The sequence below is a fragment of the Bradyrhizobium sp. TM233 genome (assembly GCF_036247965.1).
GTDB classification, from domain to species: Bacteria; Pseudomonadota; Alphaproteobacteria; order Rhizobiales; family Xanthobacteraceae; genus Bradyrhizobium; species Bradyrhizobium ottawaense.
This window is the reverse complement of record NZ_BTIG01000008.1, coordinates 509,857-566,455: the sequence shown is the minus strand read 5'-3', so window position 1 is coordinate 566,455 and position 56,599 is coordinate 509,857. Positions and strand designations below refer to the sequence as shown.

At 64.9% G+C, this 56,599-nt stretch carries 52 protein-coding genes (2 of these 52 running past the window's edge); 26 read left to right on the top strand and 26 right to left on the bottom strand.

The window, feature by feature from the left end; translation table 11 throughout:
- From AABA86_RS20750 to AABA86_RS20730, 5 genes are all read left to right on the top strand, one after another.
- On the top strand, positions 1-89 hold the 3' end of the coding sequence (locus AABA86_RS20750; RefSeq protein ID WP_212249451.1) for a carbohydrate ABC transporter permease. Its footprint begins 850 nt before the window's first position; the window shows 89 of its 939 coding nt (coding positions 851-939); its start codon lies off the left edge, out of view; its stop codon occupies positions 87-89.
- On the top strand, positions 89-1,000 hold the full coding sequence (locus AABA86_RS20745) for a carbohydrate ABC transporter permease (protein WP_212249452.1): 912 nt from the start codon (positions 89-91) through the stop codon (positions 998-1,000). Before AABA86_RS20750 ends, AABA86_RS20745 begins: the two co-directional genes overlap by 1 nt.
- 6 nt (positions 1,001-1,006) lie before the next feature.
- Positions 1,007-2,107, top strand: a complete 1,101-nt coding sequence (locus tag AABA86_RS20740; RefSeq protein WP_338308165.1) for an ABC transporter ATP-binding protein — start codon at positions 1,007-1,009, stop codon at positions 2,105-2,107.
- A gap of 34 nt (positions 2,108-2,141) precedes the next feature.
- Entirely contained in the window at positions 2,142-3,131 is a 990-nt protein-coding gene (locus tag AABA86_RS20735) for a hydroxyacid dehydrogenase (protein WP_338308163.1), read from the top strand.
- A gap of 167 nt (positions 3,132-3,298) precedes the next feature.
- Positions 3,299-3,790 (top strand): hypothetical protein, encoded by a 492-nt coding sequence (locus AABA86_RS20730; RefSeq protein WP_212249455.1) that lies wholly within the window; start codon positions 3,299-3,301, stop codon positions 3,788-3,790.
- Positions 3,791-3,853: 63 nt separating this feature from the next.
- Here the strand turns inward: AABA86_RS20730 and AABA86_RS20725 are convergent, their stop codons facing one another.
- Positions 3,854-4,351 (bottom strand): DUF1993 domain-containing protein, encoded by a 498-nt coding sequence (locus AABA86_RS20725; protein ID WP_338308200.1) that lies wholly within the window; start codon positions 4,349-4,351, stop codon positions 3,854-3,856.
- Between the two features lie 126 nt (positions 4,352-4,477).
- On the opposite strand from AABA86_RS20725, the gene AABA86_RS20720 reads away from it, so the two are divergent.
- The 6 genes from AABA86_RS20720 (at position 4,478) to AABA86_RS20695 (ending at position 12,975) form a co-directional block, all read left to right on the top strand.
- Positions 4,478-5,257, top strand: a complete 780-nt coding sequence (locus tag AABA86_RS20720; RefSeq protein ID WP_212249456.1) for a transporter substrate-binding domain-containing protein — start codon at positions 4,478-4,480, stop codon at positions 5,255-5,257.
- A 247-nt stretch (positions 5,258-5,504) separates the two neighbouring features.
- Positions 5,505-6,377, top strand: a complete 873-nt coding sequence (locus AABA86_RS20715) for a DUF2147 domain-containing protein (protein WP_212249457.1) — start codon at positions 5,505-5,507, stop codon at positions 6,375-6,377.
- 330 nt (positions 6,378-6,707) lie between these two features.
- Positions 6,708-9,620, top strand: a complete 2,913-nt coding sequence (locus tag AABA86_RS20710; protein WP_338308160.1) for a PAS domain-containing protein — start codon at positions 6,708-6,710, stop codon at positions 9,618-9,620.
- Entirely contained in the window at positions 9,617-11,194 is a 1,578-nt protein-coding gene (locus AABA86_RS20705; RefSeq protein ID WP_212249459.1) for a CHAT domain-containing protein, read from the top strand. Before AABA86_RS20710 ends, AABA86_RS20705 begins: the two co-directional genes overlap by 4 nt.
- A gap of 34 nt (positions 11,195-11,228) precedes the next feature.
- A complete protein-coding gene (locus tag AABA86_RS20700; RefSeq protein WP_338308159.1) occupies positions 11,229-12,467 on the top strand; it encodes a hypothetical protein in 1,239 nt (412 codons plus the stop codon).
- A 151-nt stretch (positions 12,468-12,618) separates the two neighbouring features.
- Positions 12,619-12,975 (top strand): hypothetical protein, encoded by a 357-nt coding sequence (locus tag AABA86_RS20695; RefSeq protein ID WP_338308158.1) that lies wholly within the window; start codon positions 12,619-12,621, stop codon positions 12,973-12,975.
- 66 nt (positions 12,976-13,041) lie between these two features.
- Here the strand turns inward: AABA86_RS20695 and AABA86_RS20690 are convergent, their stop codons facing one another.
- Positions 13,042-13,446, bottom strand: a complete 405-nt coding sequence (locus tag AABA86_RS20690; RefSeq protein WP_212249462.1) for a (R)-mandelonitrile lyase — start codon at positions 13,444-13,446, stop codon at positions 13,042-13,044.
- Positions 13,447-13,471: 25 nt separating this feature from the next.
- Positions 13,472-14,170, bottom strand: a complete 699-nt coding sequence (locus AABA86_RS20685; RefSeq protein ID WP_028144577.1) for a ribonuclease activity regulator RraA — start codon at positions 14,168-14,170, stop codon at positions 13,472-13,474.
- 252 nt (positions 14,171-14,422) lie between these two features.
- On the opposite strand from AABA86_RS20685, the gene pxpB reads away from it, so the two are divergent.
- Genes pxpB through AABA86_RS20670 form a run of 3 tightly spaced genes read left to right on the top strand, consistent with a single transcriptional unit; the run spans position 14,423 to position 16,990 of the window.
- Positions 14,423-15,154 carry a 5-oxoprolinase subunit PxpB gene (pxpB, locus tag AABA86_RS20680; RefSeq protein WP_338308156.1) on the top strand — a complete coding sequence of 244 codons (732 nt, stop codon included), beginning with the start codon at positions 14,423-14,425 and terminating at the stop codon, positions 15,152-15,154.
- Positions 15,151-16,188 carry a 5-oxoprolinase subunit C family protein gene (locus tag AABA86_RS20675; protein ID WP_338308155.1) on the top strand — a complete coding sequence of 346 codons (1,038 nt, stop codon included), beginning with the start codon at positions 15,151-15,153 and terminating at the stop codon, positions 16,186-16,188. The genes pxpB and AABA86_RS20675 overlap by 4 nt, the downstream gene beginning before the upstream one ends.
- A gap of 31 nt (positions 16,189-16,219) precedes the next feature.
- Positions 16,220-16,990 (top strand): LamB/YcsF family protein, encoded by a 771-nt coding sequence (locus AABA86_RS20670; RefSeq protein ID WP_166096610.1) that lies wholly within the window; start codon positions 16,220-16,222, stop codon positions 16,988-16,990.
- Positions 16,991-17,097: 107 nt separating this feature from the next.
- Here the strand turns inward: AABA86_RS20670 and AABA86_RS20665 are convergent, their stop codons facing one another.
- From AABA86_RS20665 to AABA86_RS20640, 6 genes are all read right to left on the bottom strand, one after another.
- Entirely contained in the window at positions 17,098-17,250 is a 153-nt protein-coding gene (locus tag AABA86_RS20665; protein ID WP_212249465.1) for a hypothetical protein, read from the bottom strand.
- Positions 17,251-17,452: 202 nt separating this feature from the next.
- A complete protein-coding gene (locus AABA86_RS20660) occupies positions 17,453-19,078 on the bottom strand; it encodes a sulfite reductase subunit alpha (protein ID WP_212249466.1) in 1,626 nt (541 codons plus the stop codon).
- Entirely contained in the window at positions 19,075-20,862 is a 1,788-nt protein-coding gene (locus AABA86_RS20655; protein ID WP_338308153.1) for a NirA family protein, read from the bottom strand. The genes AABA86_RS20660 and AABA86_RS20655 overlap by 4 nt, the downstream gene beginning before the upstream one ends.
- 336 nt (positions 20,863-21,198) lie before the next feature.
- Positions 21,199-22,362, bottom strand: a complete 1,164-nt coding sequence (locus tag AABA86_RS20650) for a CmpA/NrtA family ABC transporter substrate-binding protein (protein WP_338308150.1) — start codon at positions 22,360-22,362, stop codon at positions 21,199-21,201.
- Positions 22,359-22,949: an ANTAR domain-containing response regulator gene (locus AABA86_RS20645; protein ID WP_212249469.1), complete on the bottom strand. Its 591-nt coding sequence runs from the start codon at positions 22,947-22,949 to the stop codon at positions 22,359-22,361. The genes AABA86_RS20650 and AABA86_RS20645 overlap by 4 nt, the downstream gene beginning before the upstream one ends.
- 233 nt (positions 22,950-23,182) lie before the next feature.
- Positions 23,183-23,746, bottom strand: a complete 564-nt coding sequence (locus AABA86_RS20640; RefSeq protein ID WP_338308148.1) for a hypothetical protein — start codon at positions 23,744-23,746, stop codon at positions 23,183-23,185.
- 283 nt (positions 23,747-24,029) lie between these two features.
- On the opposite strand from AABA86_RS20640, the gene rimO reads away from it, so the two are divergent.
- The gene (gene rimO, locus AABA86_RS20635; protein WP_212249471.1) at positions 24,030-25,349 is read left to right on the top strand and encodes a 30S ribosomal protein S12 methylthiotransferase RimO; all 1,320 of its coding nucleotides are present in this window, start codon (positions 24,030-24,032) and stop codon (positions 25,347-25,349) included.
- An 86-nt stretch (positions 25,350-25,435) separates the two neighbouring features.
- On the opposite strand, the gene AABA86_RS20630 is transcribed toward rimO, so the two are convergent.
- The 3 genes from AABA86_RS20630 to AABA86_RS20620 all read right to left on the bottom strand — a co-directional run bounded on the left by AABA86_RS20630 (position 25,436) and on the right by AABA86_RS20620 (position 27,316).
- Positions 25,436-25,846 carry a carboxymuconolactone decarboxylase family protein gene (locus AABA86_RS20630; protein WP_338308199.1) on the bottom strand — a complete coding sequence of 137 codons (411 nt, stop codon included), beginning with the start codon at positions 25,844-25,846 and terminating at the stop codon, positions 25,436-25,438.
- Complete coding sequence (locus AABA86_RS20625) at positions 25,779-26,210, bottom strand: MerR family transcriptional regulator (protein ID WP_338308147.1); 432 nt, start codon at positions 26,208-26,210, stop codon at positions 25,779-25,781. The genes AABA86_RS20630 and AABA86_RS20625 overlap by 68 nt, the downstream gene beginning before the upstream one ends.
- A gap of 158 nt (positions 26,211-26,368) precedes the next feature.
- Positions 26,369-27,316 carry a hypothetical protein gene (locus AABA86_RS20620; RefSeq protein ID WP_338308146.1) on the bottom strand — a complete coding sequence of 316 codons (948 nt, stop codon included), beginning with the start codon at positions 27,314-27,316 and terminating at the stop codon, positions 26,369-26,371.
- 125 nt (positions 27,317-27,441) lie between these two features.
- Here AABA86_RS20620 and AABA86_RS20615 point away from each other — a divergent pair, with 125 nt between their 5' ends.
- The 3 genes from AABA86_RS20615 (at position 27,442) to AABA86_RS20605 (ending at position 30,813) form a co-directional block, all read left to right on the top strand.
- The gene (locus AABA86_RS20615; RefSeq protein WP_338308144.1) at positions 27,442-28,599 is read left to right on the top strand and encodes a tetratricopeptide repeat protein; all 1,158 of its coding nucleotides are present in this window, start codon (positions 27,442-27,444) and stop codon (positions 28,597-28,599) included.
- A 111-nt stretch (positions 28,600-28,710) separates the two neighbouring features.
- Positions 28,711-29,352, top strand: coding sequence for a hypothetical protein (locus AABA86_RS20610; RefSeq protein ID WP_338308142.1), 642 nt, complete (start codon positions 28,711-28,713; stop codon positions 29,350-29,352).
- Positions 29,353-29,622: 270 nt separating this feature from the next.
- Positions 29,623-30,813 carry an acetylornithine transaminase gene (locus AABA86_RS20605; protein WP_212249482.1) on the top strand — a complete coding sequence of 397 codons (1,191 nt, stop codon included), beginning with the start codon at positions 29,623-29,625 and terminating at the stop codon, positions 30,811-30,813.
- A gap of 148 nt (positions 30,814-30,961) precedes the next feature.
- Here the strand turns inward: AABA86_RS20605 and AABA86_RS20600 are convergent, their stop codons facing one another.
- The 3 genes from AABA86_RS20600 to pcsA form a co-directional block, all read right to left on the bottom strand.
- On the bottom strand, positions 30,962-31,936 hold the full coding sequence (locus tag AABA86_RS20600) for a quinone oxidoreductase family protein (RefSeq protein ID WP_094890344.1): 975 nt from the start codon (positions 31,934-31,936) through the stop codon (positions 30,962-30,964).
- A gap of 74 nt (positions 31,937-32,010) precedes the next feature.
- Positions 32,011-32,745, bottom strand: a complete 735-nt coding sequence (locus tag AABA86_RS20595; protein WP_338308140.1) for a TerC family protein — start codon at positions 32,743-32,745, stop codon at positions 32,011-32,013.
- On the bottom strand, positions 32,742-33,509 hold the full coding sequence (gene pcsA, locus AABA86_RS20590; RefSeq protein ID WP_338308138.1) for a phosphatidylcholine synthase: 768 nt from the start codon (positions 33,507-33,509) through the stop codon (positions 32,742-32,744). The genes AABA86_RS20595 and pcsA overlap by 4 nt, the downstream gene beginning before the upstream one ends.
- An 86-nt stretch (positions 33,510-33,595) precedes the next feature.
- Between pcsA and AABA86_RS20585 the strand changes: the two genes are divergently transcribed.
- The gene (locus tag AABA86_RS20585) at positions 33,596-34,780 is read left to right on the top strand and encodes a UbiH/UbiF family hydroxylase (protein WP_338308136.1); all 1,185 of its coding nucleotides are present in this window, start codon (positions 33,596-33,598) and stop codon (positions 34,778-34,780) included.
- A 218-nt stretch (positions 34,781-34,998) separates the two neighbouring features.
- Here the strand turns inward: AABA86_RS20585 and AABA86_RS20580 are convergent, their stop codons facing one another.
- Positions 34,999-35,952 carry an AEC family transporter gene (locus AABA86_RS20580; RefSeq protein ID WP_338308135.1) on the bottom strand — a complete coding sequence of 318 codons (954 nt, stop codon included), beginning with the start codon at positions 35,950-35,952 and terminating at the stop codon, positions 34,999-35,001.
- 106 nt (positions 35,953-36,058) lie between these two features.
- On the opposite strand from AABA86_RS20580, the gene hspQ reads away from it, so the two are divergent.
- A complete protein-coding gene (gene hspQ, locus AABA86_RS20575; protein WP_008564941.1) occupies positions 36,059-36,391 on the top strand; it encodes a heat shock protein HspQ in 333 nt (110 codons plus the stop codon).
- Positions 36,392-36,471: 80 nt separating this feature from the next.
- On the opposite strand, the gene AABA86_RS20570 is transcribed toward hspQ, so the two are convergent.
- Positions 36,472-37,296, bottom strand: a complete 825-nt coding sequence (locus AABA86_RS20570) for an invasion associated locus B family protein (RefSeq protein ID WP_338308134.1) — start codon at positions 37,294-37,296, stop codon at positions 36,472-36,474.
- A gap of 261 nt (positions 37,297-37,557) precedes the next feature.
- Between AABA86_RS20570 and AABA86_RS20565 the strand changes: the two genes are divergently transcribed.
- From AABA86_RS20565 to AABA86_RS20555, 3 genes are all read left to right on the top strand, one after another.
- A complete protein-coding gene (locus AABA86_RS20565) occupies positions 37,558-39,402 on the top strand; it encodes an extracellular solute-binding protein (RefSeq protein ID WP_338308132.1) in 1,845 nt (614 codons plus the stop codon).
- A 4-nt stretch (positions 39,403-39,406) separates the two neighbouring features.
- Positions 39,407-40,909 carry an AMP-binding protein gene (locus tag AABA86_RS20560; protein WP_212249489.1) on the top strand — a complete coding sequence of 501 codons (1,503 nt, stop codon included), beginning with the start codon at positions 39,407-39,409 and terminating at the stop codon, positions 40,907-40,909.
- Positions 40,910-40,995: 86 nt separating this feature from the next.
- The gene (locus AABA86_RS20555; protein ID WP_338308130.1) at positions 40,996-42,219 is read left to right on the top strand and encodes a GGDEF domain-containing protein; all 1,224 of its coding nucleotides are present in this window, start codon (positions 40,996-40,998) and stop codon (positions 42,217-42,219) included.
- A 24-nt stretch (positions 42,220-42,243) separates the two neighbouring features.
- Here AABA86_RS20555 and AABA86_RS20550 read toward each other — a convergent pair whose 3' ends face one another.
- The 4 genes from AABA86_RS20550 to AABA86_RS20535 all read right to left on the bottom strand — a co-directional run bounded on the left by AABA86_RS20550 (position 42,244) and on the right by AABA86_RS20535 (position 47,111).
- Complete coding sequence (locus AABA86_RS20550) at positions 42,244-42,480, bottom strand: hypothetical protein (RefSeq protein WP_338308128.1); 237 nt, start codon at positions 42,478-42,480, stop codon at positions 42,244-42,246.
- A gap of 368 nt (positions 42,481-42,848) precedes the next feature.
- Positions 42,849-43,058, bottom strand: coding sequence for a cold-shock protein (locus AABA86_RS20545; protein ID WP_028144554.1), 210 nt, complete (start codon positions 43,056-43,058; stop codon positions 42,849-42,851).
- 247 nt (positions 43,059-43,305) lie between these two features.
- Positions 43,306-46,824 (bottom strand): transcription-repair coupling factor, encoded by a 3,519-nt coding sequence (mfd, locus tag AABA86_RS20540; RefSeq protein WP_338308126.1) that lies wholly within the window; start codon positions 46,822-46,824, stop codon positions 43,306-43,308.
- Complete coding sequence (locus AABA86_RS20535) at positions 46,821-47,111, bottom strand: FAD assembly factor SdhE (RefSeq protein ID WP_338308124.1); 291 nt, start codon at positions 47,109-47,111, stop codon at positions 46,821-46,823. The genes mfd and AABA86_RS20535 overlap by 4 nt, the downstream gene beginning before the upstream one ends.
- Before the next feature lie 183 nt (positions 47,112-47,294).
- On the opposite strand from AABA86_RS20535, the gene recG reads away from it, so the two are divergent.
- Positions 47,295-49,403, top strand: coding sequence for an ATP-dependent DNA helicase RecG (gene recG / locus AABA86_RS20530; RefSeq protein ID WP_338308122.1), 2,109 nt, complete (start codon positions 47,295-47,297; stop codon positions 49,401-49,403).
- A 96-nt stretch (positions 49,404-49,499) separates the two neighbouring features.
- Here recG and AABA86_RS20525 read toward each other — a convergent pair whose 3' ends face one another.
- The 3 genes from AABA86_RS20525 to glmS all read right to left on the bottom strand — a co-directional run bounded on the left by AABA86_RS20525 (position 49,500) and on the right by glmS (position 53,137).
- Positions 49,500-50,357, bottom strand: coding sequence for an NAD(P)-dependent oxidoreductase (locus AABA86_RS20525; RefSeq protein WP_338308121.1), 858 nt, complete (start codon positions 50,355-50,357; stop codon positions 49,500-49,502).
- A gap of 104 nt (positions 50,358-50,461) precedes the next feature.
- On the bottom strand, positions 50,462-51,232 hold the full coding sequence (locus AABA86_RS20520) for a DUF502 domain-containing protein (protein WP_338308120.1): 771 nt from the start codon (positions 51,230-51,232) through the stop codon (positions 50,462-50,464).
- Between the two features lie 78 nt (positions 51,233-51,310).
- A complete protein-coding gene (glmS, locus tag AABA86_RS20515; protein ID WP_338308119.1) occupies positions 51,311-53,137 on the bottom strand; it encodes a glutamine--fructose-6-phosphate transaminase (isomerizing) in 1,827 nt (608 codons plus the stop codon).
- A gap of 221 nt (positions 53,138-53,358) precedes the next feature.
- Here glmS and AABA86_RS20510 point away from each other — a divergent pair, with 221 nt between their 5' ends.
- Positions 53,359-53,577, top strand: coding sequence for a hypothetical protein (locus AABA86_RS20510; protein WP_212249720.1), 219 nt, complete (start codon positions 53,359-53,361; stop codon positions 53,575-53,577).
- A 20-nt stretch (positions 53,578-53,597) separates the two neighbouring features.
- On the opposite strand, the gene AABA86_RS20505 is transcribed toward AABA86_RS20510, so the two are convergent.
- Entirely contained in the window at positions 53,598-53,774 is a 177-nt protein-coding gene (locus AABA86_RS20505; protein ID WP_338308117.1) for a hypothetical protein, read from the bottom strand.
- A 47-nt stretch (positions 53,775-53,821) separates the two neighbouring features.
- Complete coding sequence (gene glmU, locus AABA86_RS20500; protein ID WP_338308116.1) at positions 53,822-55,177, bottom strand: bifunctional UDP-N-acetylglucosamine diphosphorylase/glucosamine-1-phosphate N-acetyltransferase GlmU; 1,356 nt, start codon at positions 55,175-55,177, stop codon at positions 53,822-53,824.
- 174 nt (positions 55,178-55,351) lie between these two features.
- On the opposite strand from glmU, the gene AABA86_RS20495 reads away from it, so the two are divergent.
- On the top strand, positions 55,352-56,599 hold the 5' portion of the coding sequence (locus AABA86_RS20495; protein ID WP_338308114.1) for a hypothetical protein. It continues 144 nt past the right edge of the window; only the first 1,248 of its 1,392 coding nucleotides appear in the window; it begins with the start codon at positions 55,352-55,354; its stop codon lies off the right edge, out of view.

Here is a 56,599-nt window from a genome sequence, read left to right as displayed (position 1 = left end):
CCTGCGTCTCCCTGTTCATGGTGCCGATCCTCGCCGTCGCAGCGATCTTTATCCTGCGCGATGTCAACAAACGCGGGAACGAAGCCTGATGAGCACGCTTGCAATCGACAAAGCCGGCCCCTCCCGCAAGGTCAAATACGGCAGCATGAGCCGCGACCGCACCTGGGCGCTACGCTGGTCCTATTTCTTCCTGGTGCTGTTTGCGATCTTCTTCCTGACGCCGCCGATCTACATGCTGATCACCTCGCTCAAGAGCAGCGCGGAAATATCGGCGGCGACCAACCCCTGGTGGGTATTCCATCCGACGCTGGCGAACTATGTCGAGCTCCTGAGCTCGAACCAGTTCCTGCGCTTCTTCTGGAATTCGTCGATCGTGTCGATCGTGGTCGTGATCATCACGATGCTGATCAGCATCCCCGCCGCCTTCGCGCTGGCGCGGATGAAGTTCTGGGGCTCGGCGACGCTGGCCACCGGCGTCTTCCTCACCTATTTGATCCCGGACAGCCTGCTGTTCATACCGCTGTTCAAGACGCTCGGCCTGGTCCAGGATCTGACCGGCATCACGCTGCTCAACAGATGGTACGTGCTGCTGTTCATCTATCCGACGCTGACGGTGCCGTTCTGCACCTGGATCATGATCGGCTATTTCGCCTCGATTCCGAAGGAGCTCGACGAGGCCGCCCTGATCGACGGCGCCTCGTGGCTGCAGACGCTGACGCGGATCTTCATCCCTGTGGCGCTGCCCGGCCTGATCGCCGCGACCATCTTCGCCTTCACGGTGTCCTGGGCGCAGTTCCTCTATCCCCTGGTGTTCACGACGTCGATCGACCAGCTCGTCTTGCCGGTCGGCATCACCACCACGCTGATCAAGGGCGACGTCTTCAACTGGGGACAGATCATGACCGGCGCGCTGCTCGGCGCGGCGCCGCCGCTGATCATCTACGCCTTCCTGATGGACTACTACATTGCCGGCCTGACCGCCGGCGCGACAAAGGGTTGATGTCTCATGGCTGACGTTGCTTTGCGGAAAGTGGTTAAGCGTTACGACGATGTCGAAGCCGTGCGCGGCATCGACCTGGATATCGCCGACCACGAGTTCATCGTGCTGGTCGGCCCTTCCGGCTGCGGCAAGTCGACGACGCTGCGGATGATCGCGGGGCTCGAGGACATCAGCGACGGCGACATCATGATCGGGGGAGACGTCGTCAACGACGTGCCGCCGAAAGACCGCGACATCGCGATGGTGTTCCAGAATTACGCGCTCTATCCGCACATGACGGTCGCCGAGAACATGTCGTTCGGGCTGCGCCTGAAGCACTATCCAAAGGCCGAGATCAAGGCACGGGTGACGGAAGCCGCCCGCCTGCTCGACATCACCGACCTGATCGACCGCAAGCCGAAGCAGCTCTCGGGCGGCCAGCGCCAGCGCGTGGCGATGGGCCGCGCCATCGTGCGCAACCCGAAAGTCTTCCTGTTCGACGAGCCACTGTCCAATCTCGACGCCAAGCTGCGCGTGCAGATGCGGATCGAGATCAAGAAGGTGCACCAGAAGGTGCGCACCACCACGGTCTACGTCACCCACGACCAGGTCGAGGCGATGACACTGGCCGATCGTGTCGTGGTGATGAACAAGGGAAAGATCGAGCAGATCGGCACGCCGAACGAGCTCTACCACAAGCCCGCGACGCGCTTCGTCGCCGGCTTCATCGGCTCGCCCGCGATGAACTTCCTGCCGTGCCGGCTCGAGGACGTCGGCGGCACGCTTCAGATCCGCCTCACCGACCGCATCGCCTTTCCGCTGCCGCCGGCCCGCGCGGCGCGTTACAACGCGCTGCCGCGCACCGACAAGCTGCTGCTCGGCCTCCGGCCCGAGCATCTCACCGAGTCGCATGCGCATCTGGAGCCGGGCGTCGAGAGCTTCGACACCGTGCTCGACGTCACCGAACCGATGGGGATGGAGACGCTGGTCTATTTCGGGCTCGAGGGCACGCCGGTCTGCGGCCGCGTCAATCCCAATGCCGGCGCCAAGGACGGGTCACCCATGCGTTTGGCGATGGACCTCAATAACATGCACCTGCTAAACGAGGCGACCGGCGTCGTGTTGTGACGCCGGTCCAAGAAACTCGCGCAGGCAGGGGACGATGGCGACCAACAAGAAGAAGATTTTCGTTACACAAACTTTGTCGCAAGGGGCACGCGCTCTCCTCACCCAGCGGGACGATATCGAGCTCGTCGAGTTTGCGAATCTGATCTCGGCAAAGGACTTCGAGGCCTTGCTGAAGAGCCATGCGCCGGTCCACGGCGTGGCGCTCGGCGCGACCGCGTTCGGCGAGACCGAGCTCGAGGCGTCCAAGGACATGAAGGTCGTGACCCGCATCGGCGTCGGCTACGACGCTGTCGACGTGCCCGCTTTGTCCCGCCGCAAGGTGCCGCTGATGGTTGCGGGCAGCGCCAACTCGCCCTCGGTCGCCGAGCAGGCGCTGTTCATGATGCTGACGCTGGCCAAGCGCGCGAACGAGTTGCACGCCTGCGTCAAGGACGGCAAATGGGCCGACCGGCTCGGCATGCTGCCGTTCGATCTCTACGGCAAGACCGTGCTGATCATCGGCTTCGGCCGCATCGGCACCCGTACCGCCAAGCGGTGCCTGGCGATGGAAATGACCGTGCAGGTCTACGATCCCTACAAGGCTGCCGCCGAGATCAAGGCCGCCGGCTGCGAGCCCGTCACTGACCTCGACGCCGCGCTGCCGAACGCCGATTTCGTCACCATCCACTGCCCGAAGACGCCGGAAACGGTCGGCCTGTTCGATGCGGCGCGGATCCGCCGGATGAAGCCGAAATCCTATCTCATCAACACCGCGCGCGGCGGCATCGTGAAGGAAGCCGCGCTGTACGACGCCCTGGTCTCCGGCAAGCTCGCCGGCGCCGGCATCGACGTGTTCGAGGTGGAGCCGCCGCCGGTCAGCAACGCGCTGTTCGCGCTGCCCAACGTCATCATCGCCCCGCACGTCGCCGGCGTCACGGTGGAGGCGGTGAGCCGCATGAGCGAGCAGACCGCGCGCAATATCCTGAGCGTGCTGGACGGCGATCCCATCCGGCAGAACATCATCAATCAGGACGTGCTGGCTTGAACAAGCGAGGGCGGGCGGATAATCCGCCCGCCCTCGGAAGGCCAGAATGCGTCCCATTTTGGTGCAGATCGAGCCCCAACTCAGCCTTAATCAAACGCGCGTAATAAGACCGGCCGCGGCGGCAGTGGGACAGACTAGCCGGCCGCGTCGAGCTGGAGGATGGACCCTTGTCAGAGATCGACCCGACCGACCACGCGCTGGCGACCATCGCCAGCATCCTGGAGCACCCCGAGCCCGTCCTCGTCGTCCGCCAGACCGAGACCGAAATCGTGGTCGCCGGCGAGCGTGAGCATCTGGCTTCCGACGAGCAGGCGGTCATCGACGAACAGGCGGCTCTCGACGAGCATCCGGTCGTCGAGGAGCAGCCGCTGGTGCCGGAGCACACCGATGCCGACGGCTACAGCAAGATCGGGCCCGGACCCATGGTGGCGATCCGGCTCAAATGGACGGTCCATCGCGGCGATGACGGCCAGTACTACGTCCACGAGACCATCGGCGAACAGTCCGCGCCCGTGGTCAGCGGCCCCATGACGAGCGAGGCCGCGGTGCATTTCGTCGACGTCCAGGAGGACGAGGCGAACAGGCGCTTCGAGCAGCTGCGCAGCGAGATCGCCGGCCGCAGCTCGCTCGCCGATTACGAGCGCAAGGGCGAAGCCTGAGGCCACAGGTCGAAATTCTACACCTCTCCCCGCTGAGGGAGAGGTGACACCGCGCCTCGGCAACTACTTCCTTCCCAGATAATCCTTCTTCACGAGCTCGACGCCTGCGTGCCGCAACAGGTCGTAGGCGGTCGTGACGTGAAAGAAGAACTGCGGGACACTGAACGTCAGCAGCAGCGCTCGCCCGGTGAAGGGCAGCTCGGTCCCGTTCTTCAGCCTGAAGAAGACGTTCCGTTCCGCCGCCGCATCGATCTCCGTGCGCGGCAGGCTTTCGATGAACTCGATCGAGGTCGCAATGCGCGCCTGAAGCCCGGCCATGTCGTGCTCCAGCGCCGGCAGCGCCAACGGCTCGAGCTCCGCCAGCAAGGCCGGGGCGACCACGGCATGCCGGCAGGCCTCGCCGACCTGCTGCGCCAGATCGTACATGTTCGGGGCCAGCCGCATACCGAGCAGAACGGCCGGATTGAACTTGCGGGTCTCCGCATAGGCCACGCCCTTGTCGAGCAGCCCCGACAGATTGCGCAAATGCGGCACGAAGAGGCCGACCGAGGCCTCGTACATCGAGATCGTCACGTCAAGATTCCCTTCAATTCCATCTCGCCAGCGACTGGCATCTGGTCTAAATCCACCCCTCAAGAGCTGCACAATGACAGCTCGCGCAGGGGTGGAGAAGAGATGATCGTTCGAATGGCTGTTCGAATCCTGGCGGCTGCGGCCGTGGCGTTGCTGGCAAACCTTCCGGCTCACGCCCAGCAGGCGCCCTCGCGCCTCGACGAGATCGTCAAGCGCGGCACCTTGCGCGTCGGCATGACCGGCGACTACAAGCCCTTCACCTATCTGGACAAGGCGACGCAGCAGTTCAGCGGCTTCGATGTCGACATGGCGGAGGCGCTCGGCAAGGCGCTCGGGGTCAAGGTCGAGTTCGTGCCGACGGCCTGGCCGAAGCTGATGAAGGATTTCGAGGCCGACCAGTTCGACGTCGCCATGGGCGGCGTCTCGGTCACGTTCGACCGGCAGAAAAAGGGGTTCTTCTCGACGCCGATCATGCGCGAGGGCAAGACGCCGATCACGCGCTGCGCCGACGTCGGCAAGTACCAGACGCTCCCCGATATCGACAAGAAGGGCACCCGCGTGATCGTCAATCCCGGCGGCACCAACGAGCGCTTCGCGCGTGCCAACATCAAGGACGCCGAGATCAGCGTCTTCTCCGACAATACCGTGATTTTCGACGAGATCGCCAAGGGCAACGCCGATCTGATGATGACGGACGCCTCCGAGACGCGCTACCAGCAGAAGCAGCATGCCGGCGTGCTCTGCGCGGTGCATCCCGAAAAGCCGTTCGACTTCTCCGAGAAGGCCTATTGGCTCCAGCGCGACATGGCGCTGAAGGCCTTCGTCGACCAATGGCTGCACATTTCCATGGAAGACGGCAGCTACAAGAAAATCTACGCCGCCTGGTTCGATTAGAGCGTTTCCGGACGAAGTGGGTACCGGTTCGCGCGACGAGAGCCCCGTTCCGATTGTGTCGGAACTGAATAGGCTCCAGCCGCGTCCTCCTGTCGCTTGCCCCCGCCAAACTTTGGACCGGCTGTTGGCCTATTGAACCCGGAACCGCAGGACGACGACTCATACCGTGACAGTGATCTAGATCACTTTTTACGATCGAGCCGGCGCGTAAGCGTCGGTGCGGGGACCACCTGTTCAGGAGATGGAAATGAGGAAGCTGTTGGCCACGGCCGCATTCCTTTTGGCGAGCACCGCTGCGCAGGCGCAGTACACTTTCGAATATGGCGGGCGCACCATCCGCATCGACCCGGACCGCGGCACCGTGCAGATTCCCGGCGTGTACGACAACACCGGCCAGGGCAAGGCGAAGAAGGCCAAGAAGAACGAGACGGGTCCGGGCCAGCAGGCACCGCAGCAAGCCACCGTCGAGCCGCAAACGCCGGCTGCGCCAGCTCCCGCTCCTGCGCCGGTCGCCCCGCCGCCAGCGGCTGCGCAGGCGCCTTCGCCTGCCCCCGCTGCCGTAGCACCCCCGCCGCCTGCTCCGCCGCCGGCCGCGACCGCCAGCAATGCGCCGGCCGAGACCGCCGTGCCCGCGCCCTCTCCTCCGGCCCCTGCGCCGGTCGAGCAGCAGGCAGCGCCCGCCGCGCCGCCGCCGGCCCCGACCGTGGCTGCCGCACCTCCGGCTGCGGCCCCGCCTCCACCGCCCGCACCGGCCCCTGCCCCCGTTCAGGCCGCCGCCGTCGCTCCACCAGCTCCTGCGACCGCGCCTACGCGCGATCTCAATTCACCGCTCGGCGTCTGGCTCACCGAGGAGAAGGAAGGCAAGGTCCGCATCGAGCAATGCGGCACCAATCTCTGTGGCTATTCGGTCGACGGCAAATCGAACCAGAATGGCGAGCAGGTTCTGATCAACATGAAGCCCAGCAAGGACCAGAAATGGTCCGGCCGCATCCTCGATCCGAACTCCGGCTCGACCTACGATTCGACGATCGCGATGAAGGGCACCGACCGCCTGCGCGTGCAGGGCTGCGCCTTCGGCGGCATGTTCTGCGGCGGCCAGACCTGGACGCGCGTGAACTGAGCGGCGCTGATTGCACTTGAGCCGACATGGCGCAGGTGGGCTGACGCATTTTCGCTGCACAACCTGCAATCGATGATCCGACTGCCGGGATAGTCGTCGCAATCCCCACCGGGGCCTCGTGCCGTACGACCGCTCGATTCAAATGCCCCCACTGTGAACCATTTCATACTCTGCCCGCTCTCGCTGCTTCTAGTCTGGATTGATCGCCAGACTATTTGCGACCTGCATACGACGCAGTCGGCGCCGTTTCGCCGAGATTGAGTAGACCGAAACGAGTCGTTTCCCGATCTCCTTTCGGCGCCTTTAGTTGCGTAAGCGAGCGAGGTTGTTATGGAGGAACTCCGTGCGACGCCATCGCTGGTCTCAGGTGACTGGGGCCCCGGCTTGTTGATGTCGGAGGAGAGCATACGACGCCATGTGATCGGCGCGCTCCGAAGTCGGCAGACAAGCCTGACGACCGCCCTGCAGCCTCTGGTCAACGAGCAAGCGCGGATGCTCGTTTCGGAGTTTGGTTTCGACGCTCAGACCGTCGGCAAAATCCTGCAATCGCAAAACACCATGCTGAGCGTATTGTCGGATCGGTATGACGCGCTTGATGAAGCCGCACATTACAGCGAGATTCCCTTCGTCGAACTGGCGAACGACGGCCGTATCGTCTATTCGAACGCGGCATTCGACAAGCTCATTCCCGGCAGGCGCGGCGCTCCCTTCTCCGGGTTGTTCGGATCCCGTGCAGCCGATGTGTGCATGGCCCTCCGGGCAAATCACAACACGAGTTTGCGCGCAGACATCCAGACCGACGAAGCGGTTCGTCAGGTCAGAGTCGAGATCGGTCCGCTGCGCGACGAAGACGGAATGCAGGGCAATTATGCACTTCTTCTCGACCAGAGCGCTGAGCAGAGCCGCCTCGATGCCTTGCAGGATGGCGTGCTCCGCACCGACCTGACAGGCAAGATCCGGTTCGCGAACGAGCGCGCGGTGCAGGTTTTGGGCTTCTCGGAATCAGAGCTCAAAGAGATGTCGCTCTCCCTCGTATTCGGACCCGAGGACGAGGGAGCGACGGACCCGTTCGCCGAATGGATCACCGAGCAGACGGGCTTCTCGAGCTTCGTCAAGCTCCGCCCAAAGGACGGTCGTTCTGTTCTGGCAAGGGTCAGCGGAACCCCCTACATGGAAGCACCGAATAGCTCGGCCGGGTTATTGGTGCTGTTCGCGCCTCTTGCCGAAGATCGCGCCCGTCGCGAGCTCAAGACGATTCTGGCCGAGCACGATGATCCGCAGAAGATCATCGAGGCGACGCTTCAGGTCATCGGCAAGGTCATCCCATTCGAAATGAGCACGTTCGGGGTCTACAACGATCTCAGCGATTACTGGCGAGCGGTCACTGTCTTTCCAAGACCCAGCTGGGAGTGGAGCACGCGTTGGTTCAAGGTGCCGCCCGGCGTGATCGATTGGCTCGAGCAGGGCAAGACGTGGGACAACAATCTGGCCGCGTTCGTCGAGCGCCTCAACCCGGAGGAAATGGACAACCCGGTGAGCAAGGCCATCATCGCCGACGAATTCGAGTCGATGCTCGTATTGCCGATTCGGAAAGCCGGAGGCCGGTTTGGAAGCTCGCTGGCTCTGCTGTCCCGCAAGCACAAATACACGGCCTCGGACCTGCGGACGCTGCAAAATCTCGGCGTCGAGGAGATTTTGCAGGCCGCAGATGCCGCCATGGAACATGCCCAGGCACGCGCCTTGCGCAAACTCAAGGACGATCTGAACAAGGCCGCGAGCGCACGCGCCATCGCTGAGCTGCTGGCCAAAGGCACCACGAAATGCCTGGGCTGGGAATATGTCGGCGTGTTTCGGGTCGATCGCCGCCGCAGCAAGTTCGTGCTGGTCGCCGAGCACGTCAAGAACGACCGAAACCTGCTCGTGAAAGCGCCTGACCGCAAGGCCGAATACACCCAGGAGCTGTCCAGCGGCATGCTCGGCAGCTGCCTGGCCGAGCGGGACATCCTGGTTGTTCCTGACATCAGCGATACCGAGCGCAACTACGGCTTCATCAAGACCGCACCCGATCAACGATCGGCCATGACGGTCCCCCTGTTCGTGAATGGCAAGATCGAACTGATTCTGGACATGGAATCATCGGAGCTCAACGCATTCCGTGGGCCTGATCGGGACGCGGCAAGCGGCCTCGCCGCCGACTGCGAACAGATCTTTGCGGCTCGCTGGCACGAAGCGATCGAGCATGCGCTCATGGACAGAATCGAGCAGGCGGCCGTCATCGTCGACGCCGTTGGGACGATCTGCCACATGAATGGTGCCGCGGAGAACATCTTCGGCCAGGCGCGTGACAAGAAGCTCGCGTCGTTTGGCGCCCGGAACGAAGATTCCATGCAACTGTCGGAATGCGGGATCCAGCACCGTCTTCACATCCACCTGACGATCGGCGACGCACCGCGCACCGAGCTGACGACTCTCGCAAATCGCGAGCCGTTGAATGACGACTATGGTCATCAACTCTGGCTGTTCACCAGCCTTGCCGACCAAAGTCGCGAGAGCGACTGGGGCTATCTGGAGGAGACCGTCACGGCCGTTGCGCGCGAGACCCGCGCCCCACTGTTGATGGCCGATGGCCTGCTGCGCGGCGCAGCGTCGCTCCTGAGCAAGCCAGACCTCATGCGAAATTGCGCCGGCCTGCTCGAGCAGGCCGCCAACCACCTGCTGAGGGCCGACCTGACCTTCGAACGTCTGTCCGAGCGTCTTACCGTTCAGCAGACGCCGCAGGAGGTGCCCGAGCTATTCGACGTAGTGGACGTGCTCTATCACGAGGTCGAGGGCCTCCCCGTCGAAGACCGTGACGCGATCAATCTCGTCGACGAGATTGCGACACGTCGTCCTCTGTGGGTCAAGGGGTGGACGAAGAGGTTGAGCTTTGCGTTTCGCTCCGCCCTCAGCTCCCTCCTGCTGTTGCGCATCACGCCGAACGACCGATTGACCGTGACGATTGCCGAGCGGCCGCCGCATCACCTCTCGGTGTCCATGCGCCTGCCCGCCACGAGCGTCGACACCCTGGCTCCGTCGGCAGCGGACCCGATCGAGCAGAGCCAGCACAGGGCACGGCAGATGGCCAGCATCGCGATCGAGGCGATACGCAAGGCTGCCGAGCAGCACGACGGCACTCTGGTCGAGTTGGACGGCGCGGGATTCGAATTCAACCTGCCATTGTGCGCGCAGGAGGCCCCGGTATGACAGCAAAGATTGCCATAGCCACCGCCGAACCAAACATGTTCGAGACGCTACGGGGACATCTGCTCGCGGCAGGAGTGGCCCTGGAGGACTTGTACGACAAGCCTCTGATGACCCCCGACCAGACCAGCGAGTGGCTCATCGCGAATGAGACGGAACTGCTCGTGCTCGACGCCCGGCTGCCGACTGACCCCAGCGCCGTATACGACACGCGCACGACTCTCGGCGCGAAGCACGTCCTCAACACCGTCGTTTTGGCCCAGGACCCCCACACCTCCGTGCTGGTCATCGCACCCTCGTTCGGGACCTGCGCGGACCTGGAGGAAGAGTGCAGAGCAGCAGGCAATGCGTTGATCCTGCCGATGGACGCGCTGCAGCTGCACCGGCATCGGATCTTGCGCCCGTTCATTGCGATCCTTACCGGGCATCCCGACGAGACGAATGCGATTCCGGGCGCATTCCGCGTGATCGAGATCGAAATCCACAGCGCCAAGGTGGAATGCCGGCTCGGAACGGGTGAGGACGGCTCTCCGATGCTTCGCTGGAACACCATCAGCGATCTCGATGACCTCAAATCTGCCGCTCAAACCTACGCGCGCGACGAGATGCCGCTGAACAATTGGCTCGGCCAAACGCGGGATATCGGGACACGCTTGTTCAAGAGCTTCGTCGTCAAAGCGATCGGCGAGCATCTGTTCTCGCAGATCGAGAAGTCCGCCGGCGGATTGGTGGGACTGTCGTTCCGGTTCGTCATCAGCGACGCCGGCTTTTATCCGGTGCCCTTCGAGGCGAGTGTACGTTATCTCTCGGAGGAGAATGGGCCATTCGTGCTGCTCTATGCACCGATTGTCCGGCGCATCCCGTCCTTTGTCCGCGGTAGGGCCAGCGAGCGGGCGCGGATCAAACCGGGCGCAAAACTGATGTTCGTTCGTTCACAGATCGGCGAACATCCCGATATGAAGCTCGACAGCGCGATCTGCGCCGGCAAGAAGTTCGACAAGCTTGGCAATATCGACACCGAACTGGAGCATGTGAAACAGCTGGGTGCCGCGGGCTGTTTCGATTTGAAGATCGTCAACTTGTCGGATGCCCCTCCGGGCGAGGCCGCCCCCTATCTGCTGAAGCAGCTCGACGCGTTTCGGCCGACCATTCTCCACTACGCCGGTCACGCCTGGAGCGACGGCCAGCAAACCGCGACCCTCGTCCTTCCCGGACTGCAGCCGGAGCAAGCGGTCGGCTTGAAGCTCGACAGGGTGGCGGCCTCCGACGGCCTTTCAGCGACGACCCTGGTCTACCTCTCGGCCTGCCGTGGCATCTCGAAGGGCTGCGTTCAGCAACTGGTGATGAACGGGATTCCCTACGCCTTGGGCTTCCGATGGAATGTCGAAGACGAACGCGCACCGCAGTTCGCCAGGGAGTTCTATGACGAACTCCACAAGACGCGGTCCGTTTGCGTCGCGTTCCGGAAAGCGTGCCGCGCATCGTGGGAAAGCCTGAACTACGACGAAGAAAGTCCGATCTGGCTTTCGCCGATCCTGCTGGCGCAGTCGACCGATTGGGCAGCACGCTGCCAGTGAGCAGCCGGTGAGCAGCTTGGAGTGGAAGGATGTCATGACAGTCTGGGCCACACTCAAGAACGTCGTGGAGCACTGGGCGAGCCGCGAGTTGCGGCGCCCATACGTCGGTTACGTCGCGTCGACCGGTAGCAATGCGATGACAGCGGGACAGAACTTCCTGCCCGAAGCGAGCTATTTCGGCGTGCGTATGGTCGAAATGGGCTTGCAAGAGGGCGGCAAGTTTTTCAGCTCGTTCCTTCCGCTCGGCGTCGTGCTCACCGAGTTCAGCTTCGGCGACGGGCGTCAACGCCGGCCCACGATCTTGAGCAATGACGAGATCGCCGCTCAGCTGAAGGCCGCCGGTGCCGCTCCAGGTTACGTCGACTTCAAGAACATCTACGCCGTCAGGCGCGCGCCCATGAAGCAGGACAATCTGTCCCTGTTCGTCGGGCTGTTCCGCCTTCCGTTTCACGACGTCGCGCAGCAGGTCCTGCAATTGGCCGCCGACCTGACCACACAGACCGGGCTCTCGCCGGGTGTTTCCGACGGGTTGCGTGTGGCTGAAAAGATCTACGACCGGGTCTCCGGTCTGTTCGGACTCAACATCGTCACGCCCTTGTTCTCCTATGCCGACGGCAATGCGCTCGGCCGCAGCGGCTATCTCCTGGTTGCCGGCTCCGATCTCGACGAAGCGGTTGCCAAGCGACTGATGGTGACCGACGACAGATTGCTGCTGGACGGTCAGCGTGTGTCTGGCCTGGACTATTGCCTCCTGGCCATAGAGTTCACAGCCAGCCTGCTGCCCGAGGGGCCTGATACGATCAACCCGCTCACGCAGCTCGGATTTCATCGACACTGGCAGGGTGTTGCAAGCAGCATCATGAAGCGGGAGCTGGAGCATGCGGACGAACAGATGCTGACCCTGCGCTCCGAGGTGATAATTTCGCCTGAACTCGCCGAGAGCGATCGTCTCGTGGCCATCGGCGCCTACCAGACCAGCTACGACAAGCTCGTGGAGCGCGTGACACCGAAAAATGCTCACCGCGGCTGGGAAGAGGCACTCCTGGCCGACCCCAACGACAAGACAATCGCCAAGCCGGCCGTGACTGAGCTCCTGAAGGGCATGCAAATCCGCCTGCTCACCGGCATCAAGGACGCCCCGGACGATCCGGACAAGCTTTTTGCGTCCGAGGCGTTCGCATTGCGAAAGACGGTCGGCAAGGCCCCTCTGGTCGATACAAACTCCGCCGTCTCGCTGGCGCGCGTGATCAATCGCACCGCGAAAACAAGGTGATGGCAAGAACGCCCCCGTTCACGGCTCTGCCTGGCGGATGCGGCGGCGCTCGGCGCGATGGCACCGTCCGGTCTCATGCGTGACACCTCTCACATCGGCCCACCCGGTGTCGTGACACGATGCCCCGCAGGTTCAGCCAATGGGGCGTGTCATGCGACATCTTTGCAAGGGTATCTTTGCTGCAATCTGGGCCGTCGCTCTGCTCTGCGGACAGGCAAATGCAGCATCGACCAGCTTCGACGGCGCCTGGAACGTGCGGATCTCGTCCTCGAGCGAGACCTGCGGCAACGGCGCCACCGTCGCGATCGGTATCAACAATGGGCAGATCGCATCGACCAGCGCCGCGGTAACGGCATCGGGCCGTGTGGCGGATGCCGGCAGCATCAACGTCACCTTCAGCACCGGCATCAAGCGCGCTGTCGGCTTCGGCCGGCTCAGCGGCACCTCGGGCTCCGGCACCTGGCGCGGCCCGCTGTGCACGGGCACCTGGACCGCGGAACGGATGTAGGTTGCCGTGTCCCGGCTCTGCGACGCATCGCCTTGGGCGATGCGCCTTGTCCGGGACACGAAGGCCTCAGCCGACCGCCGCGCCGTACTCCGCGTCGGTCACCGGCTCCAGCCAGGTCGAGTAGACGCCGTCGAGCGCCTCCTGCATGGCGATATGGCACATGCCGTTGGTCGGCGTGGCGCCGTGCCAGTGCAGCTCACCCGGCGGAATCCAGACGGTGTCGCCGGGACGGATCTCCCTGACGGGACCGCCCTTGGTCTGGACGCGGCCGACGCCGGAAATGACGTAGAGCGTCTGCCCAAGCGGGTGGTGATGCCAATTGGTGCGCGCCCCCGGCTCGAACGCGACGCGCGAGCAGTTCAGCCGTGCCGGCGCGGGCGCCATGATCACGGGGTCCTGCCACACGGTGCCGGTGAAGTTTTCCTTGGGCGCGCGGCGGGTCGGCCGCGTGCCTGCTACAGTGATCTCCATGGGGATGACCTCGCTTCTTTCCCGATTACTTCTTGCTGGCGGCGTAGCGCGCCTTGGTTTCGGCGTTCATGGGATAGAGGCCCGGCAGCACCGCGCCGTTGTTCACCTCGTTGACGATCCAGGCCTCCATGCGCTCCTGCTCGACGCCCTCGTTGAGGACGTGGTCGAGCATCGCCTGCGGGATCAGCACGCAGCCGTCCTGGTCGGCGACCACGATGTCGTTCGGAAAAACGGCAACCCCGCCGCAACCGATCGGCTCGCCCCAGCCGACGAAGGTGAGACCGGCCACGGAGGGCGGCGCGGCATAGCCGTCGCACCACACCGGAAGATTGGTGCCGAGCACGCCCTCGACGTCACGCACGACGCCGTCGGTGACGAGCGCGGTGACGCCGCGCTTCATCATGCGGGCGCAGAGGATGTCGCCGAAGATGCCGGCATCGGTGATGCCCATGGCATCGACCACGGCGATGCAGCCCTCCGGCATCGCCTCGATCGCGGTGCGGGTCGAGATCGGCGACGACCAGGATTCCGGCGTCGCCAGATCCTCGCGCGCCGGCACGAAGCGCAGCGTGAAGGCCGGCCCCACCAGACGCGGCAGGCCCGGGCGCAGCGGCCGCGCGCCCCGCATCCACACATTGCGCAGGCCCTTTTTCAGCAGGACCGTGGTGATGGTGGCAGTGGTGATGCCGGCGAGGATCTTGCGGGCTTCGGGGGACAGCGACATGGAAACAGACGAGCTCCGAGGTGCGGGAAACAACGCGCGCATCTTGCGAGCCGCAGCCCTTGCGTCAAGGGCCAAGAGGCTATCAATAATGCAGGGCCGGTGGGCTGTTATGCGACGCGATAACAAGGCCTTATCGTGGCCTCCTGCATTAATTTATTGGACTTGCGGGCGCATTTACGCGAAGCAGGGGTGAAGCGGAACTTCGAGCCCGCTCCTGCAAAAGCCCGATTTCGACAGCTCTTCGACAGCTCAATGGCCGCGACGCTCCCCCCGCCCCGCCTTCTGCCCAGTGGCGACAGCGCCGTCACGGTCGAGTTCAGCCGTACCATCGACGACGATGCCAACCAGCGCGTGCTGGCGCTGGACAAGGCGCTTGCAGCAAGCCCCATCGATGGCATCACCGAGACTGTGCCGACCTATCGCTCTCTGCTGGTGCACTACGATCCCGGCAAGATCGGTTTCGACGCGCTCGGCGACAAGCTGCTCCCGATCGCTATCCAGCCGCCGCCGCCGGTGACCAAGGCGCGCCGCTGGCGCGTTCCCGTCGCCTATGGCGGCGAGCATGGCATCGATCTCGAGGATGTCGCCAAGGCGCTGAGCACCACCCCCGACGACATCGTCGCCCGTCACGTCGCCGGGGACTACAAGGTCGCCATGATCGGCTTCACGCCGGGCTGGTCCTATCTCAGCGGGCTCGACAAATCCCTGCACATGTCGCGGCGGCAGAATCCGCGGCTGCTCACGCCCGCCGGCACGATCTCGATCGGCGGCATCCAGGCCGGGATCCAGTGCCTGGCCGCCCCGAGCGGCTGGCACCTTCTGGGCCGCACGCCTGTCAGAACCTATCAACTGCACCGCAATCCGACCTTCCTCACCGAACCCGGTGATCGCGTGACGTTCTTCGCCATCGACCACAACACGTTCGAGGAGCTGGACCGCGCCGCGGAAGCCGGCGAGATCATCGCTGAGCAGGTGCTCGCATGAGCCGGCTCGTCGTCGCCAGCATCGGCCCTGCAAGCTCGGTCCAGGACGGCGGCCGCCACGGCGCGCAGCGCTACGGCCTGACGGTCAGCGGCGCCATGGACCGGCTGTCGCTGGCCGCGGCGAATACGCTGGTCGGCAACGAGCCGTTCGCAGCCACTGTGGAGATCGGTCCGTTCGGTGCGGCCTTCACCGCACGTGACGGCGCCGTGCGCGTGGCGATTTCAGGCGCACCGCGCAATGCGGACGTCGCTGGAAGCCCGGTCGCGATGGACACATCGGTGACGCTGAAGGACGGCGAGACGCTGACGCTGGGCTTTGCCCGCGGCGGCGCGTTCACTTATCTCGCGATCGAAGGCGCCATCAAAGGCGAGCCTGTGTTCGGCAGCCTCGCGGTCAATGCCCGCGCCGGTCTCGGCAGCCCCTACCCGCGCCCGCTGCAGGCCGGCGACGAATTTTCGGTCGATGCTGCAAGCGGCGCGGGCGAATTGCGCATCGAGCTGCCAAAGCCCGTGAGCGGCCCGATCCGCGTCGTGCTGGGTCCGCAGGACGACGAGTTCGACGACGCCAACAAGGCGCTGTTCCTGGGCAGCGAGTGGAAGATCTCGGCGACCTCAGATCGCATGGGCTACCGCCTCGAGGGCCCCACCATCAAGCATCTGCACGGCCACAACATCGTCTCCGACGGCACCGTCAACGGCAGCATCCAGGTGCCCGGCAACGGCTCGCCGATCGCGCTGATGATGGACCGCGGCACCTCCGGCGGCTATCCGAAGATCGCAACGGTGATCACTGCCGATGTCGGCCGCCTCGCCCAGACCTCGGCAGGAACCGCGTTCCGATTCAAGGCGATCGGCATGGCTGAGGCGCAGGACGAGGCGAGGAAGTTCGCGCAACTGATCCGCAACCTGCCCGATCGCCTGCGCTCTGCCGACACCGTCGCGCTCAACATCGAAGCGCTCAGCGATGCCAACGTCGCGGGCTATGCGGTGAGCGCCATGGATGCCGGGACCTGGCAGGTGACGGCGGAGCCCTAAACGACACGACGACCAGAGGCGGAGAGCACCCATGAAGACGATCGATCTCAATTGCGACCTCGGCGAAGGTTTTGGCGCGTGGGAGATGGGCAACGACGCTGCGATGATCGAGCTTGCAAGCTCGGTCAACGTCGCCTGCGGCTTCCATGCCGGCGACCCCGACATCATGCGCCGAACGGTCGAGCTGGCGAAAGCGCGCGGCGTCTCGGTCGGCGCCCATCCTGGATATCGCGACCTGCACGGTTTCGGCCGGCATCCGATCGCGGGCCTGAAGGCGTCCGAGATCGAGAACCTCGTCGCCTACCAGATCGGCGCGTTGCAGGCGATTGCGACCGCGGCCGGCCACAAGGTCACGCATGTGAAGGCGCACGGCGCGCTCTCCAACGTCGCCTGCGAGGACGACATGACCGCGAAGGCGATCGCGGCCGGCATCCGGGCGGTCGATCCCAGCCTGATCTTCGTCGTGCTCGCCAATTCGAAGCTGGTGAAGGCCGGCGAGGACGCCAATCTGCCGATGGTGCACGAGGTGTTCGCCGACCGCGCCTATGAGGACGACGGCAACCTCGTCTCGCGCAAGAAGCCCGGCGCGGTGCTGCATGATGCCAAGGCGATCGCCGACCGCGTGGTGCGCATGGTGCAGGACGGCGCGGTGGTCTCGGTGACGGGCAAGGTCATCAAGATGCGCACGGACACCGTGTGCATCCACGGCGACACCCACGGCGCCGTCGAGATCGCGCGGACCTTGCGTCAGGCCTTGAAGGATGCGGGGATCGAGGTCGCGCCGTTCAAGCGCGGGGCGTGAGACACAAAGGGTGGGCAAAGGCGCGCTCTCCGCGCGCCGTGCCCACGATGTCCGCATGATTGAGGCAGGTGGTGGGCACGCTCCGCTTTGCCCACCCTGCGAGAGCTTTAGAACGGATGCACCGACAACGTGCCGAACACGATCGCCGCGATCACGGCGAACGCGCTGTAAAGCCCAACATGATGCATGCTCGCCCGGGTCTGCCGCGAGAGCGAGCGCGCGTAAAAGTGCAGCCTGGCTTCCGCCGATAGTTCGCGCATGGTCGATCTCCAACGCCCCATTTGCGTGATTATGAGGGATCAACCAGGGCGGGAGGCAAGATGCCGGAGCAAATAGCGATGCGCCTGCTTCGAATGGGCCGCATCGCAGACGTAAATTCTCTCCAGATAGAGGTTCCGAGAATCTTATTCGTTCAAATCCGAGCCAGCTGGAACCGGCTCGGATGACGGTGGAGTGACAGCCTTAGTAGACGTCAGCCTGGAAGCGGCCGGTCTTCTTGAGCTCGGCGACGAAACTCACGGCTTCGTCGGTCGAACGCGCGCCGAACTGGGCGACGATGTCGACCAGCGCGCGCTCGACATCCTTGGCCATGCGCTTGGCATCGCCGCAGATGTAGAGATGGGCGCCTTCGGCGAGCCAGGTCCAGACCTCGCGGCCGACTTCGCGCATGCGGTCCTGCACGTAGAACTTCTTCTCGCCGTCGCGCGACCAGGCCAGCGACATGCGCGTCAGCAGGCCCGAGGTCTTCATCGCGTTGAGCTCCTCCTGGTAGAAGAAGTCGCAATCGCTACGCTGATGGCCGAAGAACAGCCAGTTCTTGCCGGGCGCGCCGGTCGCCTTGCGGTCGAGCAGGAAGGCGCGGAACGGCGCGATGCCGGTGCCGGGGCCGATCATGATCACAGGCGTCTTCGGATCCTGAGGCAGGCCGAAACCGTGCGCCTTCTGCACATAGACCTTGAGATTTTCGCCTTCGCCGATGCGCTCGCCGAGGAAGGTCGAGGCGACGCCGAGCCGCTTGCGCTTGCCGATGACGTAGCGCACGGAATCGACGGTCAGCGACAGCTTTCCGGGCGTCGCATTGTGCGAGGACGAGATCGAGTAGAGCCGCGGCTGGAGCGGCTCCAGCGCTTCGACGAAGGCCTCCGGATGCGGCCGCGTGCCGGAGAACTTCTGCAACGCCGCCATGACATCGAGGGTGGCGGCATCGCCATCGGGATCCTCGCCCTGCGCCAGCGCCCGTGCCTTCTCGCGCGCCGCGCCGCCGGTGATGAAGGAGATCAGCTCGAACAGCGTGTCGGGTGCCGGCGACAGCGAGACGTCGTCGATCAGCACCTCGCGCAACGTCTTGCCGTTGACCTTGGTGGTGTGGGAGGCGCCGAGCAGAGCGATGATCTGGTCGACGAGCCCGACCTCGTTGCGCGCGAACACGCCAAAGCTGTCACCGACGACGTAGTCGAGCTTGCTCTCGGAGAGATCGAACTCGACGTGATAGGTTTCTTTCTCCGACTTGCCCTTGTTGAGCAGACGGCGCGACAGGAAGGTCGCGGTCACGGGGTTGTCGCGCGAGCGGCCCGGCTCTGCGATCGTCACGGTCACGGCCGGCGCGGTCACCGCGTCCGTTTTGTCAGCAGCCTTGTCACTTGTCTTGGCCGCCGGTGTCTTGTCCAGCTCCTCGTAGAGCGACTTCAGCATCCGCGCGGTTTCCTTGCCGCCGGGAACGCAGAGGTTGAGCCGGGCTTCGCTGCGGCCCGCGATCGCTTCCGAATAGTCGTGGCAATTGTAGCCGCACTGGCCGCAATCCTGCTGCGCCATCGCCGCCATCATCTTGCGGCGCACCGGGCGCCCCTCGGCGAGCTTCATCCGGTCGGCGATCGGCATGGTCTGGTCGTGCCACGGCGCTTCACCGTCGTCGCCGTCACCGGCTGCGCCTTGCATGACGGCGGCGCCCTGCTCCGCCGACAGCGGCGCGGCGACATCAGGCGACAGCAACCCGGCAAAGAAGCCGTTCAGCCAGGACCGCTGCGCATCGGAGAACGGCGCGCTGGCGGGAATGATATCGAGTTTCGGCGGAGGCGTGATCTGGTTCATGCGGACACCTGTGCATCGGCAAGCTTGCGCAGCGTCTCGCCGTCGTGGCGGCGCGCAAAGGACAGGAAGGTTTCGTCGGGCGACGAGCGATGGGCGATGTAGGCCTTGAGCAGTCCCTCGACCGTCTTCGGCGCGTCCTCGGCCTTGAGGTCGTGATAGACCTCCTGCCCGACATCGGCGTCGGGGCCGAACCCGCCACCGGTGAAGAGGTGGTAGCCCTCGACCGTATCGTCCTCGTTCACCGGCACGCGCGCCCCGATCAGGCCGATGTCGCTGATGTAATGCTGCGCGCAGGAATGGTGGCAGCCGGTCACGTGGATGTTGACCGGCTTGTCCATCGCGACGCGCGGCTCGCACCAATCACCGATCTCGGCCGCGTTGCGCTTGGTGTTGGACGCCGCAAAGCGGCAGCCGGCATTGCCGGTGCAGGCGATCAGGCCGGCGCGGATGTGCGAGGCCTCGACCGCGAGCCCGATCTGCTTGATCGCGGCAATCGCAAGCTCGACGTTCTCGTCGCGCACGCCTGAGATCAGCAGGTTCTGCCAGACCGTGAGGCGGATCTCGCCGTCGCCGAGGTCGTGCGAGACCTTGGCGAGACCGCGCATCTGGTCGCAGGTGAGCTTGCCGAGCGGCAGCGAGACGCCGATCCAGTTGAGGCCGTCCTGCTTCTGCTTGTGCACGCCGACATGCGCCATGCGATCCGCAGCGGGGCGCGGCTGAAACGCCTCTTCCGGCACGCGCGTGAACGGCGTCTTCAATCGTTCCTCGACGAGCTTGAGAAAGCCGTCATGGCCCATGGCGTCGAGCACATATTTCAGCCGCGCCTTGTTGCGGTTGGTGCGGTCGCCATGGTCGATGAACACGCGCACGATGGCATCGGCGACGGCCGTCGCCTGCTCCGGCTTGACGATGATGCCGGAATATTTCGCAAAGTCCTTGTGGCCGGTTATGCCGCCGAGGCCGAGGCGGAACCAGACGCCGGGCTCGACGCCGAAGCCGTCCTTCACCTCATACGCCGTGAAGGCGATGTCGTTGGTCTCCTCGAGCACCGCGATCCTGCCGGCACCGTCGAAGGCGACGTTGAACTTGCGCGGCAGGCCGTAGAGCGAACGATCGTTGAGGATGTGGTAGTGCCATTCGCGCGCATAGGGCCGCGTGTCGATGATTTCCTGCGGGTCGATGCCGGCCGTCGGCGTTCCCGTCACGTTGCGGATGTTGTCGGCGCCGGAGCCGCGCGAGCACAGGCCGAGCTCCTGGATGCCCTCGAGCAGCTTCACGGCATTCTTCGGCGGGATCTCGCGAAGCTGCAGATTGGCGCGCGTCGTGACGTGGCTGTACGGCCCGCACGTTTCGTCGGCGAGATCGGCAAGGCCCGACATCTGCCAATGCTTCATGATGCCGTTCGGAATCCGCAGGCGGCTCATGTAGGAGTCCTGCGTCGGCGCGACGTAGAAGATGCCGTAATAGCGCCAGCGGAAATTGTCCGCCGGGCTCGGCGGCGTGTTGTCGTGCGCCTGCTGACGCAGCCGCGGATAGGCATCGAAGGGATGCTCGTCGCGCTTGAACTTCTCCTGGTCCGCGAGCTTCTTGCCCGACGCGATCACCTTGTCCTGGGCCTTGATGTGCACGGCGTCGGGACCAACGGGCTCGGCATTCGCCTTGCCGGCGCCGCCTCCGCCGCCGAGACCACGACCGACCCGGCTGATCTGCAAACCGGTCGTAAACCCTTCGAGATAGCGTTTCTGCTCGTCGGTGAAGTCGACTGCGAGCGTATCGATTTTCATGGTCGGTAACGAAGCTCCTGCGGCCACCTGGGTGGCATCGACGGACATTGGCGCGACCCGCGAGGAACTGGGCTGGCCCTTAGGAGCCGGCTTCGTTACCCAACGGTCCGATCAGCTTCGTTGCTGCGGGACTCGGCTCAGCAGGCACCTGTGACAAGCTGGCCGCACTGCAACATTCAAGTTGCGTGCCAGCTTGGCCAAAATGGAAAATAACGCTATTTCAGATGATTAGGCGCGTCCCCGGGAAATCCCGGGCGATGCACTTTCACGAAATTCGAGCAGCCGGATCAAATTTTAGGCAGCTGGAATGCGTGCCTAAAAAAGGCGCAGGCCGAATCAAGCCTTCCAGCGCCCGACCTCGAAGGCCTCAAGATGCCCCCGGATGTTGTCAGGATCAAAAACCGGGCCGGCGAATGCCCCGAACGCGGTCGGAGCCTGCTCGGGCGGGCGGCGGCCAACGGCCGCATCGTAGAGGTCGGGCCTGAACACGGCCATCGCCGTCTTGACGCCCTCCGGAGTGAGCGCCGTCTGCCCCCAACGCACCATCTGCGCATAGAGCCAGGCAGCCTGGACCGGATCGGGGCGCCCTGCCTCCTCCCGCCCCACCAGGAGGTAGCGGCCGCTTTCGCGCACCTCACCCTCGGGCGAGATCTTCAGGCGGCCGACGAGCGAGCGCTGGATCACCTCGGCATCGACGCCGATCCGCTCGGGCCGCGCCAGGATCTGCGCTGCCTCGGCCAGGTTCGCAGGGCTCTCGATGAACTCGGCGGCCTTCACCGCCGCGCGCACCAGGCTAGCGACCACGTCCGGATTCTTGTCGGCCCAGACCTGACGGACCGCCAGCACCTTTTCGGCGGCGCGCACCAGGATGTCGGAGACGAAATGCAGGATGTGGCCGATGCCGAGATCGACCGCGACCGAATTCCAGGGCGCGCCGACGCAGAATGCATCGACATGGCCGCTCTTGAGGCTGTCGACCATGTAGGGCGGCGGCAGCACCACGAGGCGCACGTCCTCGTCGGGATCGACGCCGGCCGCCGCCATCCAGAACCGCAGCTGATAATTGTGGGTCGAGAACGGGAAGGTCATGCCGAAGGTCAGCGGCTCTGCCCCGGCCTTGCGCCGCTTGGCCACCACTTTCGCCAGCGCTTTCGCCGTAACCATCGGGTCAAAGCGATCGCCGTCGATCTCCTCCATCAGCGCCGCATGAAGCACCGGCGACACCGTGATGGCATTGCCATTGATGCCGAGATTGAAGGGGGCTGCGATCGGCACCTTGACGTGGCCGAGCCCGAGCGAGGACGCGATCGCCACGGGCGCGAGCAGATGCGCGGCGTCGAACAGGCCGATATTGAGCTTGTCGCGGACGTTGGACCAGGACACCTCGCGCACCAGCTCGATCTCGAGCCCTTCGGCGGCGGCAAATCCCTTGTCGACGGCAACGATCAGGGCTGCGGCATCGACCAGCGGAATGAACCCGATGCGAAGGGGGGCGGTCATTTCAGCATCTCCGACGCGGTGATGATCGACTGCGCGATCTCGCCGATTTTCTTCTTCTCGCGCATCGCGGTTGAGCGCAGCAGCACGTAGGCCTCGTCCTCGGTGAGGCCCTTCACCTTCATCAGGATGCCCTTGGCGCGCTCGATGATCTTGCGGTCCTCGAGCTGCGACTTGGTGCGCTCGAGCTCCTCCTGAAGCTTGGCAAAGGCGTTGAAGCGGGACACGCAGAGGTCGAGGAGCGGCTTGATGCGCTCCTTCTTCAGCCCGTCGACGATGTAGGCGGACACCCCCGCCTCGACCGAGGCCTGGATCGAGGCTGAATCGCTCTGGTCGACGAACATCGCGATCGGCCGCTTCACGGCGCGGCTGACCTGGAACATCGCCTCCAGCACGTCGCGGCTGGGGTTCTCCAGATCGATCAGGATGATGTCGGGGTCGACCGCATAAATACGGGCGAGCAGGCTCTGCATCTCGCGGATATGGACCACTTGCGTGAATCCAGCCTCCCGCAATCCCTCCTCCAGGATCGCAGCGCGGATCGGGCTTTCGTCGACGATCACGATTTTGGGCGACTGTTCGGCGCTCATTGCTCACTCACGGCAGGTGATTCATCCATAGCACGCCGGAACGCCCTGCAAAGGGTTGTAATTGTGGGCAATTGGGACTAGCTCAGGCCGGTCAATCAGGCAGATCAGATATGGATCAGGCGGCTGCGCCCAAGGTCAGCTTCGTGTCGCTCGGGTGTGCCTGAGACAACGAATGTAAACTTTCAAAGCCGCCCACTCCCGCCCGACGGCAGCTGCCATTTGGGCATACGCTCTCACGGAATCCTCGCGCCAGCGATCATTTCGTCGAGAAGTGGCACGGCGGCCAGCACCGCCGTCTCGTTGAGGCCGGAGACCGCTAGCCGCACGACGTAGGAATTGCCGTCCTTGTCGAGATCTGCGTAATGCGCGATCACTTCAATCGGCTGGTCCTTCAGGGACGGATTGTCGTAGCGGTTGACAACGATCTTGGGGTTCACCGAGGGAAGCGTGGTAATCTTGGCATTCTTGCCGGATGTCGTCGCCCAATCCCTATCGCTCGTTGCGACCCATTGAACCAGTTCGGTCCGATCCTTGTTGTAGCGGCCTTCGGCATAGATGATCACCTCGGCTTTACCGAACCCCTTCCCGTTGGGCACGAACATCGAGGCGCCGTATTTGAGACTCGCGGCCTCGTCCCTCGTCCACCCATCAGGTGCCTTCACGCGTGGCCTGAATTCCGGACACATCCGTTCTTGCCGATCGCAGACATGGAGGATCTTGTCGACTTCAGCCCGTACCGGAAACATCGCGCCGCAGGAAGCGGTAACGAAAGCCATGCCGAAGATGAAACGGCGCATCGCAGTTTAGCTCCGTGGAATCAAGCAAGAAAGAAAACAACAACTAAAACGTGCACGTTGGAGCAATTCATCTCGGTTCCTCCACTCACACGATCGGAACCGGCTTCCCGCATCAGCAGCCCTCAGTCAGTCCAGACCTCCCTTGTGACTGGCCGATCACGTCATATACGCGCGAGTATCGCTTTAGCATCGCACCGCATAGGTTAGTGATTGAATTTCGCCATCGGTTCAATTAGTTGGATAGCAAATCCAGACAATTCCGATCTAGGCTCCAGGCGATTACATGGACAGAGCGCCCCGTATTTCATTCACATCACTCGGTTGTCCCAAGGCATTGGTGGATTCCGAGCGCATCATCACGCGCCTGCGCGCGGAGGGCTACGAGCTCGCCCGCAAGCATGACGGGGCCGACATCGTCATCGTCAACACCTGCGGCTTCCTCGACAGCGCCAAGCAGGAATCGCTCTCGGCGATCGGCGAGGCCATGGCCGAGAACGGCAAGGTGATCGTGACCGGCTGCATGGGCGCGGAACCCGAGCAGATCGAGCAGGCCTATCCCGGCGTGCTCTCCATCACCGGCCCGCAGCAATATGAGAGCGTGCTCGACGCCGTGCACCGCGCGCTGCCGCCGGCCCACGATCCGCACGTGGACCTGGTGCCGCCGCAGGGCATCAAGCTGACGCCGCGGCACTACGCGTACCTGAAGATTTCCGAGGGCTGCAACAACCGCTGCACCTTCTGCATCATCCCGAAGCTGCGTGGCGACCTCGTCTCGCGCCCGGCCAATGACGTGCTGCGCGAAGCCGAGCGCCTGGTCGGCGCCGGCGTCAAGGAATTGCTGGTGATCTCGCAGGACACCTCGGCTTACGGCGTCGATCTGAAATATGCCGAGAGCCCGTGGAAGGAACGTCAGGTCCGCGCCAAATTCCTCGATCTCGCGCGCGAGCTCGGCGAGCTTGGAGCGTGGGTCCGGCTGCAATATGTCTACCCCTACCCGCATGTCGACGAGGTCATCGCGCTGATGAATGAGGGCAAGGTGCTGCCCTATCTCGACATCCCGTTCCAGCATGCGAGCCCGGAGGTGCTGAAGGCGATGAAGCGCCCGGCGGCGCAGGACAAGACGCTGGCGCGGATCAAGCGCTGGCGCGAAGAGTGCCCCGATCTCGCTTTGCGCTCGACTTTCATCGTCGGCTTCCCCGGCGAGACCGATGCCGATTTCGCCTATCTGCTCGACTGGCTCGACGAGGCCGAGATCGATCGCCTCGGCTGCTTCAAATACGAGCCGGTTGCGGGGGCGACGTCGAACGCGATCGAGAACCCGGTGCCGGAAGAGGTCAAGCAGGAGCGCTACAACGCGCTGATGGCCCGGCAGCAGAAGATCTCCGCGCGCCGGCTGAAGCGCAAGGTCGGCACGCGCCAGCAGATCATCATCGACGAGGTCGGCCCGACCGTGGCCAAGGGCCGCTCCAAGGCCGATGCGCCGGAGATCGACGGCGCGGTCTACCTGACGAGCCGCCGCCCCTTGCGCGTCGGCGAGATCGTCACCGCCAAGATCGAGCGCGCCGATCAGTACGATCTACACGGCAGCGTCGCGGGGTTCTGAGGCTCTCCGTCGTTGCGAGCGTAGCGATGATAGCTCCATCACCGTTCGGCACCCGGCGCTCCGGGCGCGGTGCCCACGCAAGTTCGTCATGTCGCTTCTCCCGACGCCTGCCGCGCGGAAAACACCTCCTTGGCTGCGAACAGCCCGTTCACCGCCGCCGGGAAGCCCGCATAGACGGCCATCTGCATGATGATCTCCACGATCTCGTCGCGAGACAGCCCGACGTTCAGACCCGCCTCGATATGCACTTTGAGCTGAGGCGCGGCATTTCCGAGCGCCGTCAGCGCGGCGATCGTCGCGATCTCTCGATCGCGCAGGCCGAGGTCCGGGCGGCTGTAAATGTCGCCGAAGGGAAACTCGATCACGTATCGTGCGAAATCCGGAGCGATGTCGGCGAGTGAGGCGACGACCTTTTCGCCGGCTCTGCCGTCAATGCGGGACAGGGCCCGCTGGCCGCGATCGAAGCGGCTTTCGGCTTGTGTTTGGGCGTGCGTCATTTTCCTTCGTCCTCTGTTCGTCGCCGGCATAGCCGGCGATCTTGGTATCAAGGACGAGCAGGCATTCCTGGAGTTCGGCAATCTGCGTGCGAACCTGTTCCCGGTGGACTTCCAGCAGCTGCCGCCGGGCTGGCCCAGTGGCTTCGCCTTCGTCACGAAGCGCCGCATAACGCAACATGTCCCGGATCGGCATTCCCGTGGTCTTGAGCCGACCGAGGAATGCGATCCATGTGAGGATCGATGCGTCAAAGTCACGCTGGCCGGAGCGATCCCGGTCTGCGTATGGCAGCAGCCCGATGCGCTCATAGTAGCGCAGCGTGTGAGTCGACAAGCCGGTTCGTCTTGCGAGGTCACCGATCTTCATGTGTGCCCGTTCTCGTACTGACGCACGTACAGATACCCCTTCGAGCGCGCTCTAAGTCAAGAGGGATCGAAGGTGCCGTCCCCGCGAGGTCAAGATGGCGCCACAGCAGAAGATTTGGGGGCGCCGGCTGGGCGGCAGCGTCGCGGAATTCCGAGGCTTCAGGAGGTCGTCAGCCATTTCGGCACCCAGCGCTCCGGGCGCGGGGCGCGGGCGAGATCAGCCTGCGCTTCGGACAAGGTCGCCGGCTCGCCGTCGATGGTCGGGCGCACATCGTACTCGAAATTCGGCATGACGCGGCCGTCGGCATAGAGCCCAAAATTCATCGTGTACCACAGGCCAAGCTCGGGCTGGGCGCGGCGCATCTCCTCGCGCAGGTCGCGCAGCAGGGATTCGATCGACGCGGCTTCATCGAACGGCCGTGGTCCGTGCGAGAGCACGCGCGCCTCATATTGCTTGCCGACGATCGCGATCTCGAATCTCGTCCGGTCCCAGGGCTTCTTGCCCTTCGGCAGATGGGCGGCCAGCCGCCAGCCGAGCTCGGCCATCAGGCGGTGATTGGCCCAGTAGTCCTCGCGATCCCGGCTCCATTTTTCCATGAAGCCACGGAAGTCGGGCAGCTCCGACGAATTGTCGTCGGGCGTCGCTGGCTCGCCGAGCGGCCGTCCGGCCAGCCATTGTGCGAGCTCGACCGTCTGCGGCTCGACCTCGTCATGCGGCCTGAGATCGCTCCAGGCATTGTTGAATTGTTGCGACGTCAGTTTGGCGAGCAGGCCGTCGAGGCTCGGCGCCAGCAGCTCGTAGTCGCCCTCCGATCCCAGTCCCACGATCGGCGGATTGTCGCGGTCGAGACCGGCGCCGTACCAGCCGCCGACGGCCGAGCCGTCCGGCAGCCGCATGAACAGCGAAAACCTGTCCCGCAAGGGACTACCGTCGGTAATTGGCGCGTGATCTGAGAACTGGCCCTGCAGCGAGAAGCAGCCGACGCTGCCCCAGGGCCGCCCGTTGAGCCAGGTGGCAAAGTCGACCAGCAGCGGAGGCGCTTCGATGCCCGGCGGAAACGCGCCGCGAATGCTGTCGAGATCAATGGGATAAGGCGTATCGGACAAGGCTGAAATCTGTCTGGTTGGTCCCGTCCCTCTTGGTCTGAGCCGAGTTGCGTCCGGTTCGAACCAAGTCGCGTTGTTCGATCACAAACGCGCTAGAGGCGCAATGGTTTCGACGCGGTACGCAAATGAAATACCACGAGACATCAGGAATTTGGTTCAAGCTGTCGGCAATCGGCCTCACGATGGCCCTGCTCGCGCTGTCCGCCCCCGCCGCGGCGCGATCCCCGTCAGCCGCACAGCTGCGCCAATGGTGCTACGAGGACGACGACGCGGGCAGCGAGGAGCAGCGCATCGAGGGTTGCGCGGCCGTGCTCAAGGCCAATCCCAACGATGTCCATGCGCTCGCCAATCGCGGCGAGATGCTTCGGCGAAAGGGCGACGCCGTGCGTGCGCTGGCGGACTTCAACCGTGCGATCGAGCTCAATCCCAGACATCCCGACCTCTGGTACAACAGGGGGATTGCCCATGACGATCTCGGCGCGAAGGATCAGGCCATCGCCGACTACACGCGCGCCATCCGGCTGAACGCCCGCGACCCGCTCTACTACAACAACCGCGGCAACTCCTTCATCGACAAGAACGACTACGAGCGCGCGATCGCCGACTATGATCAGGCCATCAAGCTCGACCCGAAATTCGCGCTGGCCTACTTCAACCGCGGCACCGCTTATCGCAACCACGGCGAGGACGAGCGCGGGCTTGCGGATTTCGATCTGTCGATCCAGTTCAACCCGAACTACGGCCCGGCTTACGGCAACCGCGCACGCGTCTACCGCGATCGCGGCGACCGGGTCCGCGCGCTGGCCGACTTCGCCAGGTCGCTGCAGCTCAGCCCGAACAACGACCGCGATTTCTATGCGCGCGCGAATATGTATTTCGATGAGCACGATTATGCGCTGGCGCTGGAGGATTACGACCGGTCGATCAAGGCCAATGCGAACTATCCCGCCGCATTCAATTCGCGCTGCATGACGCGCGCGATCCTCGGCCGTCTGCAGGAGGCGCTGGCCGACTGCGATCAGTCCCTGAAGATGGCCCCCGACGATCCCTACACGCTGGACAGCCGCGCCCTCACCTACCTCAAGCTCGGCAATCTCGACGCGGCGATTGCGGACTACGACGCGGCACTGAGCACCAAGCCCGCGTACGACAGCTCGCTCTACGGTCGTGGGCTTGCGAAGCGGAAGAAGGGCGACAACGAAGGCGCCGAGCGCGACATCGCTGCAGCGAAAGCGATCAACGCTGGGATCGTCGACGAATTCGCGCATTACGGTGTCGAGTAAGCCGCACCGCAGCGCCGCGCGCCGGCAATGTGACACTATAATGCATTCACGCAGGGGTCACGGACTCGTCCTAACTCTGCCCGCGCCTTCAACGCGAGCGAGGATTTCTTGATGAGCCGTCTCTCGGACATGCTGCGCACGCAGCGCTTCGACGATTACCGCTTCTACCACCAGAGCACCGTCAACCAGACGCTGCACCTGATCAGCGCCGCGATCTTCCTCGGCTGCTATGCGCTGCTGTTCGCAGACCCCGCGCTTGCCGGCATCGTCGGCTGGCTGGCGATGCTGACGCGGCAGACCGGGCATTTCTTCTTCGAGCCGAATGGCTACGACGCCGTCAACGACGTCAGCAACGACTACAAGGAAGCGGTCAAGGTCGGATATAACCAGAGCCGCAAGATCATCCTGCTGCTGGTCTGGGGTAGCGCGCCGGTCGCGCTGTACGCGTTCCCTGCCCTGTTCGGTCTGTTCGATCCGCCCACCACGCGTCTCGATTTCGTCCGTCATGTTGGCGCACTCTGGCTCGCGATCGGCATCGGCGGCGGCCTCATTCGCATGATCCAGCTCTTCGTCACCCGCGACGTCACGACTGGCCTCGTGTGGGTCTTCAAGGTGCTGACCGACCCCTTCCACAACATCGCGCTGTACTGGTCATCGCCGCTCAAGCTGCTGCGCGGCGAGCTGATCGACACGTCGATTGCGAGTGCGGACTGGGGCGACGACGACACCGAGGAAGCTGCGCATCTGACCTGATCGCTGCACGCCAGGCGGGTGTCTTGCAAATCAGCAGCTTGACAAGCCCTGCCATTCGGCTGTACGGACCCGCCCCATGATCAATTCCCGGACCCACCTGCGCACCGAAATGCTCCGTCGTCGCTCCCGCGACGATGAGAGGGTGCGCCATGTCCGACGACGCCGCTGAACCACCGAATTCAGCTGAAGTTTTCGAGAAGGCCGCACCCGCAAGGTGCGGCCTTTCTGCTTTTTGCGCCCGTTTTCCACCCGCCTCCAGAGGAGTTCGACATGACCACGCATCCGTATGACGCGCTGATGGACATCACCGCACGGCCCAAGGCCGTGTTCGTCCGCGGCGCGGGCTCCTACCTCTGGGACGATGGCCGCAAGCGCTATCTCGATTTCGTGCAGGGCTGGGCCGTGAACTGCCTCGGCCACTCGCCGCCTGCGATCGCCGATGCCCTCGCTTCGCAGGCGAAGCGGCTGCTGACGCCGAGCCCGGCCTTCTACAACGAGCCGAGCCTCAATCTGGCGCAAGCCCTGGTCGCGAACAGCGCCTTCGACCAGGTGTTCTTTGCCAATTCCGGCGCGGAAGCCAACGAGGGTGCGATCAAGCTCGCGCGCAAATATGGCAGCCTGCACAAGGGCGGCGCGTTCGAGATCATCAGCTTCGAAGGCGGCTTTCACGGCCGGACGCTGGCGACGATGTCGGCCTCGGGCAAGAAGGCGTTCGAACCGCTGTTCGAGCCGAAAGTCGCGGGCTTCAAGAAGGCGAAGCTCAACGACATCGCCTCGGTCGAGAAGCTGATCAACGACAACACCGTCGCGGTGATGCTCGAGCCGATCCAGGGTGAATCAGGCGTGTGGCCAGCGACCGATCAGTTCCTGCAAGCGTTGCGCGCGCTGACCAAAGCCCACGGCTTGCTGCTCATTTTCGACGAGATCCAGACCGGCATGGGCCGGACCGGAAAACTCTTCCACTACGAGCACACCGGGATTGCGCCCGACATCATGACGCTCGGCAAGGGCATCGGCGGCGGCGTGCCGCTCGCCGCCTTGCTTGCCACCGAACATGCCTCCTGCTTCGAGCACGGCGACCAGGGCGGCACGTTCAACGGCAACCCGATCATGTGCGCGGCGGGGCTCGCGGTGCTCGAGGAGGTCAGCAAGCCGGATTTCCTGAAACAGGTCGCCGAAACCGGCCTGCTGCTCGAAAGCGAGCTGCAGAAGGTCTCGGCCCGGCACGGGCTCGGCGGCGTGCGGGGACGCGGGCTGCTGCTCGCGCTCGACCTCAAGCTGCCGATCGCGCCCGGCATCGTCGCGCAAGCGTTCGAAGCCGGCGTGCTCCTCAACGCACCACAGCTCGACACCCTGCGCTTCATGCCGGCGCTGAACGTCGCGAAGGCAGAGATCGCCGAGATGATCGATTGTCTCGACGGGATTCTAACCAAGGCCGGCGCGGCACGGCGGGTGGCGTAGGAGCAGTCTCGTGCCCCGGACGCAGCGCAGCGTCTCTTCGACGGTGCGCTGCTGAGCCGGGGCCCATCTCCCCGCATCGCGTGTTGCATCTGGGTCCCGGCTCTGCGCAGCAGCGTAAGAACGCTGCAGCGCGTCCGGGACACGAGAACTACGGCTTCAAGATCGACGCGCCCGTGGTCTTGCGGCTTTCGAGGTCGATATGCGCCTTGGCGGCATCCTTCAGCGCGTAGGCGTGGTTGATCGGCACGTGCAGCTTGCCGTTGATGACGGCGGCGAACAGCGTGTCGGCGCCTTCGAGCAGCTCCTTGCGCGTACCGACGTAATCGTTGAGCTTCGGCCGCGTCGCAAACAGCGAGCCGTGATTGTTGAGCTCGGCGATCGAGAACGGGGGCACCGGGCCGGAGGCGTTGCCGAAGGAAACGAACATGCCGCGCGGCTTCAGGCAGGACAGCGAGCCCGGGAAGGTCGCCTTGCCGACGCCGTCATAGACGACGTCGCAGCCTTCGTTGCGGCTGATCTGCTTGACGCGCGCGACGAAGTCCTCCTCGTTGTAGAGGATGACGTGATCGCAGCCATTGGCCTCGGCGAGCTCGGCCTTTTCGCGCGAGCCGACCGTGCCGATGACGTGGGCTCCGAGCGCCCTCGCCCATTGGCAGGCCAAAAGGCCGATGCCGCCGGCGGCGGCATGGATCAGCACGCGGTGATGCGGCTCGACCTTGAAGGTCTTGTGCAGGAGATACCAGACGGTCAGGCCCTTGAGCATCAGCACGGCGCCCTGCTCGTGGGTGATGTGATCGGGCAGCTTGACCAGCTTCTCCCAGGGAATATTGCGCTCGCCGGTATAGGCGCCGAGATTGTAGTAATAGGCGACGCGGTCGCCGGGATGGAAATTCGTGACGCCCGGTCCGACGGCGACGACCTCGCCCGAGGCCTCGTTGCCGGCGATGAAGGGCAGGCCCGGCGCCTTGTAGAGACCGGTGCGGTAATAGACGTCGATGAAATTCAGGCCGACCGCATGCTGGCGGATGCGCACCTCGCCGGGGCCGGGCGCCGGGACATCGACGCTCTCGTAGACCAGGGCTTCGGGGCCTCCGACCTTGTGCACACGGACCGCTTTGGTCATCACCTGACCTCCTCTTCTCAAAGGCCAGCGAAAGACATCGCGCCCGCCTTGTCAACTCGATGTAGCTGGAACGCCTAAACCGACGGCTTGGTGGTCTTCCTGCGGTTGCGCTTGGCCAGCACGTTGAAGAATTCGACCGCCGCCGAGAACGCAATTGCAAAATAGATGTAGCCGCGCGGAATGTGGAATTGGAATCCGTCCGCGACCAGCGCGACGCCGATCAGCACCAGGAAGGCCAGCGCCAGCATTTTCGTGGTCGGATGCTCCGCGACGAAGCGCGACACCGGACCCGACGAAATGTACATGATCAGGCAGGCGATCACGACCGCCGCGATCATGATCTCGATATCCTCAGCCATGCCGATCGCGGTGATGATCGAATCCAGCGAGAACACGATGTCGATGACGATGATCTGGACGATCACCCAGAAGAAGGCGCTGCCCCCGGATTTCTGATCGCCCTCGCGGTCATCGGCCTCGACCTCGGCGTGGATCTCGTGCGTCGCCTTCGCGATCAGGAACAGGCCGCCGCCGATCAGGATGAGGTCGCGCCAGGAGAAGTCCGAACCCTTGAATGAAAACACCGGCGCGGTCAGGCCGATCAGCCAGACCAGGACGCTGAGCAGGATGATGCGGAAGATCAGCGCGAGAGCGAGCCCGATCTTGCGGGCGCGGTCCGCCTGCTGCTGGGGGATGCGCGAGACGATCACCGACAGGAAGATGACGTTGTCGATACCGAGCACGATCTCAAGCGCGGTCAGGGTGAGCAGCGCGGCCCAGGCTTCGGGACTGGTCAACAGATGCATCATGCGAAGGATCTTGCCAGTCGTATCAGCGCATCGCTGAAGCTGATCCAGAGCGCGATCGCGCAGAGTGCGATGGTGACGCCGGCGCCGACGCGGAAATCCATCTCCAGCACGTAGAGGCCAAGCAGCGCCCAGATCCCGATCAGCGACATCGTCAGCCAGCGCAGCCGCACGACGCGGACCGGATGCAGCACGTGGAACGGCACGAAGGTCAGCACGACGAGTGCGGCCACCAGCAGCGTCGACCACAGCGGCGGCCAGTGCAGCAGGAACAGATAGAACGCCGCCGCATTCCACAACGCCGGGAAGCCGCGGAAATGATTGTCGTCCGCCTTCATGCGCAGATCGGCGAAATATAATGCGCTGGTGACGATGATGGCGATGCCGAGCAAGGGAGCCGCGACCGGCAGCAGCAGGCCGCTGGCGACGATCGCGTAGGCCGGCACGAAGACATAGGTGACGAAGTCGACCACGAGATCGAGCACGTCGCCCGACCAGTTCGGCTGCACGTTCTTGACGTCGAGCCGGCGCGCGATCGGACCGTCGATCGCGTCGATGATCAGGGCGACGCCCAGCCACTGAAACATCGCCGCCCAATGCTCGCGCACGGCCTCCAGCATCGCCAATAACGCGATCGCCGCGCCGAACGCGGTGAAGATGTGCACCGAGAACGCCGCGGCGCGGATCGCGGGCGTGGGCTTCAGGGAATCCTCTTGGCTGTCCATGGCCCCTGCTATCAGAATGAGGCCGCTTTGCACATCCGCCATGGCGCCGCCCGCCCGCACAATTCGTCGAAAAATCAGGCAAAATCAGTGGGCTTGAATTTGCCGCCGGGCGTGTCATTTGTCGTTCCATGACAGACGCATCGACACTCTATGACGCCGCCGTGATCGGCGGTGGACCGGCCGGACTTGCGGCGGCCATCGCACTGGCGCAGGCGGGTGCGCGGACAGCGCTGGTGGCGCGGCGCGTACCCTATGCCGACAATCGCACCACCGCGCTGCTTGGTGCCTCCGTCGATCTGCTGGAAACGCTCGACGTCTGGTCGCGCTGCAAGGGCAAGGCGGCTGCGCTCGAAACCATGCGCCTCGTCGATGACACCGGCCGGCTGTTCCGCAGCCCCGAGGTCCGGTTCTCCTGTCACGAAATCGCGCTCGACGCCTTCGGCTACAACATCGACAACCGCTCGCTGATGCTGGCTCTGGAAGAGCGTGCGGCTGAGCTGCCCAATCTCGTCCGTTTCGACGACGAGGCCGAAAGCGTCGTCATCGAAGCCGACGACGTCGCGGTCCGCACGGCCTCCGCGCAGTTTCTCTCGGCCCGCCTGGTGGTCGGCGCCGACGGCCGGCATTCGCTGTGCCGCGAAGCTGCCGGCATCGCGGTGACGCGGCGCGAGCTGACGCAGACCGCGCTGACCTTCAACGTCGGCCACACGCGGCCGCATCGCAACGTCTCGACCGAGTTCCACACACCGCATGGACCCTGCGTGTTCGTGCCCCTGCCCGGCGACCGCTCCAGCATCGTCTGGGTCTCGGCGCCTGCGGAGGCCGAACGCCTCCGCGGCCTCAGCGATGCCGAGCTGTCGGCCGCGATCGAGAAACAGTCGCATTCGATCCTCGGACGCATGACGGTCGAGCCCGGCCGCAACCTGTTCCCGCTGGCGATCGAACGTCCGAAATCCTTCGGCCGCGACCGCATCGCGCTGGTCGGGGAAGCTGCCCATGTGGTTCCCCCGATCGGCGCCCAGGGCCTCAATCTCGGCCTGCGCGATGCAGCCGATATTGCCAGGCTGGCGGGCGAGGTCATCGCAGCCGGCCAGGATCCCGGCGCGCCCGACGTGCTCAAGCGCTACGACCGCGCGCGGCGTCCGGACGTTTTGAGCCGCACCTTTGCGATCGACATCGCCAACCGCTCGCTGCTCAACGATTTCCTGCCGCTCCAGCCGGTCCGCGCCGTCGGCATGCACCTGCTCGGCGCCATCGGCCCGCTCCGGCGCTTTGCCATGCGCGAGGGCCTGACGCCGACCTGGCGAAGGTAGCTGCGTTAGGTTGAACGAATTGGCCGCTGGCTCGGTGCAACCTCTCCCGCTTGCGGGGAAGGTCGGCGCGTAGCGCCGGGTGGGGGCTCTCTCCGCGTAAAGACGTTCTCCGCGGATTTCAGACAGTCCCAACGCGGAGAGAGCCCCACCCCAACCCTCCCCGCAAGCGGGAGAGGGAGCGCAGCGTCCTTGCGGAAACGGCGAAGCTCCAAAACCGCTCACGGAAACACCAGCCGTCCGCTCTGAAGCAGCCACATCACGCTGGTCAGCGTGACCACGGACGCGAAGGTGCCGAGCAGCACCGCGACGGACGCCGATTCGATCCAGGCATCGTTCTGCCGGGCGATCACGAACACGTTCAGCGCCGGTGGCAGCGAGGCCATCAGCACGGCGGTCGCAGCCCAGGGCTGCGCGAAGGGGCCGAACGCCAGCATCAGGCCGAACGCCGCCAGTGGGTGGATCAGGAGCTTGATCGCGATCACGCCCGGCACTTCCCACGGCACCCGGTCGAACGGACGGAGCGCCACGGTCACGCCGAGCACGAACAGCGCGGTCGGCGCGGCTGCGTTCTGGAGGAAGGTGATGGTGCGGTCGAGCGCGACCGGCATCTCGATATGCAGCGCCGCGACCGCGGCGCCAAAGCAGGCCGACATGATCAGCGGGTTGAGCACGATCTGCTTCAGCACGACGCCGAAGGCGTGCATGATCGAGGGATGGTCGCGGTCGGACAGCTCGATCAGGAGCGGCACGATCGTGAACAGGAAGATGCTGTCGCAGCAGAAGATCAGCGCGGTCGGCGCCGCCGCCTTGGTCCCGAGCACGGCGAGCGCCAGCCCGGGCCCCATATAGCCGATATTGCCGTAGCCGCCGGAGAGGCCTGCGAGCGTCGCCTCGCGCAATGTCAGCCGGCCGAAAACCTTGCCCACGACCAGTGCCAGTGTAAACGCGACGACGGTGGAGAGCGTGGTCGCCACCAGGAACGGCGGGTTGTTCAATTCCGCAAACGGCGTCTTCGACATGATCGCAAACAGCAGCGCCGGCAGCGACACGTAGAGCAGGAAGAAGTTCATCCAGGCGAGGCCCGATTCCGGCAGGGACTTGACCTTGCCGCAGGCAAAACCGACGAAGATCAAGCCAAAATAAGGTAGCGCCAGATTGAGGATATCGACCATTGATGAAGTGTTTTCTGAAGACTTGGGGGCTATCTGCCCCTGAAGTGAACGTTAATTCCAGATGAGGCCACTAGCATCGGCCACAATCCTGGTCTATCGACGGGGAATGATTAAAGCGCGGACCGCCAAATTCCAGATCGGACAGGTCGTGCGCCACCGGATCTTCTCGTTCCGGGGCGTGATCTTCGACATCGATCCGGAATTCAACAACACCGAAGAGTGGTGGCTGTCGATCCCCGAGGAGGTGCGGCCCCACAAGGACCAGCCGTTCTACCACCTGCTCGCTGAGAACGCGGAATCGGAATACGTCGCCTATGTCTCCGAGCAGAACCTTCTGCCCGACGATTCCGGCGAGCCGGTCCGGCATTCCCAGGTTGCCGAGATCTTCATCAAGGACAAGGCCGGCGGCTATCGCCCGCGCAATCCGTCCCTGAACTAGGTCTTCTTCACCAGCAACCAGCCAACAAAAAAGGCGCTCGAGATGAGCGCCTTCTTCATGTCTGGACGTCTGACGCCCGATTACTTCTGGCCGGCCGGAGCGGCGCCAGGGGCAGCACCGCTCTGCTCGAGCTTCTTGCGCTGCTCGTCAGCCTTCTTCTGAAGCTCTTCCTGGAGCTTCTTCTGGTTTTCCTCGAACACCTTCGGATCGGTCGGCGGACCGTCATAGGCCTTCTGGAATTCGCCAGCGAGCGGCAGCGGCAGGGTCAGCGGCGCGCCGTTGGCGTTGATCGCCTGGACAACGAGATTCTGGCCCTTCTTCATGCTGTTGATGAGCTCGGGCGTCGCCTCGTAGTCGGACATGCAGCCGTTCTGGAAGCAGATCACATAGGGCTGCTGCAGCGGCGCGTTGCTGTCCACGATGATGCGGGTGCCGTGCACGAGCTGCATGCCCAGCGGCAGCGTCACGCGCAGGATCTTCTTGGGCTCGCCTTCCGGCTCGATGATGACGGCGGCGATGACCGGCTGGCCCGATTCGATGCGGCCGTCCTTGCCGGTGAAGCAGACCTGCTTGGCGTTGGCATCCTGGCCCTTCAGGCAGAACTTGGTCCAGGGGGCGTAGATCAGCTGGATCTGCTGGTCGGCCGGCTGAACCGCGCCCTGCTGCGCCGGAGCGCCCTGGGCGGGAGCCTGCTGCGCGGGGGCCTGAGCGGCCGGTGCCGGAGCCTTCGGGGCGGCCTTGGGAGCCGCTTTCGGGGCCGGAGCCGCCTTAGGCGCACCCGGGGCCGGGGCCGGCGCCGGGGTCTGGGCCTCGGCGGCAAACGGAACGGCCAACGCCGTCGCCGTCAACAGGGCGAGAAGTCGCCCACGCGGCCGGACGGACGCGGCCAAGTAACGGAAATTCATTGCGGAAAACCCTTTCTGAACGGGAAGTGCCCGAACCGCTCCGAAGCGCCGAACCAGGCCGCCTTGGGCGCGGCTCTCTTCCCGTCAAATGAGGCAGATAAGTGACGGGCTCGGCGCTCTTGCGCGATTGCCCGCCTTCTTAACGTGGCCGACGAAAAGATCAATGCCGACAACCGTCTTTGGCCACATCCGCAGCTGCGCCCGGTGAAATTCCCTGTGATAGGATTCAAGGCTAGCCGGTCCTCGAATCAACGTGTGCCGATGTTCAAGTTCCTGCGCCTTTTCGAGGGCCCCGGTCTCCGCCTTTGCGTCCTGGCCTCTGTGCTCGCGGGTGGGCTGTCCGCTGGCAGCGCGCAGGCCGAGGAAGCCCACGCCATCGCCATGCACGGCAAGCCGGCCATGCCGGCCGATTTCACCCGCATGCCCTATGTCAATCCCGATGCCCCCAAGGGCGGCCGCTTGATCTGGGGCATTCTGGGCACCTTCGACAGCCTCAATCCCTTCATCGTGAGGGGATTAGCCGTGCAGCAGATGCGGGGCTACGTGGTCGAGAGCCTGCTCGCGCGCGGCAATGACGAGGCATTCACGCTCTATGGCCTGCTCGCCAGGAGCGTCGAAACCGACGACGAGCGGAGCTTCGTCACGTTCCGTCTCGATCCGCGCGCCCGTTTTTCCGACGGCAAGCAGGTCACGGCCGAAGACGTGCTGTTCTCCTGGCAGCTCCTGCGCGACCGCGGTCGTCCGAACCTTCGGCAATACTATGCCAAGGTTGCCAAGGCCGAGGCGCCCGATCCCCTCACCGTCCGCTTCGACCTCGCGGGCGCCAACGACCGCGAGCTGCCGCTGATCCTCGGCCTGATGCCGATCCTGTCGAAGCAAGCCGTCGACGTCGCGACCTTCGAGGAGACGACGCTGACGAGTCCGATCGGCTCCGGCCCCTATCGCGTCACGGCGGTGAAGCCCGGGGCCAGCGTGACGCTCACCCGCAATCCCGATTATTGGGGCCGCGACCTGCCCATCAACCGCGGGCTCTACAATTTCGACGAGATCCGGCTCGACTATTTTCGCGAGGCCAACGGCCAGTTCGAAGCCTTCAAGCGCGGCCTCTATGATTTCCGCGTCGAGCACGAGCCGCTGCGCTGGCACGACGGCTACGATTTTCCAGCCGCCAAAAGCGGCGAGGTGATCCGCGACAGCGTCAAGCCGGGCCTGCCGCAACCCTCCGAATTCCTGGTGTTCAACACCCGCCGTCAGATCTTCGCCGACATCCGCGTCCGCCAGGCGCTGACGCTTCTGTTCGATTTCGAGCTGGTCAACCGCAACTACTTTTTCGGGCTTTATTCGCGCGTTGCCGGCTATTTCGCCGGCTCCGACCTGTCGGCCTATGGCCGGCCTGCGGACGCGCGCGAGCGCGAGCTGCTCAAACCCTTCGCCGCGCAAATTCGGCCCGATGTCATGGACGGCAGCTACCGTCTGCCGGTGACCGACGGATCGGGACGCGACCGCACTACGTTGCGCGCGGCGCTGAAGCTGTTGTCGGACGCCGGCTACGAGCTCGACGGCACCGTGCTGCGCAATCGCAAGACCAAGGCGCCCTTCACCTTCGAGATCCTGGTCACGACCCGCGACCAGGAACGCATCGCGCTCGCCTTCCAGCGCGACCTCAAGCGCGCCGGCATCGAGCCGAGCGTGCGAACGGTCGACCCCGTGCAGTTCGATCAGCGCCGGCTCGCTTACGAATTCGACATGATCCAGAACCGCTGGGACCAGTCGCTGTCGCCCGGCAACGAGCAATATTTCTACTGGGGCAGCGCGGCCGCGGACAATCCGGGCACCCGCAACTACATGGGCGCCAGGGATGGCGCCGTCGATGCCATGATCGCCGCCCTGCTCGAGGCCCGTGAACATACGGATTTCGTCTCGTCGGTGCGGGCGCTCGACCGCGCTCTGATCGCGGGCTTCTACACAATCCCCCTGTTTAACGTATCCGAGCAATGGATCGCGCGCTGGAATCGGATAGAACGGCCCAAGGCCACCTCGCTCTCAGGCTATTTGCCGGAGACCTGGTGGTCGAAGGGGCAGCCGCAAGCTCATCAAGCAAAGTGACGCCGTGAACCAGCCAGCCGTATCGCCGACGCTCGACACGTTGTTTCAGCGCACGCTGATCCGGCAGCCGCACGCGCCCGCCCTGCTCGATCCCCTCAACAAGGCCCGCGTGACCGGGCACCAGCCGCGGCGGATGACCTATGCCGAAGCCGACACGGCCATCGAGGCGCTGTCGGCCTATTTCGTCGAATCAGGCCTGCCGGCCAATTCCGTCATCGCGATCCAATTGCCTGCCACGGTCGAGTTCGTGCTCACCGTGCTCGCCGCCCATCGCGCCGGCCTCGTCGTCGCGGTGCTGCCGCTGCTCTGGCGCCATGCGGAACTGACCGCGGCGCTGAACCGCACCGCGGCGCGCGCCATCGTCACCATGAGCACGGTCGACGGCGTCAGCTATGCCGATCTGGCGATGCATGCGGCCGCCGAAGCCTTCTCGATCCGTCACGTCTGCGGCTTCGGCACCGATCTGCCCGAAGGAATGGCTTCGCTCGACGATGTGCTGGCCCGCCCGCCCGGCACCACGCGCGCCGTGATCCAGGACGGCCGCAAGGCGGCGATGATCTCCTTCGACGTCACGGCCGAAGGCTTTCGCCCGGTGCCGCGGCCGCATTTCAGCCTGATCGCCGGCGGGCTTGCGATGTCGCTGGAAGCCGACATCAGGCAGGGCGCGACCGTGATGGCGGCGTTCGCGCCGATGTCGTTCGCAGGGCTCGCCTCCTCGCTCGCGGTGTGGCTGCTCTCCGGCGGCGCGCTGGCGCTGCATCATCCGTTCGAGAACGAGGTGCTGGAGCAGCAGATCAACGAGCATGAATGCGAGGTGCTGATCGCGCCGGCGCAGCTTGCCTTGCGGCTCGGCGATGCCGATCTGGCGGCGCGGATGCCGACCTTGCGCAACGTCATCGGCCTGTGGCGCGCGCCCGAGCAGGTGGCGGCGAGCGATGCCTGGATCGCGCCGCATGCGCCGCTGACCGACGTCTACCTGTTCGGCGAGGCCGGGCTGTTCGGCGCCCGCCGCGGCGAGGACGGCATGCCCGTTGCGGTGATGCCCGGGCCGCACGGCGCCCCGCGCGAGCAATCCGGCTCCTCTATTGCCGGCGAGATCCTGCTGACGCCGAAGGGCACGCTGGGCCTGCGCGGCGCGATGGTGCCGATCGCCGCCTATGCCCCGCCGCAGCCGGTCGGCGACACGCTGATCGCGCAGCCCCCGCGCGATTATGTCGACACCGGCTATGCCGCCCGGCTCGACCGTCCGAGCGGCGCGATCTGCATCACCGCGCCCCCCTCCGGCATCATGGCCGTCGGCGGCTACCGCTTCCTCTCCAACGATCTCCAGGAATGGGCTCGCCGGCTCGGCCAGGGCGCCCTGCTCACCGCGCTGCCCGACCGGCTTTCCGGCCACCGGCTGGCCGGACGCGCCCAGGACAATACCCGGGCCCGCGAGGCGCTCAGCGAGCTCGGGCTTAACCCCCTGATGGTCGAAGCTTTTCGCGACCGTTCCGGCCCCGGCTAGGCACAGTTTCGCCGCCTCCGTTGACGCTGCATTAAGGCGGCCAAACTAGATTGCGCGGCATCTGTCGCGTGATCAGAGTTTGTCGAATGTCCCAGGCGGGCCCGATCCTGTTTGTGTCCAATGCCGAGCGGCCGCCCTTCATTGCGGCGCTGGACGAGGCCCGGCTCTTTCCCGTCGTCGACACCGACTGGGCCAGCGCAGCCCGCGCGGTCGAGCAGGTCCAGCCGGCCGTGGTTCTCGCCCAGATGTCCGGCGGTCACGAGCCGCATATCGCGCCGCTCGCCAAAAAGATCGCCGACCAGTCGCTCTACCTTCCTTTCGTGGCCCTCGATGCTTCAGGCACGCTGCCCCCCAACGCCCTGCCCTTCTCCTCGCGCGGCGGTAATTCCGACCGCCTGATCGCGCGCCTTCGCGCCGCTTTGCGCGTGCGCACCCTGCATGCCACGGTGCTGCGCCGGCTGCCGGAAGTGAAGGTCGCGCTGCCGGAAGGCGATCCCGCCCGCGATGCCACCGTGCTCCTGATCGGCCGGGGCTCGGCCTATCCCGCGCTCTCCGTCGCGCTCGGCGAACGTGCCGGCGTCGTCGGCGCACTCTCGATCGAGGCCGCCGCGAAACACCTCAACACCCGCGACCTCGACGGCGTCGTGCTCGCCGAAGGTTTTACCGCGCGCGTCACCGACGCCTTTCTCACGGTCCTCGCCGAGGACACCCGCTTCCGCAGCCTGCCCGTCGTCGTCACCGCGCACCAGCTGACACAGACCTACGACCTGCCCAATCTCGAGCTGATCCCGGGCGAGCCGGCGAAGGTCGCGGCCAATGCACTGCCCCTGATCCGCCAGCATGCGATGGAAGCACAATTGAGCCGTACGCTGCGCTCGATCGATGCCGGCGGCTGGCTCGATCCGCGCAGCGGCCTGCTCACGGTCGAAGCCTTCGCCCGCGATTTTGCCAAGGCGGTCGAGCAGACGCTGGCCCGCGGCGGTGGTTTGTCGGTCGCGCGGTTCGCCTTCGACCCCGGCAATTCCCGCGCCCAGCTCGATGCCGCGCGGATCCTCAGCCGGCTGATGCGGCAGATGGATTTCGGCGCGGCGCAGAAGGACGGCTCGGTCATCGTCGTGTTCGCGGAAACCGACTTCCGCACCGCCCACATGATCGCCCGCCGCCTCTCGGCGGTGATGCGGCACACCTCCAACGGCAAGCACGAGATGCGCAGCGAGCCCGTCGTCAGCGTGGATTCGCTGTCGCCGTCGGATACGGCAAGATCGTTGCTGGGGCGGCTGTCGGCGGATGCGTCGCGGGCGGCATCGTAGCATCCGCCGGCACGGCTCGATCGCTCAAACCATCATGAGCTTAATCTGGCCGTCCTCGACGGTCCCCATCGCGAGAGCGTCGCGCGCCATCTTCTCGACGGTCGGCCAGTTCGCCAGAAGGTATCTCTGCGCCTGCGCCTTGGTCGGGAAATTTGTTTGAAGAATACAGCTCTGCCGCGTGTTCCCGTTCGCGATCTGGAAGGACACCGCCTGAGGGCCCTCCCGAAGCTCTTGCTCGGTGGGCTGGGGAAGCTTGCGCATGCTGCTCCTTCTCGCGGCTCAGCGAACCGGTAAGGCGACCCCGGACGCTGGATCGGCGCGAGCCGTCCCAGCCGCGATCTTCCTGGCTTTCGATCTTCGCTCTGACTCGAGGCTCGGTTGCGTATTGCGGACCGCTTCGGTCAGCATCAGGCGGAGCTCTGCCTTGGTCTTGGGTGCTTGTCGCGTGGTCGACTTCTGCCAATTGGTCATGAAGTCTATATGGGTATCTTCGCGCGAAACGCCACCGTTCGCAATCAGGCGGTAACCGGTGCAAAAAACCCGCGGCCGGTGAACGGTCGCGGGTCAAGAGATCCGAAGCTCTGCCAGTACATCCGTGGTCAAAGCAACGTCATGTCGATTGCGACAGCCTATGCGGCGCGCAGATCTTCAGCAGCAGACTTGCCGGTCCGGCGGTCTGCAACGATTTCGAATGAAACCTTCTGCCCTTCGTTGAGGGTATTCATGCCGGCGCGTTCAACGGCGCTGATATGAACGAACACATCCTGGCTGCCCTGGTCGGGCTGAATGAATCCGAAACCCTTTTGGCTATTAAACCACTTCACAGTTCCCGTCGTCATGGGGGGCGTCCTTTAAGATAGATAAGCGTTTGACCGCGCTGAAAAGCGCGTGCGGTGTCGTCGAGATCTGGAGGGAGGGTCGTCAGTCAGGCGCGCTTGAAAGCGGCGAGGCCAAGTCGTTCGGCCGAAACTCGATGAACACAACATGGGGACTGTTCGGCCATTCCGCAAGGGATCATTTCGTTATCGGATTCGACGCCCCTCCGTATCGCTCTCGCAGCGTCCCTTCTGGCTCCTTAATGACTGCTCACGCCGCCTTCTTGCTCTGCGCGAGCTGAGCGAGCTGCCGCATGATCTCGGTAGTGCCAGCGAGACGCTCTTCGGGCGTCTCCCAATCCTGCAGGAACACCACCTTCATATCCGGCCGCACCTTGGCGGCGTGGCCGTAGCTGCGGATGAAGCTCACCAGGCGGTCGGGATGGGCGAAGGAATTGTCGCGGAAGGCGATGACGGCGCCCTTCGGGCCGGCATCGATCTTGCCGACATTGGCCCGGCGGCAGAACGCCTTGATCGCGGCGACCTTGAACAGGTAGCGCACCTCGTCCGGCAGCACGCCGAAGCGATCGCGCATCTCGGCGCCAAAATTCTCGATCTCCTCCTCGGTGTCGAGATCGGCCAGACGCCGGTACAGCGACAGCCGCACCGAGAGATCGCCGACATAGTCCTCCGGAATGAGCACGGGCATGCCGATGGTGATCGACGGCGACCAGCGGTCGGCGGCGGGCTCGGAGACGCCGGCCTTGAGGTTGACGATCGCCTCCTCCAGCATCGACTGGTAGAGTTCGAAGCCGACCTCCTTGATGTGGCCGGACTGCTCTTCGCCGAGCAGATTGCCGGCGCCGCGGATGTCGAGATCGTGCGAGGCGAGCTGGAAGCCCGCGCCCAAGGTCTCCAGCGATTGCAGCACGGTGAGACGGCGCTCGGCCTGCGCGGTGATCTTCTGCTGCGCCGGCAGCGTGAACAGCGCATAGGCCCGCAGCTTGGAACGGCCGACGCGGCCGCGCAGCTGGTAGAGCTGGGCCAGGCCGAACATGTCGGCGCGGTGCACGATCAGCGTGTTGGCGTTGGGGATGTCGAGGCCGGACTCGACGATCGTGGTGGACAGCAGGATGTCGAACTTGCCGTCGTAGAACGCGGTCATGATGTCCTCGATCACCGCGGGCGGCATCTGCCCGTGCGCGACCGCGACCTTCATCTCCGGCACGTTCTTGTCGAGGAAATCCTTGACCTCGGCGAGGTCGTCGATGCGCGGCACCACGTAGAACGCCTGGCCGCCGCGGTAACGCTCGCGCAGCAGCGCTTCGCGGATCATCAAGGGATCGTGCGGGGCGACGAAGGTGCGGACCGCGAGGCGGTCGACCGGAGGCGAGGCAATGATCGAAAGCTCGCGGACGCCGGTGAGCGCCAGCTGCAGCGTGCGCGGGATCGGCGTCGCCGACAGCGTCAGCACGTGCACCTCGGCGCGCAGCGCCTTCAACCGCTCCTTGTGCGTGACGCCAAAGTGCTGCTCCTCGTCGACGATGACGAGGCCGAGATCGCGGAACTTGATCGCCTTGCCGAGCAACGCGTGGGTGCCGACGACGATGTCGACCGAACCGTCGGCGATGCCCTTCTTGACCAGATTGAGCTCCTTGGTCGCGACCAGGCGCGAAGCCTGCGCCACGTTCACCGGAAAGCCCTTGAAGCGCTCGGTGAAGGTCCTTGCGTGCTGGCGCGCGAGCAGCGTGGTCGGCACCACGACCGCAACCTGCTTGCCTTCGAGCGCGACGGCAAAGGCAGCGCGCAACGCCACCTCGGTCTTGCCGAAGCCGACGTCGCCGCAGATCAGCCGGTCCATGGGACGGCCGAGCTCGAGATCCTTCAACGTGGATTCGATCGCCCCTAACTGGTCCTCGGTCTCGTCATAGGGGAAGCGCGCGCAGAACTCGTCGTAAAGGCCCGGCTGCACCGGCAGCTTGGGCGCCTCGTGCAGATGACGCGCGGCGGCAATCTTGATCAATTCGCCCGCGATCTCGCGGATGCGGTTCTTGAGTTTTGCTTTTCGGGTCTGCCAGCCGCCGCCGCCGAGACGGTCGAGTTCGACCGTGGTCTGGTCGGAGCCGTAGCGCGACAGCAGCTCGATGTTCTCGACCGGCAGGAACAGCTTTGTCTCGGCGGCATAGTGCAGCTCGAGACAGTCGTGCGGCGCGCCGGCGACGTCGAGGGTCTGGAGGCCGACGAAGCGGCCGATGCCATGGTCGACGTGGACGACGATGTCGCCCGCGGCAAGGCTCGTGATCTCCGAGATGAAATTGTCGAGCTTCCGGCTGGCCTTGCGCGGCCGCACCAGGCGATCGCCAAGGATGTCCTGCTCGCTGATGAGCGCGATCTCGTCGGTCTCGAAACCGGCCTCTAAGCCGAGCACGGCCAGCATGGTCTCGTTGCGCGGGGTCGCCTGGACCGTCCGCCAGCTGTTGACGCTGGTGGTGTGGGCGAGCTTGTGGTCACGCAGCATCGAAGTCATGCGGTCGCGTGAGCCCTCGCTCCAGAGCGCGATCACGACCTTCTTGCGCTGGGCGTGCAGCGCCATGACATGGCTGACGACGGACTCGAACACGTTGACCGTGGTGTCGTTGCGTTCCGGCGCGAAGTCGCGGCCCTTGCGGGCACCGGCGTCGATGACGCTGGTCCCGTCGGCAGGAACCGAGAACTGCGTCAACCGCAGCAGCGGCATGTCGCTCTCGCGCCTGGTCCATTCCTCGCCGGTCAGATAGAGCCGGTCCGGCGGCAGCGGCTTGTAGATGGCGCCGCCACCGGGATGCTCCATCGCATCGCGGCGCGCCTCGTAATAGTCCTGGATCTGCTTGAAGCGCTCGCGGATGGCGTCCTCGGCCTGCGGCTCGATGGCGACGGCCGCGCCTTGCAGATAGTCGAACAGCGTGTCCATCCGGTCCTGGAACAGCGGCAGCCAGTGCTCCATGCCGGGATGGCGGCGGCCTTCGCTGACGGCCTCGTACAGCGCATCGTCGCGCTCGGGCGCGCCGAACTCGGCGACATAGCCCATGCGGAAACGGCGGATGGTGTCGGTGACGAGCTGGAATTCCGAGATCGGCACCAGGTCGAGCGAGCGCATATCGAGCAGCGTGCGCTGGGTCTCGGCGTCGAAGGAGCGGATCGATTCCAGGCTGTCGCCGAAGAAGTCGAAGCGCACCGGCTGCTCGAGGCCGGCCGGAAACAGATCGAGGATGCCGCCGCGCACGGCGTATTCACCGGGCTCACGCACGGTCGAGGACCGATTGTAACCGTTGTGTTCCAGCCAGGCGACGATGGTGTCCATCGGCACCACGTTGCCGGGCGCGACCGACAGCGCCTGCGCCGCGACGAGCTCGCGCGCGGGCACGCGCTGCACCACCGCATTCACCGTGGTCAGCACGATCAGCGGCTTGTCGCTGCCGGTGAGCGAGGCGAGCCGCGCCAGCGTGGTCAGGCGTTGCGCCAGGATCCCGCCATGCGGCGAGACGCGGTCATAGGGCTGGCAGTCCCAGGCCGGGAACTGGAGCACCGGCAGATCGGGGGCGAAGAACTGCAGCGCGCGTTCGAGCTGCTGCATGCGCGGGCCGTCGCGGCAGACCACGGCAAGGCTGACGGCCGGCTTCTTCGGCCGCGCCGCGATGGCGCGGGCGAGATCGGAGACGACGAGGCCTTCGGCGCCTTCCGCGACATTGGCAAGCGTCAGCACCCGGCCGGGAGCAAGCAGCTCGGCCGGAGATTTCATTCCCTGCTTCATATGTCCCGGTCCGCGATCGGATAGGCCTTGATGCGGGCAAACAGCGCGCCGGTGACAGCAGCTGGCAGCACCTTGTCGCCGGTGATGGCGGCATAGAGATCGGGATCGTTGACCTCGAGCAAAGTCTCGAGCTCGGTCAGCTCGGCGTCCGACAGATTGCCGATCTCGGCATCGGCAAAGCGGCCAAGGATCAGGTCCATCTCGCGCGTGCCGCGGTGCCAGCAGCGGAATAAAAGCCGCTTCCGGCGGTCGTCCAGCCCGCTGCTCGATCGTGTCGTTCCCGTCATGTCTCAAATCCAGTCAAACGCAGAAAGCCCGGACGTGCCGGGCCGGGGTGATATAGCCATTCGAACCGGCCGTGTCAGCCCTCGATTTGGCAAGCCTGCCGCCCGCGCGCGGCCGCGAAAAAAGCCGTGGATGCCCGCCATAAAGCCGGGCATGACGGGCCGAAACGATCCTAGATTCGCCTGATGCGCCCCAGCCTGCTCAATCCGCTGTTTGCTCCCGTGACCAGCCTGCCCGGCGTCGGTCCGAAGCAGGACAAGCTGCTGCAGTACCTGCTCAGCCGCAGCGAGACGCCGCGGCTGGTCGATTTGCTGCTGCATCTGCCGAGCCAGGTCATCGACCGCCGCGCCCGGCCGAAGATCCGCGACGCGGCGGTCGGAACCATGGTGACGCTGGAGGTCACCGTCGACCGCCACCGCCCACCTCCGCCGCGCAACGCGCGCGCGCCCTATCTGGTCTATGCCAGCGACGACACCGGCGACGTCGTGCTGACGTTCTTCCGCGCCAAGCCGGGCTACGTCGAAAAGCTGCTGCCGGTGGGCGAGAAGCGGTTCGTCTCCGGCACGCTGCAGATGTACGACGGCATCCCGCAGATGGTGCATCCCGACCGCGTGCTGGACGAGGAGGCCATCTCGAAACTCTCCGGCATCGATCCGGTCTATCCGTTGACGGAGGGTCTGGCGCTCGGCTCGCTCCGCCGCGCGATCGCGCAGGCGCTGCAGAAGCTGCCCTCGTTGCCGGAATGGATCAGCCCGGAGGTGATGCGGCGCTGCAGTTTCCCGCCGATCGCGGAAGCGCTCAACCGCGTGCACCAGCCGGTCGAGCTGACGGACATCCTGCCCGATCAGCCGTTCTGGTCGCGACTCGCCTTTGACGAGCTCCTGGCCGGCCAGCTCGCGCTCGCCCTGATCCGCGCGCAACTGCGCCGCCCAGCCGGCGTGCGCAATGCCGGCGATGGGCATTTGCGCAGCAAGATCATCGACGCCCTGCCCTATGCGTTGACGTCCTCCCAGCGCGACGCCACCGCGGCGATCGCGAGCGACCTACAGCAGCCCGTGCGCATGTTGCGCCTGCTCCAGGGCGACGTCGGCTCGGGCAAGACCGTGGTGGCGCTGCTCGCGGCCGCAGCCGTCACGGAGGTCGGCAAGCAGGCCGCGCTGATGGCACCGACCGAAATCCTGGCGCGCCAGCACATCAAGACCATCGCCCCCCTCGCGGAGCGCGCCGGCATGCGGGTTGCGATCCTCACCGGCCGCGAAAAGGGCAAGGAGCGGCGTGAATTGCTGGCGCAGCTCGAAGCCGGCGAGATCGACCTCCTGGTCGGCACCCACGCGCTGATCCAGGACGACGTGATCTTCCACGATCTTGCCCTCGCCATCGTCGACGAGCAGCACCGTTTTGGCGTGCGCGAACGGCTCGCGCTGACGTCCAAGGGCGAGGCCGTCGACGTGCTGGTGCTGAGCGCGACGCCGATCCCGCGCACGCTGGTGCTGACCTATTTCGGCGACATGGACATTTCGGAGCTCCGCGAAAAGCCCGCCGGCCGCCAGCCGATCGAGACCCGCACCATCTCGATCAGCCGCCTCGCCGAGGTCACGGACAGCATCGGCCGCGCGCTGCAGGCGGGCAAGCTGGTCTACTGGATCTGCCCCCTCGTCGAGGAATCCGAGGCGGAGGGCACCGAGCACCTCACCAACGCGACGAAGCGTTTCGAGAGCCTGCAGAAGCGGTTCGGCGAGCGCGTCGGCCTCGTCCACGGCCAGATGAAGGGCGCCGAGAAGGACCGCGTGATGGGCCAGTTCGCCGCCCACGAGATCGGCCTTCTGGTCGCGACCACCGTGGTCGAGGTCGGCGTCGACGTGCCGGCCGCGACCATCATGGTGATCGAGAACGCCGAACGGTTCGGCCTGGCCCAGCTGCACCAGCTGCGCGGCCGCATCGGCCGCGGCTCGGAAGCTTCGACCTGCCTGCTGCTCTACTCCGAGCCGCTCGGCGAGATGTCGAAGGCGCGGCTGAAGGTGATCCGGGAGACCACCGACGGTTTTCGCATCGCCGAGGAAGATCTGAAGCTTCGCGGCGAAGGCGACGTGCTTGGCGTGCGCCAGAGCGGCCTGCCCGGCTACCGCATCGCGCGCTCCGAAGTCCACGGCCAGCTCATTACCCAGGCGAGAGACGAGGCGCTGCGCATCCTCAAGGATGATCCGAAGTTGAAGGGCGAGCGCGGCGAGGCGCTGCGGTGCCTGCTGTATCTGTACGAGCGGGACGAGGCGATCCCGCTGATCGGCGCGGGCTGAGGGCTTCCGCAAAGATGGTCGCAAAGGGACTCGCGGAGACTCCCCTCGTGTGGAGAGAGACCTTTACATCTGAAGCAAACCGGCTCGCGGGAGCGACTAGGCTTTTTTCTGTGTGATCCTCGCAGCGAATGCCTTCATCAGCTCCGCATCTGCCGCCTCGCCCTTCGCATCCTCCGCGAGATGCTCGAACCAGCGCGCAAAACCTTCATAGATCTGGCTGGCCGGATGATCCGGACCCAAGAAGCCGGAAATCTCCCGCATCTCCGCGACCCAGCGATACGCTTTCGGGATCATGTCAGGCAGCGCGACCTCGAGCCGCGCCAGAATCGCGGGCTGGCTCAGCGCCAGTTCGTCACGCAACGCGTCCGCAGCGCCCGCTTTCGTCGCCGCGACCACCATCGCCGAGCCGATGCCGGCGAGGCCCTTGACGATGCCGGCATAGGACATTTTCAAAGCCGACGCGGCGCCGACCGGGCCCTCGACGATGCGCACGTCGAGGCCGAAATCCTTCAGCACCGCGACGTCCTTGGCGTGCTCGCCGGACATGTAGAAGGCCGGGCTCTTGCCGCCGGGCTGTGGCGGAAAGCCGATGATGCCGCCATCGACGAACGGCGCCTGCGCCGAGCCGATGATCTCCTCGATTCCACGCACGGTATCGACGTTGACGGCATTGCAGTCGACCACGACCGGCTTTTTCTCGCGCCTGACGATCAGCGCGGCCAGCCGCTCAGCCAGCGCGACGGCTTCGCCCGGCGGCACGATCGAGAGGATGATATCGGCGCCCGCAATTTCATTGTCATCGGCATCGACCATGCCGGCATCCGCCGCGCGTTTCCGCGTCGCCTCGCTCCGCCCTCCCAAAGACGTCAGCACGCGCGCGCCATGCTCACTGAGGCGGCGGGCGACGGCGCTGCCCATGGCGCCGGGCGCGAGGATCGCAATGGTCTTGGACATCATGGACTCCAGATCGAATTCCGAGCGAGGCGCTCAGGTGAACCGGAGGATATCAGAGGATGCGAACGCGCGCGTGACCGCGGCCATCCCGCAAGGGAATGGCCCTACTCCACCTTCGCAGGCTCGGGCCGAAGCGCCGAGGCGTTGGCGATGCGCGCGGCATTCGCCATGCCCGCGAGCGCCGCGGCCTTTTTCGGATCGGGCGCCGAGCCCGGCTGCACCACGCCGGCCGACATGATCAAGGTCGCGGCGTCTTCGGTGCTCATGTCGACTTCGACGATCTTGCTCTTGGGCACGTAGAAGAAGAATCCGGTGGTCGGGTTCGGCGAGCACGGCAGGAACACGGAGACATGCTCCTCCTGCCCCGGCAGGCTGCGCGCGACCTCTTCGTTCGGCGATTGCGAGATCAGCACGATCGACCACATGCCCGGCGAGGGAAACTCGACCAGGCCCACTTTGCGGAAGCTCGAGCCCTTGCCCGAGAACAGCGTCTCGAACACCTGCTTCAGGCCGCGATAGATGGCGCGCACGGCCGGGATCCGGCCGAGGAAAGTCTCGCCGACATCGACCAGCGTCCGGCCGATCAGGTTGGCGGCGAGGAATCCGACCAGCGTCAGCGTGAAGAATGCGACGACCAATCCCCAGCCGGGAATGACGTACGGCAGATAGGTTTCCGGCCGGTAGGCCAGCGGCACGAACGGCCGCACCACGCCGTCGACCCAGGTCACGAACCACCAGACCAGATACAGCGTGATGGCGATCGGCCCCGTGACAACGAGGCCGGTCAGGAAATAATTACGGAAGCGGCCCATCAGGCCGGTATGCGGTTCCGGGAGGGGATCAAGAGGCGCAGGCGCGTCGTCGCGGGGGTTCATTCGGGTTCCAGGTCGGTCGCAGCACACAAGCTAGGGTCTTCTAGCAGGTTTTGGAAGACCGCGACCGATCCCTTCTGCCTATTCCACGGTCACCGATTTCGCGAGGTTGCGAGGCTGGTCGACGTCGGTCCCCATCACGACAGCCGTGTGATAGGCGAGCAGCTGCACGGGGACGGCATAGACCATCGGGGTGAAGGCCGCCGCCATGTCGGGCATGACGATGGTGACGAGGGACTCGACGGTCGCCTCTTCCGCGCCCTTCGCGTCCGTCATCAGGATGATGTTGCCGCCGCGCGCGGCGACCTCCTGCATGTTGGACACCGTCTTTTCGAACACCCGGTCGTAAGGCGCGATGACGACGACAGGCATCGTCTCGTCGATCAGCGCGATCGGCCCGTGCTTGAGCTCGCCGGCGGCATAGCCCTCGGCGTGGATGTAGGAGATCTCCTTCAGCTTCAGCGCGCCTTCGAGCGCAAGCGGGAAGCTGGTGCCGCGGCCGAGATAGAGCACGTCGCGAGACTTGGCGATCCTGTGCGCGAGCTTTTCGATCTGCAACTCGGTGGTGAGCGCATCCGCCATCAGGCGCGGGACCTCGACCAGGCCGTGAACCAGCTTGGTCTCGTCCTCATCGGACAATTCGCCTCTGGCCTTGCCGGCCGCGATCGCCAGGTTTGCCAGCACCATCAGCTGACAGGTGAAAGCCTTGGTCGAGGCGACGCCGATCTCGGGGCCCGCGAGCGTCTGCAGCACGGTCTCGCTCTCGCGCGCGATCGTCGAGGTCGGCACGTTGACGACGGCGACCGTGTGCACGCCCTCGGCCTTGGCATAGCGCAGCGCCGCCAGGGTGTCGGCGGTCTCGCCCGACTGCGAGATGAAGATGGCGAGATCGCCCTTGCGCAAGGGCGCTTCGCGGTAGCGGAATTCGGAGGCGACATCGACCTCGACCGGCACGCGCGCAAAGCGCTCGAACCAGTATTTTGCGACGTAGCCGGCATAGCTCGCGGTGCCGCACGCGGTGATGTTGATGCGCTGGATGTTCTTGAAGTCGAACGGAAGCTTGACCGGCAGCGAGACGCGTTCGGTTGCCATGTCGACGTAGCGCGCCAGCGTATGGCCGACCACTTCCGGCTGCTCGTGGATCTCCTTCGCCATGAAGTGGCGATAGTTGGCCTTGTCGACCAGCGAGGTCGAGGCGGCGTGCTTGATCTTGTCGCGCTGGACGGCGTTGCCGTCCTTGTCGAAAATCGTCGCGCTCTTGCGGGTCAGCACGACCCAGTCGCCATCCTCGAGATAGCTGACCGTGTCGGTGAACGGGCCGAGCGCGATGGCGTCGGAGCCGAGATACATCTCGCCGTCGCCATAGCCGATCGCGAGCGGCGGCCCGTTGCGGGCACCGATCATCAGGTCGTTGTCGCCGGCGAAGATGAAGCCGAGCGCAAACGCGCCGCGCAGCCGCGCCAGTGCCAGCTTGACGGCTTCGACCGGCTTGTTGCCGCGCGTGAGCAAATCGTCGACGAGATGCAGCACGATCTCGGTGTCGGTCTCGGTGCGGAACACCGTGCCCTTCTTCTCGAGCTCCTCGCGCAGCTCGCGGAAATTCTCGATGATGCCGTTGTGGACCACGGCGACGCGTTCGGTCGCGTGCGGATGGGCGTTGTTGACGGTGGGCTTGCCGTGGGTGGCCCAGCGGGTGTGGCCGATGCCGGTGGTGCCCTTGAGCGGCTCGGCTTCCAGCCGCTTCTCCAGGTTCTTCAGCTTGCCCTCGGCGCGACGGCGCTCGAGGTGCTTGCCTTCGAGCGTGGCGACGCCCGCCGAGTCATAGCCGCGATATTCGAGACGTTTGAGCGAATCCACCAGCTGCTCTGCAACCGGCTCGCGCCCGAGAATGCCAACAATCCCGCACATGCGGATCACTATCCCCCAAATCGTCGAAAAATCGCCTAAACGACGCGCCCGGTTTTTAGCGAAATTCGGAGGGAACCATATACTCAATAATTATTGCGGATTGAGACAGCATGGACCGCAACCTGAGCTTCGCCTGCGTCGAATTGGCCGGCCTTAGACCGCGCACGTTAACTCATTATCAACATGTTTGGCCAACGATTCCGGTCCAGGAGAACAAGGCCATGAAAGGCTCGTCCGACCGCAAAGGTCTGTCATCGATGTCCGTGCGCGCCAGCGAGACCACAGGCACGCATTTGGCGCATTGGCCGCCGCCCCAGCGCGGCAAGGAAAGCAAGCCCGTCTTCACCAAGCATCCGGAAGGCGAGCCGGTCAAGCGCGCCAAGCCACGCGGCTGGCGCCTGACCCGCGCGATCTTCTCCGAATTCGCCGACGACGAATAAGATCAGCAATCGGTGCCGCTTCACATTTGAATGACAATAGCCAGCACGACAACAAGCCCCCAAAACACCAATCCCATTAAAAGGGAAGCACCGTAGCGCGGCTCGCCGTCGCCGAACAGCTTCAGTACCAACCATCCCGTCGCTGCAAGTAGAAGGTCACCAAGCGCAAGAATCAAGACGGCAATGAAGTTGATCATAAGCGCGCGAGCCTAACGACACTCGCAATGCCTCGGACCTCGGCCACTCACTTCTCCGGCTTCCTGCCGCCCGTCTTCAGCTCGCGATAGCGCGCAGCGCCGCCTTCGCGGATGGTCTGCTGGTTGCGCTCCAGCGCCATGGCATCGTCGGGCACGTCCTTCGTGATCACCGAGCCGGAGCCGATATAGGCGCCGTTGCCGATCTTCACCGGCGCGACCAGCGAGGAATTGGTGCCGACGAAGGCGCCCTGCCCGATGACAGTCTTGTGCTTCTTGAAGCCGTCGTAGTTGCAGGTGATGGTGCCGGCGCCGATGTTGGAATTGGCGCCGACGGTGGCGTCACCGATGTAGGAGAGATGGTTGACCTTGACGCCGGCCTCCAGCGTCGCCGCCTTGGTCTCCACGAAATTGCCGATGCGCGCGCCGTCGCCAAGCGAGGTGCCGGGCCTTAAGCGCGCATAGGGGCCGATCGAGACATTCTTCCCGAGCGTGGTCTGCACGATGTGCGAGAACGAGTGGATCACGGTGCCGTCGGCGATCGACACGCCGGGCCCGATCACCACGAAAGGCTCGATGGTCACGTCCTTGCCGAACAATGTGTCGGCGGACAGATAAACGGTCTCGGGCGCGATCAGCGTGACGCCGGCCTCCATCGCCGCCTTGCGCAAGCGCGCCTGCATCACGGCTTCCGCCTCGGCGAGTTGTGCCTTGGTGTTGATGCCGCGCACCTCGTCCTCGCTGGTCTCGATCACCACGGACTCCCATCCCTGCTTGCGGACGATTTCGACCGCGTCGGTCAGATAATATTCGCCCTTTGAGTTCGCGTTGCCGATTTGCCCGAGGATTTCGAGCGCCCGGCGCCCGTCGATCGCCATCACGCCGGCATTGCACAGATCGATCTTGCGCTCCTCTGCGCTGGCATCGGCCTGCTCGCGGATCGCGACAAGCCGTTCGCCCTCGACGATGAAGCGGCCATAGCCGGTGGGATCGGCGGCGCGAAAGCCGAGCGCGGCAATCGCGGCGCCCCTGGCGAGCGGCGCGCGCAGCCGCGCAAAGGTCTCGGCCGAGATCAGCGGCGTATCGCCGAAGGCAATCAGGAGATCGTCGACGCCGCGCGCGATGGCCTCGCGCGCCGCCAGCACCGCATGCGCGGTGCCGAGCCGCTCGTCCTGCACGAAGGTGAGCGCGTCGGGCCGGATGCGCTTTGCCTCGTCCGCGACCACCTGGTGATCGGGGCCGATCACGACTGCGAGCGAGGTGCCGGTTCCCTGGGGTGCCGCGGCGAGCACGTGGGCGAGCAAGCTCTGGTGGGCGACCGGATGCAGCACTTTCGGCAAGCTCGATCGCATGCGCGTGCCTTCGCCGGCGGCGAGCACGATCGTGAGGCTGGAACGGGCGGTCATCGAAATCCTGTCAGATACGGCCGAATCAATTGGCGCGACGGGCGGGCAGCCACCCTCAAAAGCTCCTGCCTTGCTACCCCCGCAAACGCCCGGAATTCAAGTGCGACACGCTTTTCCTGTTAATGTTCCCTGATTGATTCGGGGAAGCCGGACAGGGCTGGGCACTTAACGTTCATGGCAAAGGATTCCGACCCACTGGCGGATGCCTTCGGCACCAAGGAGACCGGCGGGCTGTTCTCCGGACTTGTGGCCGAGGAAGGCGCGTTCGACCGCCGCATGATGTGGCGGCTGGGCTCTTGGGGTGTGGCGGCCGTTGGCGCCGTCGTCATCGCGGTGATGGCCAACCAGGCCCAGCTCGGCTGGCGGCGCGACCAGGTTGCGTCCGCCGATCTCGCGCGCCAGGCAGAGCGGCTCCAGGCGCTGGCCAAGGAGAGCCAGAACGAGGCCCGCCGGCTCGCGGCCGCCATCGAGACGCTGAACGCGGATCGCGACCGGCTCTATTCCCGTGTCACCGTGGTCGAGCAAGGGCTCGATTCCGTCACCGGCGCCATCGCCAAGCAACCCACCGCACCACCGCAGCCAGGCAAGCCGCAGGATGCCACGCCGACGGCGCCCAGCGTCGCGCCGGTCGCCTCGACCCCCGCCTCCGCCGGCGACAAGCCCCGCACCGAGGCCGCCAAGGACACGCTCAAGGACACGCCCAAGGATACGGTCACGGTCAAGGATACGCTCAAGGAAGTTGCAAAGGAGCCGTCGAGCCTGCCACCGCAGACTGCCGCCGCCGCCTCGCTCGTGCAGCAGCCGCTGGCAACGAATTCGGCGCTGCCGACCATCCCGCTGGTGCCGTCCAAATCGATCATGGCGCCGCCCGATCCGGCCGCGTCGAAATTGATTCAGCCCGAGACAAACGAGAAGGCCGCCGAGAAGAAAATCGAGCCGGCGCCCGCCCCGACCGAAGCCGTCGCGACAGCCGCGAAGGCGCCTGAGGCAGCCGAGAATGAATCCCCCGCCATCGCGGTCCAGCAGACCCGTTTCGCGATCGACCTCGGCGGCGCCAATTCGATCGATGGCCTGCGCGCGCTCTGGCGCAGTCTGAGCAAATCCAATCCGGAGATCGCAGCGCTGCGACCCATCATCATGATCAAGGAAGGCACCACCGGGCTCGGCATGCAGCTTCGCCTCGGTGCCGGTCCTCTGGTCAATGCCGCCGCCGCCGCAAAATTCTGCGCAAGCCTCGCCGAGAACGATCGTCACTGCGAGACCGCCGTGTTCGACGGCCAGCGCCTGTCGATGCGCGGCGGTTCGGAGAAGGGACAAGAGAAGTCCCAGGACAGGGTTTTGGAGAAGAACTCCGAGAAGAACCAGGACGCGGTCCCGCAAGCCGAAACCGCGCCCGCGCCCAGCGCAAAGCCCGAGAAGCCG

Coding starts and splice junctions, on each gene's coding strand:
- recG (WP_338308122.1), top strand. CDS start 47,295: ATGCGCCCCAGCCTGCTCAATCCGCTGTTTGCTCCCGTGACCAGCCTG.
- AABA86_RS20735 (WP_338308163.1), top strand. CDS start 2,142: ATGGCGACCAACAAGAAGAAGATTTTCGTTACACAAACTTTGTCGCAA.
- AABA86_RS20545 (WP_028144554.1), bottom strand. CDS start 43,058: ATGACGACGGGAACTGTGAAGTGGTTTAATAGCCAAAAGGGTTTCGGA.
- AABA86_RS20610 (WP_338308142.1), top strand. CDS start 28,711: ATGAGCCGTCTCTCGGACATGCTGCGCACGCAGCGCTTCGACGATTAC.
- AABA86_RS20600 (WP_094890344.1), bottom strand. CDS start 31,936: ATGACCAAAGCGGTCCGTGTGCACAAGGTCGGAGGCCCCGAAGCCCTG.
- AABA86_RS20655 (WP_338308153.1), bottom strand. CDS start 20,862: ATGAAAATCGATACGCTCGCAGTCGACTTCACCGACGAGCAGAAACGC.
- AABA86_RS20630 (WP_338308199.1), bottom strand. CDS start 25,846: ATGACGCACGCCCAAACACAAGCCGAAAGCCGCTTCGATCGCGGCCAG.
- pcsA (WP_338308138.1), bottom strand. CDS start 33,509: ATGGCGGATGTGCAAAGCGGCCTCATTCTGATAGCAGGGGCCATGGAC.
- AABA86_RS20720 (WP_212249456.1), top strand. CDS start 4,478: ATGGCTGTTCGAATCCTGGCGGCTGCGGCCGTGGCGTTGCTGGCAAAC.
- AABA86_RS20715 (WP_212249457.1), top strand. CDS start 5,505: ATGAGGAAGCTGTTGGCCACGGCCGCATTCCTTTTGGCGAGCACCGCT.
- AABA86_RS20520 (WP_338308120.1), bottom strand. CDS start 51,232: ATGAACCCCCGCGACGACGCGCCTGCGCCTCTTGATCCCCTCCCGGAA.
- AABA86_RS20745 (WP_212249452.1), top strand. CDS start 89: ATGAGCACGCTTGCAATCGACAAAGCCGGCCCCTCCCGCAAGGTCAAA.
- AABA86_RS20570 (WP_338308134.1), bottom strand. CDS start 37,296: ATGAATTTCCGTTACTTGGCCGCGTCCGTCCGGCCGCGTGGGCGACTT.
- AABA86_RS20550 (WP_338308128.1), bottom strand. CDS start 42,480: ATGCGCAAGCTTCCCCAGCCCACCGAGCAAGAGCTTCGGGAGGGCCCT.
- AABA86_RS20665 (WP_212249465.1), bottom strand. CDS start 17,250: ATGCGCGAACTATCGGCGGAAGCCAGGCTGCACTTTTACGCGCGCTCG.
- AABA86_RS20670 (WP_166096610.1), top strand. CDS start 16,220: ATGAAGACGATCGATCTCAATTGCGACCTCGGCGAAGGTTTTGGCGCG.
- AABA86_RS20690 (WP_212249462.1), bottom strand. CDS start 13,446: ATGGAGATCACTGTAGCAGGCACGCGGCCGACCCGCCGCGCGCCCAAG.
- AABA86_RS20625 (WP_338308147.1), bottom strand. CDS start 26,210: ATGAAGATCGGTGACCTCGCAAGACGAACCGGCTTGTCGACTCACACG.
- AABA86_RS20650 (WP_338308150.1), bottom strand. CDS start 22,362: ATGACCGCCCCCCTTCGCATCGGGTTCATTCCGCTGGTCGATGCCGCA.
- AABA86_RS20705 (WP_212249459.1), top strand. CDS start 9,617: ATGACAGCAAAGATTGCCATAGCCACCGCCGAACCAAACATGTTCGAG.
- AABA86_RS20565 (WP_338308132.1), top strand. CDS start 37,558: ATGTTCAAGTTCCTGCGCCTTTTCGAGGGCCCCGGTCTCCGCCTTTGC.
- rimO (WP_212249471.1), top strand. CDS start 24,030: ATGGACAGAGCGCCCCGTATTTCATTCACATCACTCGGTTGTCCCAAG.
- AABA86_RS20580 (WP_338308135.1), bottom strand. CDS start 35,952: ATGGTCGATATCCTCAATCTGGCGCTACCTTATTTTGGCTTGATCTTC.
- AABA86_RS20685 (WP_028144577.1), bottom strand. CDS start 14,170: ATGTCGCTGTCCCCCGAAGCCCGCAAGATCCTCGCCGGCATCACCACT.
- AABA86_RS20640 (WP_338308148.1), bottom strand. CDS start 23,746: ATGCGCCGTTTCATCTTCGGCATGGCTTTCGTTACCGCTTCCTGCGGC.
- AABA86_RS20645 (WP_212249469.1), bottom strand. CDS start 22,949: ATGAGCGCCGAACAGTCGCCCAAAATCGTGATCGTCGACGAAAGCCCG.
- AABA86_RS20700 (WP_338308159.1), top strand. CDS start 11,229: ATGACAGTCTGGGCCACACTCAAGAACGTCGTGGAGCACTGGGCGAGC.
- AABA86_RS20710 (WP_338308160.1), top strand. CDS start 6,708: ATGGAGGAACTCCGTGCGACGCCATCGCTGGTCTCAGGTGACTGGGGC.
- AABA86_RS20525 (WP_338308121.1), bottom strand. CDS start 50,357: ATGTCCAAGACCATTGCGATCCTCGCGCCCGGCGCCATGGGCAGCGCC.
- hspQ (WP_008564941.1), top strand. CDS start 36,059: ATGATTAAAGCGCGGACCGCCAAATTCCAGATCGGACAGGTCGTGCGC.
- AABA86_RS20535 (WP_338308124.1), bottom strand. CDS start 47,111: ATGACGGGAACGACACGATCGAGCAGCGGGCTGGACGACCGCCGGAAG.
- glmU (WP_338308116.1), bottom strand. CDS start 55,177: ATGACCGCCCGTTCCAGCCTCACGATCGTGCTCGCCGCCGGCGAAGGC.
- mfd (WP_338308126.1), bottom strand. CDS start 46,824: ATGAAGCAGGGAATGAAATCTCCGGCCGAGCTGCTTGCTCCCGGCCGG.
- AABA86_RS20505 (WP_338308117.1), bottom strand. CDS start 53,774: ATGATCAACTTCATTGCCGTCTTGATTCTTGCGCTTGGTGACCTTCTA.
- pxpB (WP_338308156.1), top strand. CDS start 14,423: ATGGCCGCGACGCTCCCCCCGCCCCGCCTTCTGCCCAGTGGCGACAGC.
- AABA86_RS20585 (WP_338308136.1), top strand. CDS start 33,596: ATGACAGACGCATCGACACTCTATGACGCCGCCGTGATCGGCGGTGGA.
- AABA86_RS20510 (WP_212249720.1), top strand. CDS start 53,359: ATGAAAGGCTCGTCCGACCGCAAAGGTCTGTCATCGATGTCCGTGCGC.
- AABA86_RS20695 (WP_338308158.1), top strand. CDS start 12,619: ATGCGACATCTTTGCAAGGGTATCTTTGCTGCAATCTGGGCCGTCGCT.
- AABA86_RS20595 (WP_338308140.1), bottom strand. CDS start 32,745: ATGATGCATCTGTTGACCAGTCCCGAAGCCTGGGCCGCGCTGCTCACC.
- AABA86_RS20615 (WP_338308144.1), top strand. CDS start 27,442: ATGAAATACCACGAGACATCAGGAATTTGGTTCAAGCTGTCGGCAATC.
- AABA86_RS20605 (WP_212249482.1), top strand. CDS start 29,623: ATGACCACGCATCCGTATGACGCGCTGATGGACATCACCGCACGGCCC.
- glmS (WP_338308119.1), bottom strand. CDS start 53,137: ATGTGCGGGATTGTTGGCATTCTCGGGCGCGAGCCGGTTGCAGAGCAG.
- AABA86_RS20660 (WP_212249466.1), bottom strand. CDS start 19,078: ATGAACCAGATCACGCCTCCGCCGAAACTCGATATCATTCCCGCCAGC.
- AABA86_RS20725 (WP_338308200.1), bottom strand. CDS start 4,351: ATGTACGAGGCCTCGGTCGGCCTCTTCGTGCCGCATTTGCGCAATCTG.
- AABA86_RS20740 (WP_338308165.1), top strand. CDS start 1,007: ATGGCTGACGTTGCTTTGCGGAAAGTGGTTAAGCGTTACGACGATGTC.
- AABA86_RS20675 (WP_338308155.1), top strand. CDS start 15,151: ATGAGCCGGCTCGTCGTCGCCAGCATCGGCCCTGCAAGCTCGGTCCAG.
- AABA86_RS20555 (WP_338308130.1), top strand. CDS start 40,996: ATGTCCCAGGCGGGCCCGATCCTGTTTGTGTCCAATGCCGAGCGGCCG.